General features: G+C 36.3%; 54 protein-coding genes and 2 pseudogenes (1 of these 56 running past the window's edge). 46 read left to right on the top strand and 10 right to left on the bottom strand.

Annotation, left to right across the window (positions count from 1 at the left end):
- Both KM885_RS01270 and KM885_RS01265 read right to left on the bottom strand, forming a co-directional pair.
- Positions 1–316, bottom strand: partial view of a hypothetical protein gene (locus tag KM885_RS01270; protein ID WP_047184160.1) — the 5' portion only. The gene continues 182 nt to the left of window position 1, outside the view; only the first 316 of its 498 coding nucleotides appear in the window; the start codon lies at positions 314–316; its stop codon lies off the left edge, out of view.
- Between the two features lie 310 nt (positions 317–626).
- Positions 627–1,247, bottom strand: a complete 621-nt coding sequence (locus KM885_RS01265; protein ID WP_084824018.1) for a DUF3298 and DUF4163 domain-containing protein — start codon at positions 1,245–1,247, stop codon at positions 627–629.
- Between the two features lie 168 nt (positions 1,248–1,415).
- Here KM885_RS01265 and KM885_RS01260 point away from each other — a divergent pair, with 168 nt between their 5' ends.
- From KM885_RS01260 to KM885_RS01225, 8 genes are all read left to right on the top strand, one after another.
- Complete coding sequence (locus KM885_RS01260) at positions 1,416–2,639, top strand: MFS transporter (RefSeq protein ID WP_047184159.1); 1,224 nt, start codon at positions 1,416–1,418, stop codon at positions 2,637–2,639.
- Positions 2,640–2,751: 112 nt separating this feature from the next.
- Positions 2,752–3,450 (top strand): HAD family hydrolase, encoded by a 699-nt coding sequence (locus KM885_RS01255; protein ID WP_216883461.1) that lies wholly within the window; start codon positions 2,752–2,754, stop codon positions 3,448–3,450.
- A gap of 194 nt (positions 3,451–3,644) precedes the next feature.
- Positions 3,645–4,370, top strand: a complete 726-nt coding sequence (locus KM885_RS01250) for a metallophosphoesterase family protein (protein WP_204797882.1) — start codon at positions 3,645–3,647, stop codon at positions 4,368–4,370.
- Between the two features lie 177 nt (positions 4,371–4,547).
- The gene (locus KM885_RS01245; RefSeq protein ID WP_167507318.1) at positions 4,548–4,715 is read left to right on the top strand and encodes a hypothetical protein; all 168 of its coding nucleotides are present in this window, start codon (positions 4,548–4,550) and stop codon (positions 4,713–4,715) included.
- A gap of 348 nt (positions 4,716–5,063) precedes the next feature.
- Positions 5,064–5,987 carry a ring-cleaving dioxygenase gene (locus KM885_RS01240; protein WP_257454343.1) on the top strand — a complete coding sequence of 308 codons (924 nt, stop codon included), beginning with the start codon at positions 5,064–5,066 and terminating at the stop codon, positions 5,985–5,987.
- Between the two features lie 101 nt (positions 5,988–6,088).
- Entirely contained in the window at positions 6,089–7,024 is a 936-nt protein-coding gene (locus KM885_RS01235; RefSeq protein ID WP_204797880.1) for a ring-cleaving dioxygenase, read from the top strand.
- Between the two features lie 53 nt (positions 7,025–7,077).
- Entirely contained in the window at positions 7,078–8,064 is a 987-nt protein-coding gene (locus tag KM885_RS01230) for a ring-cleaving dioxygenase (RefSeq protein ID WP_204797879.1), read from the top strand.
- Between the two features lie 29 nt (positions 8,065–8,093).
- Positions 8,094–8,711 (top strand): alpha/beta hydrolase, encoded by a 618-nt coding sequence (locus KM885_RS01225; RefSeq protein WP_204797878.1) that lies wholly within the window; start codon positions 8,094–8,096, stop codon positions 8,709–8,711.
- 189 nt (positions 8,712–8,900) lie between these two features.
- On the opposite strand, the gene KM885_RS01220 is transcribed toward KM885_RS01225, so the two are convergent.
- Positions 8,901–9,149 carry a GlsB/YeaQ/YmgE family stress response membrane protein gene (locus KM885_RS01220; protein WP_047184153.1) on the bottom strand — a complete coding sequence of 83 codons (249 nt, stop codon included), beginning with the start codon at positions 9,147–9,149 and terminating at the stop codon, positions 8,901–8,903.
- Between the two features lie 164 nt (positions 9,150–9,313).
- On the opposite strand from KM885_RS01220, the gene KM885_RS01215 reads away from it, so the two are divergent.
- The gene (locus KM885_RS01215) at positions 9,314–10,429 is read left to right on the top strand and encodes a YcjF family protein (protein ID WP_204797877.1); all 1,116 of its coding nucleotides are present in this window, start codon (positions 9,314–9,316) and stop codon (positions 10,427–10,429) included.
- Positions 10,430–10,475: 46 nt separating this feature from the next.
- Here KM885_RS01215 and KM885_RS18045 read toward each other — a convergent pair whose 3' ends face one another.
- Together KM885_RS18045 and KM885_RS01210 are read right to left on the bottom strand one after the other, a co-directional pair.
- Complete coding sequence (locus KM885_RS18045; RefSeq protein WP_255449086.1) at positions 10,476–10,607, bottom strand: hypothetical protein; 132 nt, start codon at positions 10,605–10,607, stop codon at positions 10,476–10,478.
- A 201-nt stretch (positions 10,608–10,808) separates the two neighbouring features.
- Positions 10,809–11,984: an MFS transporter gene (locus KM885_RS01210; RefSeq protein WP_216883443.1), complete on the bottom strand. Its 1,176-nt coding sequence runs from the start codon at positions 11,982–11,984 to the stop codon at positions 10,809–10,811.
- Between the two features lie 399 nt (positions 11,985–12,383).
- Here KM885_RS01210 and cyoE point away from each other — a divergent pair, with 399 nt between their 5' ends.
- Positions 12,384–13,286 (top strand): heme o synthase, encoded by a 903-nt coding sequence (gene cyoE / locus KM885_RS01205; protein ID WP_204797875.1) that lies wholly within the window; start codon positions 12,384–12,386, stop codon positions 13,284–13,286.
- Between the two features lie 376 nt (positions 13,287–13,662).
- Positions 13,663–14,532 carry a cation diffusion facilitator family transporter gene (locus tag KM885_RS01200; RefSeq protein WP_216883442.1) on the top strand — a complete coding sequence of 290 codons (870 nt, stop codon included), beginning with the start codon at positions 13,663–13,665 and terminating at the stop codon, positions 14,530–14,532.
- 101 nt (positions 14,533–14,633) lie between these two features.
- Here the strand turns inward: KM885_RS01200 and KM885_RS01195 are convergent, their stop codons facing one another.
- Complete coding sequence (locus KM885_RS01195; protein WP_225344057.1) at positions 14,634–15,011, bottom strand: DUF1259 domain-containing protein; 378 nt, start codon at positions 15,009–15,011, stop codon at positions 14,634–14,636.
- Between the two features lie 360 nt (positions 15,012–15,371).
- On the opposite strand from KM885_RS01195, the gene KM885_RS01190 reads away from it, so the two are divergent.
- Positions 15,372–15,824, top strand: a complete 453-nt coding sequence (locus KM885_RS01190) for a CBS domain-containing protein (RefSeq protein ID WP_047184148.1) — start codon at positions 15,372–15,374, stop codon at positions 15,822–15,824.
- Positions 15,825–15,975: 151 nt separating this feature from the next.
- Here the strand turns inward: KM885_RS01190 and KM885_RS01185 are convergent, their stop codons facing one another.
- Complete coding sequence (locus KM885_RS01185; RefSeq protein WP_047184147.1) at positions 15,976–17,670, bottom strand: methyl-accepting chemotaxis protein; 1,695 nt, start codon at positions 17,668–17,670, stop codon at positions 15,976–15,978.
- 481 nt (positions 17,671–18,151) lie between these two features.
- Between KM885_RS01185 and KM885_RS01180 the strand changes: the two genes are divergently transcribed.
- The 5 genes from KM885_RS01180 to nagE all read left to right on the top strand — a co-directional run bounded on the left by KM885_RS01180 (position 18,152) and on the right by nagE (position 22,904).
- A complete protein-coding gene (locus tag KM885_RS01180; protein ID WP_216883441.1) occupies positions 18,152–18,586 on the top strand; it encodes a PaaI family thioesterase in 435 nt (144 codons plus the stop codon).
- Positions 18,587–18,713: 127 nt separating this feature from the next.
- Positions 18,714–19,448: a glucosamine-6-phosphate deaminase gene (gene nagB / locus KM885_RS01175; protein ID WP_216883440.1), complete on the top strand. Its 735-nt coding sequence runs from the start codon at positions 18,714–18,716 to the stop codon at positions 19,446–19,448.
- A gap of 202 nt (positions 19,449–19,650) precedes the next feature.
- On the top strand, positions 19,651–20,136 hold the full coding sequence (locus KM885_RS01170) for a PTS sugar transporter subunit IIA (protein WP_047184145.1): 486 nt from the start codon (positions 19,651–19,653) through the stop codon (positions 20,134–20,136).
- A 143-nt stretch (positions 20,137–20,279) separates the two neighbouring features.
- On the top strand, positions 20,280–21,008 hold the full coding sequence (locus KM885_RS01165; protein WP_216883439.1) for an SIS domain-containing protein: 729 nt from the start codon (positions 20,280–20,282) through the stop codon (positions 21,006–21,008).
- A gap of 435 nt (positions 21,009–21,443) precedes the next feature.
- A complete protein-coding gene (gene nagE / locus KM885_RS01160) occupies positions 21,444–22,904 on the top strand; it encodes an N-acetylglucosamine-specific PTS transporter subunit IIBC (RefSeq protein ID WP_216883438.1) in 1,461 nt (486 codons plus the stop codon).
- A gap of 265 nt (positions 22,905–23,169) precedes the next feature.
- Here nagE and KM885_RS01155 read toward each other — a convergent pair whose 3' ends face one another.
- Complete coding sequence (locus KM885_RS01155; protein WP_047184142.1) at positions 23,170–23,898, bottom strand: GntR family transcriptional regulator; 729 nt, start codon at positions 23,896–23,898, stop codon at positions 23,170–23,172.
- 191 nt (positions 23,899–24,089) lie between these two features.
- On the opposite strand from KM885_RS01155, the gene nagA reads away from it, so the two are divergent.
- Entirely contained in the window at positions 24,090–25,262 is a 1,173-nt protein-coding gene (gene nagA / locus KM885_RS01150; RefSeq protein WP_216883437.1) for an N-acetylglucosamine-6-phosphate deacetylase, read from the top strand.
- 184 nt (positions 25,263–25,446) lie between these two features.
- Here nagA and KM885_RS17825 read toward each other — a convergent pair.
- A pseudogene (locus KM885_RS17825) lies at positions 25,447–25,554 on the bottom strand (pentapeptide repeat-containing protein); the annotation flags it as partial.
- Between the two features lie 231 nt (positions 25,555–25,785).
- On the opposite strand from KM885_RS17825, the gene KM885_RS01145 reads away from it, so the two are divergent.
- Both KM885_RS01145 and KM885_RS18220 read left to right on the top strand, forming a co-directional pair.
- Positions 25,786–25,890: a YjcZ family sporulation protein gene (locus tag KM885_RS01145; protein ID WP_084824017.1), complete on the top strand. Its 105-nt coding sequence runs from the start codon at positions 25,786–25,788 to the stop codon at positions 25,888–25,890.
- 81 nt (positions 25,891–25,971) lie between these two features.
- A pseudogene (locus KM885_RS18220) lies at positions 25,972–26,058 on the top strand (YjcZ family sporulation protein); the annotation flags it as partial.
- A gap of 204 nt (positions 26,059–26,262) precedes the next feature.
- Here the strand turns inward: KM885_RS18220 and tkt are convergent.
- Entirely contained in the window at positions 26,263–28,257 is a 1,995-nt protein-coding gene (gene tkt / locus KM885_RS01135; RefSeq protein WP_216883436.1) for a transketolase, read from the bottom strand.
- 177 nt (positions 28,258–28,434) lie between these two features.
- Here tkt and rpiA point away from each other — a divergent pair, with 177 nt between their 5' ends.
- From rpiA to KM885_RS01010, 26 genes are all read left to right on the top strand, one after another.
- Positions 28,435–29,112, top strand: a complete 678-nt coding sequence (gene rpiA, locus KM885_RS01130) for a ribose 5-phosphate isomerase A (RefSeq protein ID WP_216883435.1) — start codon at positions 28,435–28,437, stop codon at positions 29,110–29,112.
- Positions 29,113–29,425: 313 nt separating this feature from the next.
- Positions 29,426–30,415, top strand: a complete 990-nt coding sequence (locus KM885_RS01125; RefSeq protein WP_338113645.1) for a LacI family DNA-binding transcriptional regulator — start codon at positions 29,426–29,428, stop codon at positions 30,413–30,415.
- A gap of 5 nt (positions 30,416–30,420) precedes the next feature.
- Positions 30,421–31,260, top strand: coding sequence for a Cof-type HAD-IIB family hydrolase (locus KM885_RS01120; RefSeq protein WP_168380723.1), 840 nt, complete (start codon positions 30,421–30,423; stop codon positions 31,258–31,260).
- 56 nt (positions 31,261–31,316) lie between these two features.
- Positions 31,317–32,375 carry an ABC transporter substrate-binding protein gene (locus KM885_RS01115; RefSeq protein ID WP_216883433.1) on the top strand — a complete coding sequence of 353 codons (1,059 nt, stop codon included), beginning with the start codon at positions 31,317–31,319 and terminating at the stop codon, positions 32,373–32,375.
- A 63-nt stretch (positions 32,376–32,438) separates the two neighbouring features.
- Positions 32,439–34,136, top strand: coding sequence for an ABC transporter permease (locus tag KM885_RS01110; RefSeq protein ID WP_225344056.1), 1,698 nt, complete (start codon positions 32,439–32,441; stop codon positions 34,134–34,136).
- A complete protein-coding gene (locus tag KM885_RS01105; RefSeq protein WP_216883432.1) occupies positions 34,137–35,285 on the top strand; it encodes an ABC transporter ATP-binding protein in 1,149 nt (382 codons plus the stop codon).
- 2 nt (positions 35,286–35,287) lie between these two features.
- Entirely contained in the window at positions 35,288–36,082 is a 795-nt protein-coding gene (locus KM885_RS01100) for an inositol monophosphatase family protein (protein WP_168380724.1), read from the top strand.
- Between the two features lie 406 nt (positions 36,083–36,488).
- The gene (locus tag KM885_RS01095; protein WP_145523182.1) at positions 36,489–37,247 is read left to right on the top strand and encodes a DeoR/GlpR family DNA-binding transcription regulator; all 759 of its coding nucleotides are present in this window, start codon (positions 36,489–36,491) and stop codon (positions 37,245–37,247) included.
- A gap of 216 nt (positions 37,248–37,463) precedes the next feature.
- Positions 37,464–38,222 carry a DeoR/GlpR family DNA-binding transcription regulator gene (locus KM885_RS01090; protein WP_216883460.1) on the top strand — a complete coding sequence of 253 codons (759 nt, stop codon included), beginning with the start codon at positions 37,464–37,466 and terminating at the stop codon, positions 38,220–38,222.
- 22 nt (positions 38,223–38,244) lie between these two features.
- On the top strand, positions 38,245–38,634 hold the full coding sequence (locus tag KM885_RS01085; RefSeq protein ID WP_216883431.1) for a tautomerase family protein: 390 nt from the start codon (positions 38,245–38,247) through the stop codon (positions 38,632–38,634).
- Positions 38,635–38,699: 65 nt separating this feature from the next.
- On the top strand, positions 38,700–39,908 hold the full coding sequence (locus KM885_RS01080; RefSeq protein WP_216883430.1) for an MFS transporter: 1,209 nt from the start codon (positions 38,700–38,702) through the stop codon (positions 39,906–39,908).
- 175 nt (positions 39,909–40,083) lie between these two features.
- Entirely contained in the window at positions 40,084–41,088 is a 1,005-nt protein-coding gene (locus tag KM885_RS01075; RefSeq protein WP_060667784.1) for a LacI family DNA-binding transcriptional regulator, read from the top strand.
- Positions 41,089–41,386: 298 nt separating this feature from the next.
- The gene (locus KM885_RS01070; protein ID WP_216883429.1) at positions 41,387–42,418 is read left to right on the top strand and encodes a Gfo/Idh/MocA family oxidoreductase; all 1,032 of its coding nucleotides are present in this window, start codon (positions 41,387–41,389) and stop codon (positions 42,416–42,418) included.
- A 21-nt stretch (positions 42,419–42,439) separates the two neighbouring features.
- Entirely contained in the window at positions 42,440–43,453 is a 1,014-nt protein-coding gene (locus KM885_RS01065; RefSeq protein ID WP_060667782.1) for a Gfo/Idh/MocA family protein, read from the top strand.
- A gap of 510 nt (positions 43,454–43,963) precedes the next feature.
- Positions 43,964–45,367 (top strand): sugar porter family MFS transporter, encoded by a 1,404-nt coding sequence (locus KM885_RS01060; RefSeq protein WP_204797886.1) that lies wholly within the window; start codon positions 43,964–43,966, stop codon positions 45,365–45,367.
- A 327-nt stretch (positions 45,368–45,694) separates the two neighbouring features.
- Positions 45,695–46,048, top strand: coding sequence for a 6-phosphofructokinase (locus KM885_RS17820; protein WP_244986865.1), 354 nt, complete (start codon positions 45,695–45,697; stop codon positions 46,046–46,048).
- Positions 46,023–46,898 (top strand): diphosphate--fructose-6-phosphate 1-phosphotransferase, encoded by an 876-nt coding sequence (locus KM885_RS01055; protein ID WP_244986864.1) that lies wholly within the window; start codon positions 46,023–46,025, stop codon positions 46,896–46,898. Before KM885_RS17820 ends, KM885_RS01055 begins: the two co-directional genes overlap by 26 nt.
- An 82-nt stretch (positions 46,899–46,980) precedes the next feature.
- Positions 46,981–47,973 (top strand): inositol 2-dehydrogenase, encoded by a 993-nt coding sequence (gene iolG / locus KM885_RS01050; protein WP_216883459.1) that lies wholly within the window; start codon positions 46,981–46,983, stop codon positions 47,971–47,973.
- 27 nt (positions 47,974–48,000) lie between these two features.
- Positions 48,001–49,905 (top strand): 3D-(3,5/4)-trihydroxycyclohexane-1,2-dione acylhydrolase (decyclizing), encoded by a 1,905-nt coding sequence (iolD, locus tag KM885_RS01045; protein WP_060667780.1) that lies wholly within the window; start codon positions 48,001–48,003, stop codon positions 49,903–49,905.
- Positions 49,906–49,962: 57 nt separating this feature from the next.
- Positions 49,963–50,775, top strand: a complete 813-nt coding sequence (iolB, locus tag KM885_RS01040) for a 5-deoxy-glucuronate isomerase (protein WP_060667779.1) — start codon at positions 49,963–49,965, stop codon at positions 50,773–50,775.
- A 54-nt stretch (positions 50,776–50,829) separates the two neighbouring features.
- On the top strand, positions 50,830–51,765 hold the full coding sequence (gene iolE / locus KM885_RS01035) for a myo-inosose-2 dehydratase (RefSeq protein WP_060667778.1): 936 nt from the start codon (positions 50,830–50,832) through the stop codon (positions 51,763–51,765).
- 29 nt (positions 51,766–51,794) lie between these two features.
- Positions 51,795–52,829 carry a Gfo/Idh/MocA family oxidoreductase gene (locus KM885_RS01030; RefSeq protein ID WP_060667777.1) on the top strand — a complete coding sequence of 345 codons (1,035 nt, stop codon included), beginning with the start codon at positions 51,795–51,797 and terminating at the stop codon, positions 52,827–52,829.
- Positions 52,830–52,997: 168 nt separating this feature from the next.
- Positions 52,998–54,014, top strand: coding sequence for a Gfo/Idh/MocA family protein (locus KM885_RS01025; RefSeq protein WP_204797852.1), 1,017 nt, complete (start codon positions 52,998–53,000; stop codon positions 54,012–54,014).
- Positions 54,015–54,187: 173 nt separating this feature from the next.
- The gene (locus KM885_RS01020) at positions 54,188–55,039 is read left to right on the top strand and encodes a transketolase (RefSeq protein ID WP_060667775.1); all 852 of its coding nucleotides are present in this window, start codon (positions 54,188–54,190) and stop codon (positions 55,037–55,039) included.
- A 2-nt stretch (positions 55,040–55,041) separates the two neighbouring features.
- A complete protein-coding gene (locus KM885_RS01015; protein WP_216883428.1) occupies positions 55,042–55,995 on the top strand; it encodes a transketolase family protein in 954 nt (317 codons plus the stop codon).
- Between the two features lie 217 nt (positions 55,996–56,212).
- A complete protein-coding gene (locus KM885_RS01010) occupies positions 56,213–57,640 on the top strand; it encodes an aldehyde dehydrogenase family protein (RefSeq protein ID WP_225344055.1) in 1,428 nt (475 codons plus the stop codon).
- Positions 57,641–57,671: the final 31 nt, after the last annotated feature.

The raw sequence follows: 57,671 nt of genomic DNA, 5'->3' as shown, positions 1-57,671 counted from the left end.
TACTTACTAATTGACTATCAAAATAATCCACTTTTACATTCTGGTTTGGATTATCTTTTACCATGACAAGTGCTGGATATTGAGGTGGGTAAATAAGAATGGTAGGTGCATTCCCGTCATAATATCCAGTTACTCGGTCTCCTACTGTCACCATGACATGATCTACAAAGTAAGTAGTAGGTGTTACGACGAAATTTACAATGGCACCTGAGTTGTCTTCTACAGTTATAAATTTATTACAGCCTTCTCCATCTTGCCCTGTATACATATCACTTATCCTCGTTACAGTCCCGTGAAATGATTTAAAATTTGTCACTATCTTACCTCCGTTTCTTTTAAATAGATAAAGAATACTTCCATCAGTGGGGGGGTTCTTCATCCCCCACTGATGGTTAGTCACTGACCTTCTTTGTTTCCCCAAAAGCTTGGGGTGGGAGTCTTACTGCTCGTTTAGGTGAGATAAATAATCATTAACCATATTATCCCTACATTAAAAATATCCGTTACTCGTGAATGAAAATCAGTTGTTAGTAATATTGAATTCGATACTCAAGCCAGGTAATCCGTTACTAGCAAGTAGGATAAAATAAATAGGATAAGTGGAGATGTGTACCCATCATTAATAGCTATGGACTTGCAGCCATTCTTCCAAGTGGCCCTTCTTCATCAATAATATCTTGAATGTCATATACGGAAATAGGGAACATTGGAAAACCAAATGCATATGGAGCTAACTCGTAAAGCTGGAAGTAGATGACGAGTGTTTTGTCTGCTATATAGAAATATTGATTAGGCTCAATTTTGGTAAACTCAGTAATGACTGGAATATCACGTGCTGCAATTTGCTTATGAACGATTTCAGAAAGCCGGTTGATATAATCACTTCCATATTTGAATAGGTCTTTTAAATTGCAACGCTTCTTTTTTTCTAAATCAAATGTTACGGATCTTAATAGGGTAAGACCATGTGCAGCATGATAATAGTAAGCGTAGTTGGATAGGGATACGCTTAAGACGTTACGTTGATTATTTTTTACTTCAAATGAACCATCCATTTCCACAATCGCTGTTGGCATTTCCCTAGCTTGCTCGTTGATGAGCTTTTGTGTTTCTTGAACAAAAGTTTGATTCATAACGTGTTCGAATTGTTTATCTTGTGGGTAGCTAACTTGAGGGTAGACAACTTGTTTACTTGGTCCAGCTTGAATCTTATAGGCTTTTATATTAACCGGTAAAGGGATAGGCATATTTATCACCCTTTTTGACCTATTGTATTCTTTGGAATAGAAGGGTGTGCTGATTTTAAAAAAGTACTTCTTTTATCTTGGAACATTCATTTAATTAGCATGGAAAATTAAGTCCCCACCTAAGAGAAAAACCATATACATAGTATAAAAGCACAGGAGTAGATTCTGTTGGATAATCAAAACAGTAAATTTAGATGGATTGTATTTGCTTCTGTATTATGTTCCTATTTATTGATGTCAAGTTTACGAACAGCTCCAGGATTAATAACAGATCAGTTAATGGCTGATTTTAGTGTAACAGCAACAACGGTTGGGTTAGTAACAAGCATACAGTTTTTCGTATACACGGCCCTACAAATACCGATGGGCATTCTAACAGATCGATATGGACCGAATTTTTTTCTTATTGTAGGTGCGATTCTTACAGGGATTGGAACTATTATATATAGTGTAGGTAGTCATGAATTTATCTTGTTTTTTGCAAGAATATTAACAGGGATAGGCGATGCGACAATTTGGGTGAATCTGGTGTTAATTTTAAGTCAATGGTTTAATGCTAAAGAATTCACCCGATTAATCGGTGTAGCAGGAATGACCGGAAGTCTAGGATTCTTAATGGCGACCGTTCCTTTCTCTGCATTTATTATTCTCGTTGGCTGGAGAAGGACGTTTCTTTTAGCGGGAATTTTATTATGCTTATGTGGAATACTTCTTTATTTTGTCCTCGTGAAAAAGCCAAATAAACCATTATTTGAAAAAAGAGAGATGCGACGAGAAAATACATGGGTTATCTTAAGAAGAGTTTTATCGAATCGACAAGCTTGGGCAATTTTCTTTTCCCACTTTGGTGTTGTTGGGGCATATCTAGGTTTGATTGGATCATGGGCAGTACCGTATGGGATGGAGATGTATGGTTTAACGCGTATAGATGCAAGTCAGCTCATTATGATTAGTCTAGTTGGAGCGCTTATTGGTGCCCCGTTTCTAAGTTGGCTTGCCAGTCGGTTAAGAACGATTAAACGTCCTTTTGTTATATTTCATATCGTCATGTTATTGTGCTGGTCTACTATTCTAATATTTCATGGAAAACCGCCATTTTTGTTTTTAGTGATGATTATGTTCATTATCGGCTTTGCATTTGGGTCCAATTCGTTAACCTTTGCCCTTGTACGCATATCATTTCCTGTAAACGAATCTGGAATTGTTTCTGGTTTTGCAAACACAGGCGGATTTATGAGTGCTGTTTTGTTACCTGGTATTTTTGGGAAAATATTGGATCATTTTCAGAATGTAGGTGAGTTAGGGGCTGGGTATTTCTATGGTTTTATTACTCCAGTTATATTTTCAGTAATTGGTTTAGTTGGGGTGATTTTTATAAAAGAATCCCCATAATACGAAGTTGTTTTAGATAGTAAAGTTTTTCCTATAATAAGATTCCACCTTCTATCTATACGTTTCTACCTTTCACTAGTATGATAGAAAAGGGAGGTAGATTGAATTGAATATGGATACGATTATTTTCGATGTCGATGATACGTTGTATGATCAAGCGATGTCTTTTAAAAATACGTGTAGAAGAATGTTTGATAGAGATTTTACGGAAGAGGAATTAAATCAATTTTATATGATAAGTAGGAAATATAGTGATGCGTTATTTGACCGATGTGAAGCAGGAGAAATGACCGTTCAGGAGATGCATATTCGTCGGATTAAAGATGCCTGTGCGGAAATTGGAATAGAAATATCGAATCAAGAATCTTTGGATTTTCAAGACGCTTATGTCGAGGAACAACATAAAATCACTTTATTTCCTGAATCTGAAAAACTACTAGAATATTTACATGAGCAAGGAAAACAACTGGCTATTTTAACAAACGGTTCAGAAGACCATCAATCAATGAAAGTTAAACAATTGAATGTATCAAGATGGATTCCCGAAGAAAACACTTTTATTTCTGGTGCGATTGGTCATGCCAAACCGACAGGAAAAGCATTTCAAATACTAGAGGAAAAACTTGGCTTAGACAAAGAAAAGACGGTTTATGTCGGAGATTCATTCGACAATGATATGGTTGGTGCCAAACAAGCAGGATGGAACGCTGTTTGGATGAATCATCGCAGAAGAAAAGCTCGTGAGAATTCCGTGAAACCAGATAAAATTGTATACAGTGCAACAGAGCTTTTGGAATTGTTTGTTGAATAATAGACTATAATGAGTAGCCTCCCGGGGATGTTCGGGGGACTTTTTCATTTCCTGGGAAATATCGACACTTTATTATGTAATTCAGGTTAATAACTTGAGGAATCTACGGGAAATGTAATAAATTTAGCATGTATAGTGAGTTTGGGTTACGATAAGGTTAAATAAAAATATCGTGTATCAAGGAGGATTCTTTTATGAAAATAGCATTTATTTCCGATATTCATGGAAATGCTACCGCATTGGAAGCGGTACTTGAAGATATTGAAAAGAAGAATGTAGATAAAATTGCGGTACTTGGTGATCTTTGCTTTCGTGGATCAGAACCAAAGCGTGCTTTAGATCTGATACGTTCATTAAATACAGATGTGGTTAAAGGGAATGCGGATGAATGGGTTTCTCGGGGAATTAAGGAAGGAGAAGTTCCTAACGAGGCACTAGAGATTATGAGAAAAGAACGTGAATGGACACTAAAGCAATTGACTACTGAGGATATTGACTTTTTAACTAATTTACCGACACAATTAACTATTAAACTGTCGGATGATATAGAAATCCATGCATTTCATGCTACACCGAATAATCTTTTTAATATGGTGCTGCCAAATCAATCGGATACAGAGCTTGCGGAACAATTAATGCAACAAACATCAGCGGATATTTTTTTGTATGGGCATATTCATCTACCGTATGTTCGCTTTATTAACGGCAAGTGCGTAGCTAATTTAGGGAGTGTTGGTTTGCCATTTGATGGTTCGAAAAATGCTTCCTATTTAATAGTAGAGGGAGAAGATAAACATTTTCAAGTTAGTGTTCATCGTGTTTCTTATGACGTCGACTATGTAATTAAGCAATTAAAAGAAAAAGAATATCCTAATTATGAATTTTTAAGAAATGTGTTAGTAAAAGCGTCATTATCGTGAATGAACTCATACCTCCTTTGTATTGTGAAAACAAACCCTAATTAATTATTATTTTGTATAGGGAATAATAGATGTTGGGGAGATAGGGTTTACAAGTGTTTTATATTAGCTAGGTTTTTTATTTATGCAATTCGAAACCATATAGCTAGTTTATTAATGAGGAAAGAGTGATTTTTATTGAGATGTGGAGCGAAGTGCTTTCTGGTTAAGATTGATGTGGATGAAGCAAAACTAATACAGCCGGTTGTTGCTAGGACTTCCGCCGAAGCAAGGAAACGTATTCGTCAGGAATTTGAGGGAAAAGTTCAAATCATATCGGTACGGGAAGAAAAGAAGAAAAGGTGATTTCACTCTATCTTGTAATGAGCAAATTAATGAAAAAAAGCTTTTATCAAATGTTGCACTCTTCATTTAATGATGAGTGCATTTTTAATTTTTTGGATTAAATTCGAGTTTGAATTGAAGGGACTCCCAAAAAGTTGACAAAGACTAAAGGTTTATGGTAATTTATATTTAATTAATAATAACTTAATTAAATATAAATTAATTAAAAGTAATTTGATTAAGTCAGAAAAAAATCGCTAGGTAAAAATCAGACAGCCAAGAAAGTATCGTTATAAATGAAGAATTGGCAACTTATGTTTAACAAAGACTTCAACATACTAAATAAAGAATAAAAAGGAGAGCATGTATGTGAAACAAACAGCAGGTATCCATCATATTACCGCCATTGTTGGCCACCCACAGGAAAATGTAGATTTCTATGCAGGTGTCCTTGGGTTAAGGCTAGTAAAAAAGACAATAAATTTCGATGACCCGGGTACGTATCATCTTTACTTTGGTAATGACGAAGGAAAACCGGGTTCCATTATCACCTTCTTCCCGTGGGCCGGCGCTTATCAGGGGAAAATTGGGGGCGGTCAAGTAGGTGTTACTACTTATGTCATTCCAGTTGGTTCTATGAAATTTTGGGAGAAGAGATTTTCAAAATTTAATATGGAATTCAAAAAGACAGAACGATTTGGAGAAACGTATTTAGAGTTTAGAGATGTTCATGGATTACAATTAGAGCTTGTAGAAAGAGAAGAAGGCGAACCAAATAATTGGACAACGGGTGATGTGACACCAGAAGTTGCTATTAAAGGTTTTGGTGGAGCAGTATTATTATCTATTCATCCAGAAAAAACGAACGATACGCTTGAAAAGGTTATGGGTCTAAAAGAAGTAGGAAAAGAAGATGATTTAGTTCGATTCCAATCTTATGGGGAAATTGGAAATATCATAGATGTTAAACAAACACCAATTGGACGTGGCCGAATGGGTGTTGGAACGGTTCACCATATTGCGTGGCGCGCGAAAGATGATGTTGATCATTTAGATTGGCAGGAATATTTAGCAAACAAGGGATATGGGGTTACTGACGTAAAAGATAGAAATTACTTCAATGCCATCTATTTTAGGGAGCCTGGAGAAATACTTTTTGAAATTGCAACCGACCCACCAGGATTCGCTCATGATGAGTCTTATGAAACTATGGGACAGGAACTGAAATTGCCATCACAATATGAACAATATCGTGATCAGCTTAATAGAAGATTAATACCGTTAGAAACATGATGAAAAGCTTCAACGCAGTAAGTCGATTAGCCGGCTTTTATTACGCGAAAATTGGTGATGTATTTTTTATCGTGAGAGCAGAATAGGTTGGGGGAAAGTTTATGAAAACAGCCGGAATTCATCACATCACAGCAATTGTTAATGATCCACAAGTGAATGTTGATTTTTATTCCAGAGTGTTAGGGTTACGACTTGTGAAAAAAACGGTGAACTTTGATCGACCTGAAGTATATCATTTATATTTCGGGAATGAATCAGGAGATCCCGGAACCATTATCACTTTCTTCCCTTGCCCAAAACTTCCTAAAGGACGTGTTGGTATTGGACAGGTAGGAACGACAAGTTATGTGGTTCCGATAGGTTCGATGGATTTTTGGAAAAATCGTTTGCGCGAATATAAAATTTCTTTCACTTTAGAGACCCGTTTTAATGAAAACTATATGAAGTTTAAAGATCCAGATGGATTAAAACTAGAAATAGTGGAACGTGATGAAGGATTAGAAAATAGTTGGAGAACGAATGGCATATCATCAAAAAATGCCATTAAAGGATTTGGCGGTGTAATTCTAAATTCAGCACAGCCAAATCAAACCAAAGATGTGCTAGAAACCATATTGAACATGAATTTTGTTAAACAAGAAGATGATTATTTACGTTTTAAATCGGATGGAGTGTTAGGTAATTTGATTGACATTAAACTATCCCCATCTGTTAGAGGACTTGCAGGTGCAGGTACGGTACATCATATTGCCTGGAGAGCAAAAGATGATGAAGAACTTGAAAATTGGAGAGAGTTACTAGAGGAAAAAGGCTATAAACCGACTGAGATAAAAGAACGCAATTATTTTAAAGCTGTTTATTTTTATGAACCAGGCGGAATCCTTTTTGAGATGGCAACTGATTCTCCGGGGTTTTCGATTGATGAATCTCCAGGGAAACTCGGTGAGAAGTTAATGCTACCAAGCTGGTTTGAACATAAAAGGAAAAAATTTGAAGAAATATTACCTCCAATTGAAGTGGAGAAAGAAGATTTATGAAATGATAGAACAATGAACCAATCAAAATGAAACGAAAGGCTGGAGGAATAAACATGCAACCATTAAAAGGAGTACACCATATAACCGCAATAACGAGCAGTGCAGAGAGGATTTATGAATTTTTCACGTATACATTGGGATTACGATTAGTTAAGAAAACTGTTAACCAAGACGATATTCAAACCTATCATTTGTTTTTTTCGGATGATGTAGGTAGCGCTGGGACAGACATGACTTTCTTTGATTTCCCTGGTATTCCAAAGGGGATGCATGGAACAGATGAAATTTCAAAAACTTCTTTCCGTGTTCCGAATGATGCAGCATTGGACTATTGGGTGAAACGGTTTAATCGTTTAAATGTGAAACACACAGGAATTAAAGAGCAATTTGGGAAGAAAGTACTTAACTTTGTTGACTTTGATGATCAGCAATACCAATTAATTTCTGATGAGAATAATAAAGGTGTAGCTTCAGGAACCCCTTGGCAAAAAGGACCGATTCCTTTGGAGTATGCCATTACTGGGTTAGGGCCAGTCTTCGTACGAGTATCTAACATGGATTACTTTAAAACCATTATGGAAAGGGTATTGTTCTTTGAAGAGGTAGATAAGGAAGGCTCGTTCCATTTATTTGAAGTAGGGGAAGGCGGAAATGGTGCACAAGTCGTTGTGGAGTTTAACAACATTCTTCCACGTGCCCGCCAAGGTTACGGTACCGTTCACCATGCTGCATTCCGAGTGGAAGATCGCTCCGTATTAGATGACTGGAAGAAATGGTTTGATGAAATTAGATTGCCAAATTCAGGTTTTGTCGAACGATATTATTTTGGTTCGCTCTATGCTAATGTTGCTCCGCAAATCTTATTTGAAATTGCAACAGATGGACCTGGATTTACGGGTGATGAGCCATATGAAACACTTGGAGAAAAACTATCCTTACCCCCATTCTTTGAAGCAAAACGTGAGGAAATTGAAAAATTAGTAAGACCTATCGATACAGTTAGAAGCACGAAGGAATTTGAGAAAGAGTATGAGAACTAAGCACTTTATTGTTAAAGGGAGGAATACAGTTGAAACATATTTTTCAAAAAGGAAATGACGCATCTAAACCGACACTACTATTATTACATGGAACTGGTGGAACGGAACATGACCTTCTGCCTCTTACAGATAAAATGGATCCAAATGCCAATGTTTTAAGTGTAAGAGGAAATGTTCTTGAGAATGGAATGCCACGCTTTTTTAGAAGATTAGCTGAAGGTGTATTTGATGAAGAAGATTTGGTTTTCCGTACAAAAGAATTGAACGAATTTTTGGATGAAGCAGCTGAAAAATATGAGTTTGATCGTAATAATGTTTTTGCGATAGGATATTCAAATGGAGCAAATATTGCAGCAAGCCTCATGTTCCATTATAAAGACGCTTTAAAAGGCGCAATTCTCCATCATCCCATGATTCCAAGAAGGGGAATTGATTTGCCGGATTTATCAGGTAAGAATGTATTTATTGCAGCAGGTACCAATGATCCGATATGTTCAGCCCAAGAGTCAGAAGAATTAACATCCTTGTTAAAGGGAGCAGGTGCAAAAGTGGAACTTCACTGGGAAAATAGAGGGCATCAATTAACCTATAGTGAAGTAGAAGCAGCTAGTAAATGGTATAAGAGTAAGCAGAAAAACAAGCAGTAAAAAGTAGTATGAGAAGCTGTTGTGAAACCTAAGGCTAAACGAACCGTAACGGTTGCGGAATACAATAATAATTAAAATAGATATTTTTCTATAAAAAGCCTAATTTCTCAATTATATTGGAAATTAGGCTTTTTATTTGATATCTTGGTTGGAATACCGATATCTGAGCTGTAATCTGAGTTTTAGTTCTCATTTCCTAGCAGCCTTCATAATAAGGCTCACAATGAAAATAAGGATAATTGCACCAATTAGTGCAGGTATTATACGAAAGTTTCCTATTTCAGGTCCCCAATCTCCAAGTATGAGAGAACCTAGCCATGCACCAACAAAACCAGCAATTATATTACCAATAATTCCACCGGGTATGTCCTTGCCCATAATTAGACCTGCAATCCAACCAAGAATTCCTCCTACTATTAAACTCCAAATAAATCCCATTATGTCAACATCCTTTTCAGTAAAATTTAATTTTGTGTTAGTTAATATACCCAGCTTTTTTATCTTTAAACATAATAATAGAAGAGTAGCGGTCATGGATGTTGGGGTATAATAAAACAAAAAGTCTTGTCAGTAATGAAAAGGTATTTTAAGGGGAGAAGAAAATGAAGAAAACATCAGGTATGGATCTTAACATGAAAGATATTATAAAAGAGCTGGAATCGGACTATGACAGTATGGTAAAGCCAAACATTATGATTGCAGGAAAAACGGGTGTTGGCAAAAGTACACTTATTAATGCTATTTTTCGCGAGAAGATGGTGCAAACAGGTACTGGCAAGCCCATTACCCAGCATTTACAAAGAATTTCTAAAGACTCGGTTCCTGTCACTTTATTTGATACGAAAGGGCTAGAGCTAACGGAAATTGCAAGAGAAGAAGTACAAAATGAAATTTTAGACGAAATTATGAAGCGGGAAAAGAATAAAGATATTAATGAGCATATTCATCTCATGTGGTATTGTATCTCTTATGAATCGTATCGGATTGAGCAAGAAGAAATCGAATGGATCCGGTTGTTCTCTAAAAAAATGCCTGTAATTCTTGTATTAACGCAATGCTTTAGTGATGATACATCTTTTTATGAACAATTAGAGAAATTAGAATTACCGGTAAAAAATATGGTTCGCTTACTAGCCGCTCCTAAAAGGATTATCAATAATATAGAAATACCTGCCTATGGATTAAATAATCTTGTCGATGCCACTTTTGATGCTTTACCAGAAGCAACGAAAAGAGCCTTTGTTAATGCGCAAAAAACAAATATTGATTTAAAGGTAAAAGAAGCAAAAAAGTGGTCGACCGGTTTCATCGCTAGTTCGTTTGGAGCCGGGTTTGCCCCAATTCCGTTTTCCGATGCTGTAGTTTTATCTGGGATACAGATAACCTTAATTACAAAAATCACCAATATTTTCGGCTTTTCTCGGTCACGTGCTTTGATCCAGACGATTGTTTCAGCTTTGGCTGGGACAAGTGCCGCGACTCTAACAGGAAGAGCAATGGTTGGACAACTGCTTAAGTTCATTCCGGGAGTTGGTACAGTTGCAGGCGGGATCATTAACGGAGCGGTTGCCTCGACGATAACAACAAGTTTAGCATTTGCTTATATCAAGGTTTGTGAGAAATTAAGTTATCAAAACGATATGGAATCAATGTCCGCTGACGAAATTGCAGAAATGGTCCGGGAGCAATATAAAAAAGAGTTGAAGAAAAATAAGTAAGAGGAGTAAGGGGGAATCCTATGTAAGCGGGCTCCTCCTTTTACCCTCAAACCAAACTAGATAAGCGTTGTTTCCATTTTTCTGGCAAACGTTTATAAACCTGACCTTGGAAATGAAGATCTAGATAAAGCAATATAGTTAAAATGCCAATCGTAAAAGTTATAAACCATTTATTCATGATATTTCCTCCGAATATTGTTGTTTTTATTAAAATTTTCTTCGAGTTCTGTGTATGAATGCTGATATCCGAGAGCAATTACTGATAAACTGCTCGCAAATGCTGATATCCGAGAGTAAGTACTGATAAACTGCTCGCGAATGCTGATATCCGACACCCAAATCCCGATATTCATCATCATACCACAACAAGATTTAACCCCTAATACCCGCGACTAATCCCTTTTGACTGTGAGGCTGAAAATATTCGAAATAGCACAAACGCAATAATCGATAGCATAATACCTGAAACATACGGTAATCCAATAGAAATAGAATATAGCCAACCTCCTAATGGTGGGCCGATAATTCTTCCAAGTGAATCGAAGGAGGAGATCATCCCTGTTACACCACCGTGTCCAGTCCTAGAACGCTTCGTAAGTATAGAGGAGACAGCTGGCCGGATAACTCCATTACCTAAACCAAAGATGGTTAAAAAGATAGCTGCTGTCGTAAAGCTTTCCGTGAATAGAATTAGTAGAAAGCCAACTGCAGAAACAAAAATTCCAATTTGGATGACAAAGCCTTCACCAAATCGTTTAATTAATTTACCAACCATACCACCTTGTACGATGGCGCTACCAAGTCCCATGATCATGAAGATGTAACCTAATTCGGTTGTTTCTAAATCCGCCTTTTCCGCAGCGAAGTAGGCAAAAGTTGCTTCTAACCCAGCTAAAGAAAGGGTAACGAAGAATGATAAGAAATACATGATAGACGTTGGGCCATTTAACGTTATCCATAATCCTCCAGATTTTCCTGGGGATTTTTTTCTTCTGTTTTCTACAGATAAGGATTCTTTTAAAATGAACATTACCATGAAAAAGGTAAAAAGAGAAAAGATTCCCGCCAAGAAAAAAGGTGTACTTAAGCTTGATTTTGAGAAAATGCCGCCGATTGCAGGACCAAATATAAATCCTAGTCCGATTGCAGCACCTACAATTCCCATGCCTTTTCCTCGATCTTCTTCTGATGTGATATCTGCTGCATATGCCATAACTGTCGGCATATTGGCAGAAGATAAAACCCCACCAATAATTCTTGCTGCGAATAGCATCCATAATTGTGTGGAAATGGCCGTTAAGAAAAAGGAAAGTGCTAGTCCTAATGTTCCAATCATAATAACAGGTTTACGCCCAATTCGGTCAGAAACTCTTCCCCACATCGGTGCGAAAATCAATTGCATTAATGAATAAACTGCCATCAATAGCCCTAATTCGGTTGGCGAAGCACCCAGTTCCTCCGCATAGAAGGGGATGACAGGGATAATAATTCCGAAACCAACCATCACGAGAAACATGACGGCAAATAAGATAGATAACGCTTTATTTGTACTCAACATAGGTCACTCCATTATAGTAAGCTGTTTCACTAGAGACAGAAGGACAAGTCTCTTGTCCCGCTTCATCATTAATTATTAGGAAACGGGGCCTGTTCCCATGGCTCTCCCCTTAAAATAATATAGGAAAAGTTACATATTTGCGAGAGCTAACCAAAAAGAAATAGTGAAAAAAGTGTGAAGATAGGATACGACATAACTGTAATCAAAGTGGAAAAACAATGACTTTAACAAATACTATATGGTATATTTAAGTCTGTTTAGTATTATCAACATATCTTTATGGAAGAGGTTGTTCAAAAAGTCCGGTGAAAATGTCACTTCGACTTCATCCTCCTTTTTGAACAAGCACTCGAAGTAAAAAATCATAACTTATCAAGAAAAAGGAAGTGAACATAAATGGGGGAGGTAGAAAACCTACCTTTGTCAAAAATCTTGGCTCAAACCATTAAAACCGGGATCATTAAATCAAATCTAATCCCTATGTTTGCAGGGTTAACATTGTCGTTATACACGTATCAAATTAGTATTTTTGAGAAATGGCCTGAAATTATATTTGCTTTTATTGGTACTATTTTGGTCATTGGAGCGGCAGGAGCTTTTAATAATTTATATGATCGAGACATCGATTCAATCATGCAAAGAACCCAAAGCAGACCAACAGTAACAGAAGAAATAAAACCTAGTACAGTACTATGGCTTGGTATCTTCATGTCTATTTTTGGAATCATATCTCTAGCATTAACCACTCCATTAGCAGCATTTCTAGGTTTCCTAGGATTATTCTTTTATATTGTCCCATATACGATGTGGAGTAAGAGAAGAACAGTTTACAACACGGAGATAGGAAGTATTTCTGGAGCAATGCCACCTCTCATTGGATGGGCTGCTATTTATCCAGACATCACACATCCTGCCATCCTTGGACTGTTTGTCATCACAATTATTTGGCAAATGCCGCATTTTTACGCTATAGCTATTAGGAGACACGATGAATATAAGGCAGCAAAAGTACCGATGTTGCCCGTAGTAAAAGGGATTAAGCGGACGTATGTACAAACGAATATTTACTTAATTGTATTAATTGCAATCAGTTTTCTCTTTGGTTCGTTAAGTATCGGATTAATGTTAGTGGCACTTCTTTTAGGTATTATTTGGCTTGTTTTAAGTATGGTTGGTTCTAAGAGGATGGATTCGGAAAAATGGGCAAAATCCATGTTTATTTATTCCTTAATCTATATGACCATTCTTTTTTCAACTGTTATTATCTATTCACTTATGGGTATTATCTTTGATCTTTGATTTACCCCATTTAAAATGAGTAGAAAACAAGGGAAATTCCTAATAATAGCAAATAACATTACGCACACGCTATTTTATATTATAAATAGCGTGTGTATTTTTGTGAACGTCTAAAGATTTTACCATGATTGTTGAACTTTGTAACCTCACTACCCTTCAATGTGCAATTAGCAATTTTGTCTTCGGGTAATAATGTTCGTGAATGGTCAAGTTTTCAAGACGATGGGAGTTTACACGCCTAATTACGATTGATTGTTTACCTCATGCAATATATATTCTCATCTCTTACTTTTGTAGAAGTATACAAAAAGGTTGCTATAGACACACCAACTTTTAAGTTGATATTCTATTTACATACTTTGTTAGGAGAAGAAGAATGGAAGAACAAAAATATAAAGACCTAAAATTAGGTGAACGTGGTGCAACCATTAGTATATTAGCCTATATTTGTCTATCTATTATAAAGCTAATGGTAGGATATATGAGTGACTCCGCAGCCTTAAAAGCAGACGGATTGAACAATACAACTGATATTATTGCATCAATTGCCGTACTGGTTGGATTAAGGTTAGCACAAAGGCCTCCTGATAAAGATCATGGCTATGGTCATTGGAAAAGCGAAACAATTGCCTCCATGATAGCCTCTTTTATTATGGTTGTTGTTGGTATACAGGTGTTGATAGATGCTATAACATCCATGGTTGAAGGTGGGAAAGAGTCACCTGACATAATGGCGGCATATGTGGCTGTGTTTTCTGCAATAGCTATGTATTTTGTTTACCGTTATAATAAAAAGCTTGCAACCAAGATTAATAGCAAGGCGGTTATGGCAGCTTCTAAAGATAACATTTCAGATGCTTGGGTTAGTATTGGAACAGCGATAGGAATATTTGGCTCCCAATTAAACATGCCTTGGCTAGATACTTTTGCAGCTATAATTGTTGGATTACTAATATGTAAAACAGCTTGGGATATATTTAGACAAGCTTCCCATGAGCTAACAGATGGATTTGATGAAAATAAAATTCAACTATATCACGATGTAATTACCAATGTGGATGGAGTTAAAGGTGTAAAAGAAATTAAAGGAAGAAACTATGGAAATAATGAAGTGATAGATGTTGTCATCCTTGTTAATTCTAGGTTAGATATAAATGAAGCTCATGAGATTTCAACCTATGTAGAGGAAATTATGATTAAAGATTACGGAGTATACAGCGTTCATGTTCACGTAGAGCCAAATTAAATGAAAAAGTTGATGGGGTTGATGTATATGAAGCATCGCCCCATATAAAAAGAATATGAAAAAAGACCCTAATAAAGGGTCAAAAAAACATATGGCTCGCCTTAGAAAAGACCTGCTTCTTTTGCTGCCCCAAAACTTCTTCTAGCAAACTCAAACGGATCCATTCCAACATTCTCCCAATGCATATACATTAAACGAGGTTCATCAAACAGCCAGTGGTTATGGAAGGCTGTTACGATAATTCCTCTTTTTCGTAATGCATCAAGCATTGGATTAACTTCTCTTTGAAGAAGTACACTTTCACCTAGGTTAAGACCATTATTTTCAAAGGATAACATAAACGGAAGTGCCAATGGAGAACGAGTGCGGCGGCCTAAAATAGTTGCTCGAATATTTCGAAGTCGCATGATGACACAAACAGGAGTCGATTGAATAACTTCACCACCGATTATATCCGCAAGTCTTTGACAAGTTGACAAGTTTATTCCTCCTCCTTTCATTATATTTACTACAGCGTATGAAGAATTTGAAAGCTTGTATAGGTAGATCAAATAAAGAAAAACAATAAAATACAGAATAGATAAAACACCAAAACTTCAATGTTAATACGATAATGGTATGAATGTAGGTAACTGGTAGAAGAACTATTAGAACATTATTAAGAAACTGTTTGAAGAGAATGATTTAAATTCAAAAGCATCAGCGGAAGTAATGAAAAACCTCGGCTTACGGTACAAAAGATATGTATTAGTCAAATTTAAAAATACTTGGAAATTAAAGTTATGATAAAATAAACCTACAAAAGCTGCGTGCGGCTATACAACAGAGAGGTGTCGACAATGAATGTAAGAGATTTTATGATTACGAAAGTTTATACAATAAAACCATCCAATACGGTAAAGGACTTACTAAATATACTTAAAACCAATCGAATTGGTGGTGTGCCTGTAGTAGATGATAGAGATCAATTATTAGGAATGGTATCTGACGGAGATGTATTACGTTATTTATCTCCCACACCTATGGGAATTGCCGGGCTTGTTTATATTATAGAAGTTGGGGAAATGGAAGATGTATTAAGGGAAAAATTAAATACACCTGTGAAGGAAATTATGACGAAACGAAATCTTATATATGTATCTCCCACCGAAGAATTTGAAACGACGATTCGCTTATTATCTAAACATCGTCTCAAAAAGCTTCCTGTTGTTAATGGTGCTGGCCGTGTTGTAGGTGTACTTAGCAGGGGAGATATAATCAATAATATCTATGAACAAATTATCGATAATTAAAAAAGAAATAATCCATGATGAATTATTTCCAAACTAATCTAAATTCGAACCGGTTCTGTTGTTTTTACCATAGCTTGGAATTTTTCTATTACATCGCTTGTTTTTAGAATAGATAAAAAGGATAGTTCCCCTCAAAGAACTATCCCCCACCTTACAATTTAAAATTACTTACCAATCCGTTTAATTCCTCAGCAAGTTTTGATAATTCATTTGCACTCCCCGCAACTTCTTCCATAGCACTACTTGTTTGTTGGGAAGAAGCAGAGGTTTGCTCAATACCAGCTGCGGATTGTTCTGAAATAGCTGCGATTTCATAAATGGAACTGTTCATTTCTTGACTACTTGCCGCGATGTCTGCCATGTTCGTATTAATAAAATTAATGCTATTAACTGCTTCTGAAATAGAGTGCTGGATCGTGCTGAATTTCTCATTTGTTAAGCGGATTTGATTTGTACCTAGTTCCACTTCTTTGTATCCATCGTTTAAGGAATTTGTAACTTGATTAATTTCGTTCTGAATGGAACCAACAATAGTTGAAATATCGGTTACGGAATTTCCGACCTGTTCTGCAAGTTTTCTTACTTCATCTGCCACAACTGCAAAACCTCTACCTTGTTCACCAGCACGAGCCGCTTCGATTGCTGCATTTAACGCTAGTAAGTTTGTTTGGTCTGCTATATCCTGAATAACGACAACCAATTTGGATATTTCACGTGATTGTTCATCAAGATCTTGAACTTTCTCAACTGAATCTTGAACAATTGAATCAATGTTTTCCATTTGTTTCATAGAAGCATTCATTAACTCAGTTCCTTCATCTGCTAATACAAGTACTTGATTGGATTCATTCGTTGCTCGTTCCGTATTTTCTGTTGTTTGTTCGATTTTTTCTGTGTAATCTTTCATCATGGTCGATAGATCCGTTGTCATATTTGCCTGTGATTCAGATCCGGTAGCTAATTCTTCCATTGTTGTAGAAATTTGCTCCGTTCCAGAACGTACCTCATTAGCTGATTGTGTTAATTCTTCACTATGGGCAGAGACAGTGGCGGTAACTTCACTAATGGTTAACATAATGTTGCGCATACTATTATTCATTCCATTTGTTGCGTGAATAAGTTGTCCAAGTTCATCTTTGGAATCGGTATGTAGTTCATCATTATTTAAGTTACCACTTGTGATTTTTTGCATTTGTTCCATTACTGTTTTAATAGGATTCACAATTGATCTAGACGTAATAAATGCCGTAATAACCCCTAAAATAAGTACCACAATAAAAGTTATGATGCTAGTTATGATAATTTGTTTACCATTTTCCTGAATATTGTCACCTAACTTTTCAATTTTTGCTTCCCTATTTTTTGCTAGGTCATCGAATTCGGTAATTAATGTTCTACCAAGTGGACCCACTGTTGTTTTCATAATTTCTAAAGCTTCTTCTTTATTCCCTTTACTATACTCTGAAAAAACTTTATCCGTTAACTGTTCCCATTCTACTTTTTGATTAATTAATTCATCTAATTTTGTGGAGTCACTAATTTCACGAGCTTGTTTTACTAGATCCTGACTTTGAACGGTCCCAGCTTGGAATTCGTCCATAAAACTTTTTTCGTCAAATAATAAATATGCCCGAATCAATCCTGTTCGGCTGGCCATATTACTAGCTAATTGTTCATCTAAAATTAATAGTTCTAATTCGTTATTGATTAAATTTTCTACTTGTTTATTGGACTGATTCATAGAGTTAATAGTTAGAACACTTAATAGTAGTGTAAGAACGATAACAATAGAGAACCCGAAAATAATCTTTGTTCGGACACTTTTAAAGTTAAATAGCTTTTTCATGATGAATACACCTCGCTAATATGTAATTTCAATTTTCAAGTACTTTTTTATTGATGCTGCACTATCTGTAATTAATGATAAGGCTCCTTTCTTATCTTATATTTGTGTCTAAGGCATTCGCCCAAAAGCTTGAAAAAACCAAGTTTTCATAAAGGAGACTTCCATCCGTGGGGGTTTTCCTTCACCCCACACGGATGGTTAGTCACACTTATATAAGACCTTTACGAGTAGTTGATCCCCCACCTACCTTCTTTGTATCCTCAGAAGCTTTAGGTGGAAGTTTTACTGCCCGTAAAGGTGGGATAAAAAATAACGAAGTACAATGTTGAGCATTATATTATTTATATCGGACAAATTTCCTGTATGTAAAGTACTAGAATAGGAATCTAAAAAGAAGGCAAATATCTAGGTTTCCCACTCTCTAAAAGACTTTTCATTATGATATGATAAAAGAGAAAGATGACAAGGGGGTAGGGGATTTATGATGGAAAAAAAGGAGTTTATGGGGTTAGTTGAAAAGGCCTTCGATGAAAGAAATTTTAATCCAGAGAGTATTTTTTTATTTAAACTTTTTCAATTTGATTTTCAATATGATGATGAAAATAGAACGTGTACGATTACGTGCCCCATATCAGAAGTGATGCTCAACCCAAGCGGAATAGTTCATGGGGGAGTTTACACGTTTTTGACAGATACAGCAATGGGGCATTTGAATTTTCGCCTAAAGGACGCCCCGTATGTATCACTAGAATTGAAGACTTCTTATTTTAAAGCAGCATCTACTGGGAATATTACCGCCACAGCAAGATATACGAAAGAAGGGTATAAAGTATGTTTCATGGAATGTGAAGTACATAATGAAGAAGGAGATTTATTGTGTAAAACCTCTGGAACGTTTTACAGATATAAAAAATAAATTAGTGAATTTGAAGTAAAGATAGAATGAAAATTTGGTAAGATACGGACATTTTCCTTCTTGATGGTCAGCTTCCTATTAAGTATACTATTTCTTGCAAAGTCGTTTCATAAAAAGGAGAATAAAGATGAAAATAATTCAAGTGAAAGATTATCAAGCAATGAGTGAAAAAGCATGTGAATTAATCGTAGAAAGAATGCAAAAACTGGAAAATCCCGTATTAGGACTTGCAACTGGTTCTACTCCGGAAGGCTTATACAAATGTTTAATTAAAAAGAATAAAGAAGGCAAAGTTTCCTTTAAAAATACGACGACATTCAATTTAGACGAATATGTTGGAATAGGTAAGGAAGATCCAAATAGCTACGTTTACTTTATGAATGAAAAATTATTTGATCATGTTGATATTGCAAAAGAAAATGTTCATATACCAAGTGGATTAGAAAAAGACATGGATCAAGAATGTGAAAATTATGAGCAAATGATCCGTAACGCAGGTGGAATCGATGTTCAAGTATTGGGAATTGGAGTGAATGGTCATATTGGATTTAATGAACCCGGAACACCATTTACAAAACCAACGCATGTTGTGGAATTAACGGATTCTACTCGTGAGGCGAATGCAAGATTTTTTGCTTCTAAGGATGAAGTGCCAACCCATGCTATTTCAATGGGGCCTAAAACGATTATGCAAAGTAAAGAGATATTATTACTTATTTCCGGTGAAAACAAAGCCGACGCAGTTGCACAATTAATCGAAGGCGATGTAGATGAGCAAATGCCAGCATCTATCTTACAAAAACACGATCATGTCACGGTTATTGCAGACGAAGCAGCATTATCTAAGACGAAGAATAAATAAAGTAATTTTGAAAAGAGCAGCCTATGTAAATGGGTGCTCTTTTAGTGTTGGACTGGATAATTATTCTGTGTTGGTGCAAAAAGTTAATATTATGTTCAATAAACTGGTATAGACATATATACAATAGGCTGTTATTATAAAAGTAAGCAATTACATTGTCTTCATATCTAGATAAACGATGAGTAAAGAAAGGAAGATAATTTTGTTTAAAAAACTATTCAAACAATCAAAGGTTGAAAAAATATATGCTCCAGTCAACGGCGAAGTAGTCAAATTGGAGGAAGTCCCAGATCCGGTATTTAGTCAAAAAATGATGGGTGAGGGAATTGCCATAAATCCTAGTAAAGGAGAAATTGTATCACCAGTAAATGGGAAGGTAGTACAAATTCCAGATTCCAGACATGCGATTGGCTTAAAAACGGATAATGGAACAGAAGTATTGATTCATGTGGGACTAGAAACAGTAGCATTAGGTGGTAAAGGTTTTACACTGAATGTGAGTGAAGGGGACAAGGTAAGGGTAGGACAACCATTATTAAATGTAGATTTGAGTTATATTAGTGAAAATGCAAGTAGTGTGATTACACCAGTAGTTATTACAAACAGTAATGATATTGATAAAAAAATCACGTTATCTGAAGAGAAGGAAGCAAAGGCAGGAGAGACTGTGCTGGTAACTATCAACTAAAATAAAACACATTTATCCCACCTAAACGGGTAGTAAGACTCATAGCTCAGGCTTCTGGGGAAACAAAGAAGGTAGGTGGTCAACTGCCCGTGAAGGTCCGATAACTTTATTCGACACATACTAATTAGAGGAGTGATGGAGTCATGATCCATCCATATTTTAACCAGGTTAAAGAAATTTTAGATAAAGTAGAAATTGAAGAAGCAAAGAAGTTGGAACAAGCAGCTGAGAAGATCTGTGAAGCTTTCCAACATGATGGTGTGGTCCATTTATTTGGATCCGGTCATTCACATATATTAACAGAAGAGGTCTATTATCGGGCTGGAGGGCTTGTCCCCATTCATCCAATTTTTCATGAGCCATTAATGCTACATGAAGGCGCGATCTGTTCATCGGAATTGGAGCGGAAGAGCGGCTATGCTAAGACATTTATGGAAGAACAAGATATTCGTGAAAATGACGTGATGATTGTGATATCCACTTCTGGAAGAAACCCTGTTCCTATTGAAACTGCTCTTTTATCCAAGGAAAAAGGAGCGTTCGTAATTGGCCTATCATCCCATGTCTATGCAGAAGGGCAAACATCAAGACATGTTAGTGGGAAGTTTTTACATGAAGTTGTTGATGTAGGAATTGATAACCATATTCCAGTGGGGGATGCCTTGTTAACGAATGAAAATGTATCCGTTGGTTTTGCTCCAGGATCAACCACTGTTGGTGCGTCTATTCTTAATGCGATGATGGCAGAAGCGATATCCCTTATGGTAGAAAAGGGAATAACTCCGCCAGTATTTTTAAGTGGGAATGTGGACGGGGCTGATAAGCATAATTACGTATTAATGGAAAAATATAGCCACCGAATTAGATTTTAAACAAATAGCACGTAAAGTGGTATAGACAACTATATATAAGGCGTGCTATAATTTTGATGAAAAAAAGAAGGGCTTTAGTTCTTGTCGACAGAATTAGGAGGAGTTTCTTTCTTGCATAAGTGGAATGAAGATATTTGTCCTTGTCTAGGAAATTATAAAATTTGTGGCTGTGGATAACTTAGATACAGAAATAGCCACGTCCGGCTCCAGCGCCCAGTGACTAGTAGACTTCCTTCACCTCCGTACGATAAGTCAACATCGGCTCGCTTACGCTCTCCGTGTTTCCTTTATCTCCTATGGCTCAGTCCAGTCTATACGTCACTAAACGGGCGCTTGCGCCTTTGTTTTAAAGTTTGGCGAATGCCAAGTTTTCTAAAAAGGGAATTGAAACCGATTTATTAAATGTCTCTCAAGTGAAAATAGGAGGTTTTTACTATGATGAAATACTTGCAAAATCTAGGTAAGTCATTAATGCTTCCTGTTGCCGTATTACCTGCAGCTGCGGTATTAATGGGGATTGGTTATGCAATTGACCCAGAAGGCATGGGTTCTGGAAGTATCATTGCGGCATTCTTAATTAGTGCGGGTAGTGCAATTTTAGGCTTTATTCCGATTTTATTTGCCGTCGGTGTCGCAATAGGGATGACAAAGGCAAAAGATGGTCCAGCAGCACTTAGTGGCCTGGTTGGTTATTTGGTTGTTACAACTGTTTTAGCAACAGATAATGTAGCCAACTTGTTACAAATTAAAGTTGAAAGTGTCAATATGGCATTTGAAAATATTGATAATGTTTTTATTGGTATTATTTCTGGACTTATTGCGGCTGCACTATATAACCGCTTTAGTCATGTGAAATTACCTGAAGCACTTGCATTCTTTAGTGGAAAACGATTGGTACCAATTTTAACAGCAGCAACCATGCTTGTAGTTTCCATGATCTTATTATTTGTATGGCCAGCTGTATATTCCGCATTGGTTTCATTTGGGGAAGCAATTAGTAGTCTAGGGGCAGTTGGTGCAGGACTGTACGGATTCTTTAACCGTATTTTAATCCCGACTGGTTTACACCACGCATTAAATAACGTGTTCTGGTTTGATGTCGCGGGTATTAATGATATCGGTAACTTCTGGAATGGAGAAGGAACGCTAGGTATTACTGGTAGATATCAAGCAGGTTACTTCCCAATCATGATGTTTGGGCTTCCGGCGGCAGCACTTGCCATGTATCATACAGCGAAATCGAAAAGGAAAAAACAAGCTGCGTCCTTACTAATGGCAGTAGCGTTTGCATCTTTCCTTACCGGTGTTACGGAGCCGCTTGAATTTTCATTCATGTTCTTAGCACCAGTGCTTTACGTGGTACACGCAGTGCTAACAGGTATATCGTTGTTCATCGCAGCAACATTCCATTGGACAGCAGGATTTAGCTTTAGTGCTGGTCTTATCGACTTTTTATTAAGTTCACGACTTCCACTAGCGAATAATCCATATATGCTCATTCTTTTAGGTCTTGTGTTTGCGGTTATTTACTACTTCCTATTCCGCTTTTTAATTATCAAATTTGATTTCAAAACGCCTGGTCGTGAAGATGATGATGATGAGGAAGTGCTAGTTGGAGAAACTGCACCGAATACTACTGGAAAAGATAAGTATGCAATGATGGCAGAAGCAATTTATGAGGGGCTTGGCGGAGATGAGAATGTAATATCCGTTGATAACTGTGCGACCCGATTACGTCTTGAGGTAAAAGACATGGACGCAGTGGATCAGAAGAAAATCAAAGCAACCGGTGTACCTGGAATAAATGTCGTTGGGAAACATAGCATACAAGTTATTGTAGGGACACAGGTTCAAGCCGTAGCTGATGAAGTACACAAATTAAGGAAAGAAGATTAATAAAAATGGGGGAGGCTGGTATTCTTAAGAAGGATATTGGCCTTTTTTAGCAGGTAGGAAAGTATAAAAATCTTTCCCGTCTGGGGCTCCGATTACTCGCCCCATCATAAAGATTTGCATAAGTGCAACTAAGGCATTCGCCAACTTAAAAAATAAAAGCTACGAGAAATATGGAGAGATAAGGTTTTTTCTATTGGTCTATAATCTAAACCGAAGCAATGTTAAAATAAATTTTGGGAAATAACAGGATCAACAAACAGCGCTGTTAATCCCGTTTCATTTGCATTTTGAATTTATATTTATCGGAGCGGTAAATGGATTTGACATATTCAATTGGTGTTTCTTGGTCGTTTTTCAAGAAGCTTGTCCGGTGCATGACGAGAACAGGATCTCCCTTTTTGATATTTAAATACTGGGTTTCTTCTTCGTGAGCTAGGGATGCTTCAATCGTTTGATTCCCATAAGCAATTTCTAAATTTAATTTTTTTTCAATGTAATCGTAGAATGACATAAAAAGGTCCTTGTCACTGATTTCACCAACTAAATGTTTCGGTGTATAAATAGTTTCTAAAGCAAGTGGTTCGTCGTTAGCCATTCGGATTCGTTTGACTTCATAGATCTCATCGGTTGGTTCAGTTTTTAGTATAGAACTTATCCAAGTATGACCTGAAATGACATGAAAACTAAGTAGTTTATTAGAAGGAATCAATCCACGGTTCTTCATGTCCTCACTAAAGCTAGACAGTCCGGATAGGTCCTGTTCAAATTTTCTTTCTGCAACAAAGGTACCTCGGCCTTTTTGACGATAAATCAACCCTTCTTTTACAAGGTTTGTAATTGCTTGGCGTACGGTCATTCTGCTTATGTCATATTTTTCTGCATATTCACGTTCGGAAGGCAATAAATCACCAGGTTTCAACTGATCTTGAATCATGCGTTTTATCTCTTCTTCTAGTTGATAATAAATAGGGATAGGAGAATTTTTGTCAATCATGTGTATTCCCTTTCATTGTCCGTTTTCAGCGCCACAGCTGTCAGCGAGTAAATATTCAACATCTATTTTTTCCAGCGTGGGTACTACGGTTTTCTATTATTTTATCAAAATAATGATTGTGTGTACACAAATATATTAATGACTAGACAACTATATGAATAACATCTTAAATGTGAAAGGAATAGTGAATTATGAATACATCCATATATATTAAAAACACCCATATTATCTTGGAGAACAAAGAAGTGTCTAATGGGGGAATTTTAATAGAAAACGATCAGATTAAAAGAATTTTTGGGGAAAATGAGCAACCGAATCGTCTACCTGAAAATGTAGAAATATTAAACGGTGCCAATTTAACCGCCATTCCAGGGTTCATCGATGGTCACATACATGGTGCGAACGGTGCCGATACAATGGATGCTACAGAAGAAGCGTTGGATGCGATGGCATACTTGCTACCGAAAGAAGGGACAACAAGTTTTCTAGCAACAACCATCACCCAGTCTCCGGAAAATATTGATAAAGCTTTAAAGAACGTTGCAAACTATAAAAATAAAGCCAAACACGCAGAAATGATTGGTGTCCACTTGGAAGGACCATTTGTTGAAAAGTCGAAAGCTGGTGCACAACCTATTGAATATATTATGGAGCCCAATTTGAATCAATTTTTAAAATGGCAGGAGCTTTCAGGGAACAACATTCGAACGATTACCATGGCACCAGAGCATGATGTGGACGGTACATTTATTGGGTATTTAAATAAAAATGGTATTAACGTATCTGCTGGACACACAGATGTTGGATTTGATGGTATTAAAAAGGCAGTTGGAGAGGGGGTTAGCCAATTAACTCATTTATGTAATGCGATGAACGGGATTCATCATCGAGACATCGGAGCGGTTGGTGCGGCATTCCAATTGGATAATCTACGTGCGGAATTAATTTCTGATGGCGTACATGTCGTAAAAGAAATGCTACAACTGATTTATAATAATATCGGTAGTGAGCGGCTCATTTTAATTACGGATGCGATGCGTGCAAAAGGTTTACCAGCGGGTGATTATGAGCTTGGTGGACAACCTGTAAAAGTTACTGAAGATCGTGCGGTATTAGAGGATGGTACACTTGCTGGTAGTATTTTAAAAATGGATAAAGGAGCGCAAATGATGCTCGGATTGGACGGTGTAACGCTAGGTGATGTTGTACAAATGGCTTCCGTCAATCCTGCAAAACAAATCGGTATATATGATCGAAAGGGAAGTATCAAAGAAGGAAAAGATGCCGATATTTTACTTGTTGATGATGCGTTGAATATACAATACACCATTTGCCGTGGTGATATTTCATTTATGCGAGCGTAATGGGCATATCGTTTTTAATGAACTAGGAAGCATTTATCGGACCTTTAAGGAAGTTGATCTCCCACCTACCTTCTTTGTTTCCCAAGAAGGTTTAGGTGGGATAGATTCCTCACTATCAGTTTTGCTGATGTGTTCCACGTAGTTAAGATTACTTTTGAATCCTCTGTTTTTCACACTTTAGCGCTTATAACAGTTGTATCGCTTGAGACGTTGATACTTTGTATCCTCTTAACTTCACTATTGAAACAGTTAAAGAATCAAAATCAGATGTGCTTATATCAGTCCCTTTTAATCATGTTTCTTCAAATCTTACGCCAAGTTGAATAAAGAAAGCTATTGAATTGAACTTTTAATCTAATTTATACAAGCGAATTTTAATTCTAGTCGATCATCCGAATACACATTAAAATAAGGGATGTTCTGTCAAGCTCGAAAAAAAACCCAAAAACTAGGATTTTATCCATGTCGACATGAATTCTGCTAGCATATAGTGACTATATAAGGCTTAAGGAGGTGTAATGTAATGAGTGATGGAAGAGGATACGGTGATGGTTTTGCTTTGATCGTCGTATTGTTCATTTTGTTAATTATTGTGGGTTCTGCATACGTTGGATATGGTTATTATTAAGAAAATTATGTAAGGAGTGTTATTATGGGATTCGGATTTGGTAGATGTGGATATAGTTGTTACGATGGTTATGGATACGGTGGCGGATATGGTGGAGGAAGCAGCTTTGCATTAATCGTTGTACTGTTTATCCTTCTAATCATCGTTGGCGCAGCTTGGTATTACTAAGTATTTTCTAATAGAAGAAACCTTTTTAAAAAACTTTCCTCACGTCTTTTGACTAAAGACTATTACCTCCTCTAAAGCGGTTATAGGGTAGCTAGAAATTTTGCTACCCTTTTCTTGTTTTGTTAAAATATATAGTCTATACGCGATTTAAACTATAAAAAAATGCGGAGCCTCTAATAAGGTTCCGCATTTCTTTGATATATTTTAAGCTAATACTTCTTCCACAGTTTTCACTACATTTTCAACTGTAAATCCATATTCTTCAATAACTTTGTCTCCTGGTGCGGATGCTCCGAAGCGATTGATTCCTAGTACTTTACCATCTAGGCCTACATAACGTTCCCATCCAAGTGTTGCACCCATTTCAATAGCTACACGGGCTCTAACTTCTGATGGTAGCACAGCCTTTTTGTATGCTTCGTCTTGTGCTTCAAAACGATCCCATGATGGCATACTTACGACACGTGCATCGATTCCTTTAACTTTCAATTCAGCTTGAGCTTTTACAGCTAATTGTACTTCAGAACCTGTTGCTAAAAGAATCGCATCTGGAGTTTCTTTTTCAGAATCAACTAGTACGTAACCGCCTTTTTGTACTCCTTCATAACCAGTACCTTCTAATGTTGGAAGGTTTTGGCGAGTTAGAACAAGTGCAGTTGGTGTGTCTGTAGATTCTACTGCTAATCTCCATGCTGCAGAAGTTTCATTTGCATCTGCTGGACGGATGATAGAAAGACCAGGCATAGCACGTAATGCTGCTAAATGTTCAACTGGTTCATGAGTTGGGCCATCTTCTCCAACAGCGATAGAATCATGAGTTAATACATAAGTAACTGGTTGATTCATAATGGATGCTAGACGAATGGATGGACGTAGGTAGTCATTAAATACGAAGAATGTACCACCATAAACTTTTAATCCACCATGAAGTGCCATACCATTTAGTGCAGCACCCATCGCATGTTCACGAACACCAAACCAAATGTTACGTCCAGCGTAATTTTCTCTTGAATAGTCTTCTTCTTTATTCATCATGGTTTTGTTTGAACCAGCTAAATCCGCACTTCCTCCGAAGAAGTTAGGTACAGCATCTGCAATAGCGTTTAACACTTTACCAGAAGATGCTCTAGTTGCTAATGTATCTTCACCAGGAGTGAATTGAGGTAATGCTTTTTCCCAACCCTCAGGAAGTTTGTTGTTAATTGCTGTTTCTAATTCTTTAGCAAGTTCAGGGTATTTTTCTTTATATTGATTAAATAGCTCATTCCATTGTGCTTCTTTTTCCGCACCGTCTTTAACAACTTTTTCGTAAAAATCAGCATAAACTTCTTCCGGTACATGGAAAGCTTCATGTTCCCAGTTATAGAATTCCTTTGTCAATTTCACTTCATCTGTACCAAGCGGAGCACCGTGAGCATCAGATTTAGCGGATTTATTAGGTGATCCGTAACCAATTACTGTTTTAATTTCAATAAACGTTGGTTGTTCTGTATTGTTTTGAGCTGCTTTGATTGCGTTTCTGATTTCATCTAGGTTATTTCCATCTTCTACATAAAGAACTTGCCAACCATATGCTTTGAAACGTTCTTGTGCATTGTCAGAATAAGATTTATTTAAATCTCCATCTAAGGAAATATCATTCGAATCGTAAAGAACGATTAATTTTCCTAAGCCTAAGTGACCAGCTAGAGAAGCTGCTTCATGAGAGATACCTTCCATTAGGTCTCCGTCACCAACAAGAGAGTACGTGTAGTGGTCTACTACATTTAAATTCTCTTTATTATATTTAGCAGCTAAATGACTCTCTGCCATCGCCATCCCAACTGCCATTGCAATACCTTGGCCAAGTGGACCAGTTGTAGCTTCTACACCATCTGTATGGTTTACTTCTGGATGTCCAGGAGTTTTAGAATCCCACTGACGGAATGATTTTAAATCATCCATGGATACATCATAACCTGATAAATGAAGTAAACTATATAAAAGCATGGAACCATGGCCTGCTGAAAGTACAAAACGGTCACGGTTGAACCATTTAGAATGTTTTGGATTGTGATTCATGAAATCAGTCCAAAGTGTATATGCCATTGGTGCTGCCCCCATTGGTAAACCAGGGTGACCAGAATTAGCTTTTTCAATCGCATCAATTGCAAGAGTACGAATAGTATTTACTGCTAGCTGTTCTACATTATTTGACATTGTCAAACTCCCTCCGAATAAAGTAATTAATAGTATTACTATATACTAGTATAATAGAAAACGAGTGGGAAACAAACGAAAAACAATTAAATAATTGTAATTTAATAAGTAAGTTTGTCGTTTTTCGTTTATAATGAGTTTAGGAAAGGTTTACACAGGAAAGGAAGGATTTTGGAAATGAGCCAAGTCGATGAAATAAAACAATTAGTTGGCGAAGAAGCGGCTAAATATATAAAAGATGGAATGAAAGTTGGATTAGGATATGGTTCAACGATGTATTATGCTGTGAAAAAATTAGGTGAACGTATAAAAGAAGAAGGTATCAATATAGTAGGAGTCCCTTCAGCAAATAAAACAGCGGAATGGGCAAAGGAATTTGGAGTTCCACTTACCGACTTTTCAAAAGTTCAAGAGCTTGATATTGCCATTGATGGAGCAGATGAAGTAGACCCTAATTTACAATTGATTAAAGGTGGCGGTGGTGCGTTATTCCGTGAAAAAGTAGTAGCGGCAGCGGCTAAAGAATTCTATGTCATTGTTGATGGTTCTAAAATTGTGAATCATCTAGGTGCATTCAAACTACCAATTGAAGTGGTACCTTTTGGTTGGGAAGTAACAGCTAGTAAAATCGCTAAATTTGGTTGTGAACCGGTATTAAGAGAAAAAGATGGTGAAGTATTTATTTCTGATAATGGAAACTACATATTAGATTGTAATTTTCAAAAGATTACTGAACCAGAAAAATTACATAACGAACTTATTGGAATTGTCGGTGTTGTGGAGACAGGATTGTTTGTAAACATGGCTGATAAAGTTTTGGTAGGGAAGGATGGGAAGGTGGAAGTTATTGAATAATTAAGTTGCTAAAAGGTACTAAAATAAAAGTTCCGATCTAGTGTAGATTGGAGACTATTTCTTTACTAAATATTTATAATTAAGTAATTGTATTAGGCGGTCATTTTTGCAAAGACTTAAAACTATATTGTTAGCTGAAAAACACATTATTTACAAAAATAGACAATAGTTGAGGGAATAATCCTTCATTTATTGTCTATTTTGTTTAAATTATTATTCAGAATTACCAAAAAATTTATTGACTTCTGAATTATTTAGGAATAAAATAAATGTAAACGTTACCGGTAACGTTCCCGAAAAGGAGGTATCATAAATAGTAACAATTAAGGACATTGCTAAACATTTAAATATTTCTGTTTCAACTGTATCTAGAGCACTTAATAATCACAGTGATATAAATGAGATGACGAAGGAAAAGGTCCTTAAAGCTGTTGGGGAAATGAAATATAGACCCAATACTATTGCACGTAGTCTGATTCAAAATAAGACCTATACTGTTGGGTTAATGGTTCCAGACATTGCTGATCCTTTTTTTTCAAATGTCGCTTTGGGTATAGAGGAAGTTTTATCTGCTCAAGGATATCAAGTTGTATATGGAAATACTTCAAGAAATAAGGCTAAAGAGAAAAAGTTTATTGAGAGTGTTTTTGATAGAAAGATGGATGGTATTCTCCTTACACCTGATAATTTAGACGAAGATATTATATCAATGTTAAGAAATCTAAAGGTACCAGCATTATTTTTAAGAAGAAGAACCCCAAATGGTCTAAATATTCCGTATATTGATGTAGATCATTATGAAGGAGCATGCAAAGCAGTTGAGCACCTCTTGTCTAAGGGTCATCGTAATATTTGCTTTATGGGTATGACAGAAGATTCGTTTATTAGTAATGAAAGACTCAGGGGTTTTATGGAAACGATGCATAAGCACGGGATCTACCCTAATGATAATCAGATAGTAATTGCAGGTAGAACGATAGAGTCAGGCAAACTAGCAATGGAAAAGTTATATAAAAAAAATAAAAATATGACAGCATTATTTGCTAGTAACGATTTACTCGGCATTGGAGCATTGGAGTGGCTATCTAAAAATAATATAGATGTACCTAATGAAGTATCTGTTATTGGATTCGATAATCTGGAACTATCAGAATTATATTGGATTCAAATGACGACAATGGCCCAACCAAGAGAAATGATGGGAAAAATGGCTGCCGAAAAGTTATTAAAGATGATGGATAATTCGGAAAAGGGAAAATCAATACTATTACATGCAGAATTAATTAGAAGACAAACATGTTAGGAGGGATGAAGATAAAAAGGTTTGAGAATATATTGCTTGTGTCAGATTTAGATGGAACCTTGTTAGACTCCAAGCAAAAAATTAGTAAAGAAAATTTAGAGGCAATCACCAAGTTTAAAAAACTTGGTGGAAAGTTTACAATTGCTACTGGTAGAATGGAGAAATCCGTTCAACCATTTATAGATTTATTAAATATAGATATACCAGTAATACTGTATAACGGTGCTGTAATATATGACCCAAAGTCTACTAGAGTTCTAGAAGGAAAATTCCTTGAGGGGTATGTAAAGTTGATAGAAGCTTTTCAAACATTAGCAACTAAAGTAGATTTGGGTTTATTAGTCTACCAAATGGGCAACGTTTACACGATAGAGAGGAATACAATCATCCAAGAATACGAGGAGAAAGATCAAGTTTTATGTGAAATCATTACCGATGAAATTTTTAATGAGCCAATTACAAAAGTTCTTTTAATATCTCCTAATACCGAAACTCTAAGCCGGTGTGAAGAAGTGATCCACTTATATGATTTCACGTGTAATCTGGTATATTCTGAAAATAATTATCTTGAAATTTTGCCCAAGACGGCTTCTAAGGGATCTGCCTTATTGCAATTACAAGAATATCTAAATTACAAAGGTAAGCTTAAAACTATTTGTATTGGGGACAACTTAAATGACATTTCCATGTTGGAAACAGCACATAAGGGATTCATTGTAGAAAATTGCCATAGTAGTATGAAACAATCAAATTTCATTATGGGAGCACATCATGAAAACAATGCAATTGCAGATGTAATATATAACCATATCTTTTCAGAAAAGGAGGAAGAATTTTTAACTTAAAACCAATATAAAATCTAGCTATTATAAATTAAAAAATGAGAATAGGAGGGTTTTAATTGAAAGGTAAAAAATTAATTCTTTTATCTTTTGTATTTTTGGTAGGTATGTTACTAACTGCTTGCGGATCTGAAAAATTAACAAGTTCTGAAGGGGAAAGCAGTAAGTCAAATAAATTGTCTATATATACTGCCTTCCCTGAGCAGGAGGCAGTAACTTATATTCAAGAATTTGAAAAAGAAACAGGAATTGATGTTCAGTTTGTTAGATTGTCTGCGGGTGAAACACTTGCAAGACTTCAAGCGGAGAAGTCGAATCCACAAGCCTCCGTGTGGTATGGTGGTCCATCCGACACTTTTGTAGCTGCAGTAAATGAAGGATTAATTGAAGCTTATCAACCAGAAGGTATTGATCAATTACCGGAGCAATTTTTGGATAAGGAAGAACATTGGACCCCGATTTATGTTGGAGCACTGGGATTTGCAACTAACCAGGATTGGTTAAAGAAAGAAGGATTAGAAGCTCCAAAAAGTTGGTCTGATTTATTAAAACCTGAGTTTGCAGGTGAAGTAACAATGGCTCATCCTTCATCTTCAGGGACAGCCTATTCTATATATGCAACACTTGTTCAGCTTATTGGTGAAGATGAAGCCATCGATTATTTGAAAAAGCTGGACAAAAATATAAGACAATATACTAAGTCTGGGTCAGCTCCAGCACAACAGACTGGGCTAGGTGAAACAGGAGTCGGAATCTCCTTTGCTCACGATATTTTAGCTCCAAAGCATGAAGGCTATCCTATTGAATTAACATTCCCAGAAGATGGGACTGGTTATGAGGTAGGTGCAGTTGCCTTAATTAAAAATGCGCCAGCTGATCAACTGGAAAACGCAAAGAAATTTATCGACTGGTCTATTACAAAAGCTGCACAAGATATATACAGTGAATCTGAATCATTCCGTTTGCCAATCAATCCAGAAGCTATTACCCCAGAAGGTGCAACGAAGTTAACAGAGCTGGAGATTATTGATTATGATGCTGTTTGGGCTGGAGAAAATCGTGATCGTTTATTAGAAAAATTTAATAAAGAAGTTCGTGGACAGGATGCGGCTGAGTAAAAATTGTAATGTAGTGGGACGAGTTCAATCGTCCTACTACAAAAACACAAGGGGGATAACACGTTGGAACAATCAAAAACGACAAGGATGGGAGATAAACTTAGTGTAAAGAAAAAGGAATTACAAGCACTAGTGAGAGAGCCTTTTTTACTAATATTAATCATATTAATTTTTCTTTCGTTGTTGCTTTTTTCAGCATATCCAGTTTGGCAAGTTTTAAAAGCGACAATGGTAGGTGAGGATGGTCTAGATTTAACTATTATATCTGAACAGCTAACCAGTAGTGTATTTCTACATACATTATGGAATAGTCTGAAACTCGGAATGGTTGCAGCCTTATTTGCAACTATTATGGGTTTTATTTTTGCCTTTGCTGTAACAAGAACAACGATGAAAGGGAAGAAGTTTTTTCACCTTATCGCACTGCTACCGATTATTTCACCTCCATTTGTAATAGCCCTTTCAGTAATCTTACTTTTTGGTCGAAATGGGATTATTTCAAATGGTTTGTTAGGGCTTGAAAATACAAATGTTTATGGTTTTACAAGTTTAGTACTTATACAAATATTGGCATTCTTCCCACTTGCTTATTTAAATTTACGTGGTGTGTTGGAATCGATTGACCCATCCGTAGAAGACGCTGCATTAAATTTAGGTGCATCAAGGTGGTCGGTCTTTAAATCGATTACTTTTCCACTAGCTGTCCCAGGGGTGCTTAGTTCATTACTCCTTGTGTTTATAAAATCTATTGAGGATTTTGGAAACCCAATGGTAATTGCAGGGGATTATAAGACACTAGCTGTTGAGGCATATTTACAAATTACTGGAATGTATGACTTAAGGTCAGGAGCCTTCATTGCAATTGCTCTTTTACTTCCGGCATTAACTGCCTATTTTATCCAAAAATATTGGGTTAGCAAAAAATCGTATGTTACAGTAACTGGTAAACCGAGTCAGGGTAATATTAAGATTAACGAAAAATATATTGTGTACCCACTTTTTGCCTTTTGTTTATTAATAACAGGAATTGTTCTATTATTCTATGGTTCAGTAGTATGGGGGGCTTTTGTAAAACTTTGGGGTGTTGATAATTCTTTAACTTTAGATCATTTCAAATATATCTTTACGGTTGGTTTTGATTCCATTAAAGATACTCTAATTCTAGCATTGGCTTCTACACCAGTCATTGGAATTCTAGGTATGGTTATCGCTTATCTTCTAATACGAAAACAATTTATTGGAAAGAAGTTAATGGAGTTTTTTACAATTATTCCCTTTGCTGTGCCCGGGACGGTTGTTGGTATTGGATATATATTGGCTTTTAACGAAAAGCCGCTGCTTTTGACTGGAACTGCTATCATTTTAATATTAGCCTTTGTATCTAGAAATGTGACTGTAGGTATAGAAGCAGGAACAAATAGCCTTAGACAAGTAGATCGCTCTATTGAAGAAGCATCTACCATATTAGGTGCTGATTCTTTCAAAACATTTTGGAAGATTTCACTACCTTTAATGAAACCAGCACTCTTTTCTGGATTAGTTTATGGTTTTGTTAAATCAATGACTTCAATAAGTGCTATCATCTTCTTAGTCTCGGTTAGTTGGAATTTAATCACTGTTTCCATACTATCACAGGTAGAATCTAGTAGGATGGGGGCTGCTGCAGCTTACTGTATCATCTTAATTTTGATCATATTGTTTGTTATTTCTATTATGGAGTTTTTTGTAAACGGCGGATTTAAGAAACGGAGGGAATCATAAGTGGAGAAAACTACGATTACATCAAAGCCAACTATAAGAACACCATTAGCTACAAAGTCTGTTTCGGTGGAATTAAAGCAGTTAGTTAAGAAATTTCCATCTATGGATGGTGGAGAAGATTTTGTAGCAGTAGACCAATTAAACTTGAAGATAGATTCAGGGGAATTAGTTACACTATTAGGTCCTTCAGGTTGTGGAAAAACGACAACTTTACGTATGTTGGCAGGGTTTGAATTTCCTACATCAGGAAGTATATTAGTCGGCGATAAGGATATCTCAAATGTAGCACCTAACAAGCGTAATATTGGGATGGTATTTCAGAGCTATGCCTTATTTCCACATTTAACGGTTTTTGAGAATGTTGCTTATGGATTAAACATTAAAAAGGTTAACAAAAAAGAAATGATTCAACGGACAAACACTGTTCTTGAAATTATGCATTTGGAAAAGCTCAAGGATAGACCTCCATCTCAATTGTCAGGAGGACAGCAACAGCGTGTTGCGCTTGCCCGTGCAATAGTAACAGAACCAAATGTTTTGCTATTTGACGAACCTCTTTCAAACCTCGATGCAAAATTAAGAGAATACATGCGAGATGAATTAAGAAAAATACAACAACGACTAGGGATTACGAGTCTGTATGTTACTCATGATCAAACGGAAGCAATGGCTATTTCTGATAAGGTTGTTATTATGAATCAAGGACAACTACAACAAGCAGATTCGCCGCAGAATATTTATATTAAACCTAAAAATCATTTTGTTGCCGATTTTATGGGTAAAGCCAATTTTATTCCAGCTACTATCAAGGATTGTGATGCAAACACAATTAGAATAATCATTTTGAATGAGGAAATTACTGTTATCAATAATGTTAATTTTTCGATTCAAAAAGGTCAGATAGTTGACTGTGTTGTAAGACCTGAATTTTGGAAAATTGATAATGAGGGTAAATTTAATGGTATAGTTCGAAATGCTACCTATTTTGGAAATTCTGTTGAATATGAAATTGAAATAAACGGCTTCCTTATTACGGTTTCTGATTATGAACATGTAAAAAATGGGATGAAATTTGAGGGAGATACTATTCGTTTATATTTGGAAGAGGAATGTGTAAGTCTTTTAGAAGAGGGCAGAAAAGGGGTGTAACTTTGGATTCACTTAATATAGCTATTAAAATTGCTAGAAAAGCTGGTAAACAATTAGCAGAACAGATTAACGAACCATTTAACATTGAACAAAAACAATCGGAATTTGATTTGGTTACAGAGTGGGATAAAAAAACAGAAATTTTAATTACTAAGAAGATAAAAGAAAAATTCCCAGAACATAAAGTTATAGGGGAAGAAAGTATTTATGCTAATTCGAATGAAAAATTCCTAGAGATAGTAAATAATGAAGAATTTGTATGGGTATTAGATCCCATTGATGGTACAAATAACTTTATTCATGGCCTTCCTGGGTATTCAATTTCCATTGCATTGCTTAGCTTTGGTGAGATTATTTTAGGGGTAGTTTATAACCCAGATAATGATGAAATGTTTTACGCTGAGCGAGGCAAAGGAGCTTATATGAATGGTGAAAGAATGAATGTAAGCAATAGAAAAGTTCTGGCGGAAAGTATATTAGCTACTGGATTCCCTTCCGATGTTGAAAAAAACAGAAAGACTGTATTAAATCAAATATTTAAATTAGGATCAGAATGTAGAAATATAAGGGTATATGGTTCTGCTGCACTACATTGTGCGTATGTTGCAGCTGGAAGACTCGAGGCATTCTGGGAACCTGGTTTAAATATTTGGGATATAGCCGCTGGTTCTTTAATTGTTAAGGAAGCAAATGGTACGGTTAGTGAAATGGACGGTACCAATTTTAGCTTGAATTTTAAAACATTTTTGTGTAGTAATGGGAAACTAGATAATGAATTGATTGGGTATTTAAATTAGAGAGATCTTGCCCAAACAAAAAAACAGACGATAGTTGAGGTAATAAGCCTCTAACCATTGTCTGTTTTTTAATAAGTGTAAAAATCTAGCACTATTCTTAAATTAATTCTGTGTTTCTGCCCTCAAAATCTCCTTACTACTCTCGATTCAAATATTTGATGGAGCACATTTTATAACTATTTTTAACAAAAAGGAAAAAATATAAAAAGTTATCAATACACAAATCACTATATAAAGGTATTGTTTGTAAGCGGTATCAATGTTAAAATAGAATCACGAGTTAACCAACTTCTTCTCTTAATGAAATTATATATATACAATCACGGTTATAAAACTTCTTATTTTTTTGTTACTTGTTTAAAATTAGTGTATGATAATGACGATTATAAAAAAGGAATGAGTGTATGTGTTAAAAACAAAACGTTTAGATTTGATCCAGGAATATATCGTTGAACGCGGGAGTGTTTCCTTGGACGAATTGGTTGAAAAATTTAATGTATCTAAAAACACAATCAGAAGAGATGTGAATGATCTGATTGAGGGGGGAGACTTCAAGAAAGTATATGGCGGTGTTTCCGTAGATAAATCTACTTCAATAGTTCCATATGTGGATAGGCAAATTCGGAATCATAAGCAAAAGCAGTTAATCGCAAAAGCAGCCGCTGAATTCGTTCAAGACGGTGACATCATTTTTATAGATTCGGGTACCACTACAGTAGAAATGGTGGAATTTATAAAAGAAAAGGAATTAACAATTATTACAAATAATGTTGATTTTATTATTAAGGCGCTTCCGTATAATAATTTAAGCGTATTCTCTACTGGTGGGATGCTCGAACGTAAAACAAATTCGTTTACTAGTGCTGAGAATGATGAATTAATCACTTCTTATAATATTACGAAGGCCTTTATAGCTTCTACTGGAATTACCATTAAAAATGGAGTTACGAATTCGCTTCCGTTAGAAAGTGGATTAAAGAGCACGGTTGTTCAGGAAAGTGCGGAAAACTTTTTGTTAGTGGATTCCAGCAAGTTTGATAAAGCAGCATTAACGACGTACTGTCAATTAAACGAAATCAACTACTTAATCTCTGATAGTATACCTGAGAAATATGTTCATTATGCCAAAGAAAATAATATTGAAGTTGTTATAGCGGAAAAGTAAGCAGAAATGCTTACTTTTTTTGTATCTAATATTTACGCCTGCCAACCGGAAATGGGTTAGATGTTGTACTACCTTTCTGCCTTTTGGAAGTGTTTTACGAGGGAAATATAATTTTTTATACCATTTATTCAAATTATGGTTAACTTTTGGTTATTTTGTGATATAATGTGACTAAAGTATAAAAGAGTGTACCTTTGTGGAAGGGAGGGAATGGAAGTGTTGAAAGTGGAAAGATTGGATGAGATTAAGGAATACATTAAAAAGAATGTGACCGTTTCTTTAGATGAATTGGTTAGCGTGTTTGGGGTATCGAAGAACACGATTCGGAGAGATGTGGACATATTAGTGAAAAGTGGGGAATTTAGTAAGATATATGGCGGTGTATCCGTAAATCGCTCCACAATTATTCCATTTCAAGATAGAAGTATTCAAAATCAGTCTGCAAAGCAACAAATAGCTAAACAGGCAGCTTCTTACGTGGAAGATGGTGATATTATTTTTATTGATTCGGGTACAACCACGGTGGAAATGTTTCATTTTATGAAGCATAAAGAGGTCACTGTTATAACAAATAATATGGATTTTGTGATTGCTGCACTACCATTTGAGAATTTAAATGTTTTTTCTACTGGTGGAATGCTTGAACGCAAAACCAAATCTTTAACAAGTATTCATAACAAAGAAATCATCAAAGGATATAACATTAATAAAGCATTTCTAGCATCCTCTGGTATATCTTTGAAAAATGGCGTTACGAATTCCCTCCCAGTCGAAAGTTATTTAAAGGCTTGTGTTGTGGAAAAAAGTGACGAGGTATTCTTACTAGTAGATCATCATAAGTTCGACAAGTATTCATTGACAACTTACTGTAGTTTAGAACAGATTGATTATCTTCTAACAGATAAACAGCCAGCTATTCCATATTTAGAGTTCCTAAAGAAACATGATATTAGCTTGATGGTAACAGGAAAGTAAAAATTTTTTGGAGGTTTCATTTATGCCATTATTAAGATTCGATATAATTGAAGGAAGAACGGATGAAGAATTGAAAGAATTATTAGATGCTACCCATGATGTGGTCGTGAAAGCTTTTGGTGTTCCGTTAGGGGATCGTTATCAAATTGTTAGTCAGCATCGTCCAAACGAAATGATTATTCAAGATACTGGTTTAGGTTTTGAAAGAAGTGATAAGGTTGTTGTTATTTCAATGAGAAGTACACAAAGAAGTGACAAACAGAAGAAAGATTTTTATAATATGCTTGTGAAGGAACTAGGAGAAAGATGTGGTATGAAACCAAACGATATCATGATTAATATTATGACGAATGGCGCTGCAGACTGGAGCTTCGGGTTTGGCGAGGCTCAGTTCCTTACAGGTGAATTGTAAAATAACAAATGAAGCTGAGGTAATTACTCGGCTTTATTAATACTAGAAGCTGGAAGGGGTTACATATGTCAAAAGCTATGTCACGAAATAAAGCGCTTTTTATTGTTGTTTCTTTTCTGTTGTGGTTCCCTCATTTCCTTTATGTTCCGATTCTTTCTCCCTACATGGAAGAGATAGGGACACCATATACGTTTATCGGAATTGTTTTAGGTAGTTATGGAATTACGCAACTATTATTTCGTTTGCCAATTGGTATAAGATCAGACATGATGAAATTGAGAAAACCATTCATTATTGCGGGGATGGTGATGAGTTTAATTAGTTGTTTGATTTTCATCACGATGGATGGTGCGGGATGGTTATTACTTGCCCGTTCATTTGCCGGTCTTGCAGCTGCTTCTTGGGTTGCATTTACTGTGTTGTACCCAATCTATTTTTCTAAAGATAAGGTACATGTTGCAATGGGAAGTATTTCATTCGTCGTTGTGCTAGCACAATTTCTTGGTATGAGCTTCAGTGGATATATGGTAGAGATGTGGGGATGGAAATCGCCTTTTTGGATTGGAACTATCTTCAGTATTATTGGACTCATTCTATCCTTTTTCATTTATGAGCCAAAAGATAAAGAGGTATCCCAACCGATTCAATTAAAGGAACTAGCAACTGTTATCCGGGAACCTAATCTTCTTAAAGTTTCTTTTCTTTCTATCATTGCTCATAGTGTTATGTTTTCCACGATGTTTGGTTTCACGTCCACTTTTGCATTGCAGATAGGATTTAACCCGAGTGAAATTACGTGGATTGTTTTTGCTTTTATGATTCCTCATGCTTTTGCAACATTGTTTATGGGGAATGTTTTGGTTCCGCGTATAGGAGAATGGCCAGCACTTAAGGCAGCATTTTTTCTAACGGCGATATTTACCTTTATGATGCCTTTTGCACATAACAAAATTCTATTTCTGCTGATTCAAGCATTTGCAGGATTTGCATTAGGGCTTGTATTCCCATTATTACTAAGTATGTCTATTCAATCAATCTCTCAGGAGAAAAGAGCTACCGCAATGGGAGCCTACCAATCTATTTATGCGATTGGAATATTTGTTGGACCATTCGTGACGGGAATCATTAATTCATCATTCGGACTAGAATCAGGTTTTTATTTTCTAGGGGTCGTTAGTCTTATTACAACAGCATTAATTGTGATTTGGGGGAGGCAGGAAATCAAGCGTAAAAATTCGATGAACAACTACAAAAAAAGAAAAGTACAATCATAGATATTAATTGTGTTGAAAATACCCTTTCGATAATGGGTTTTTCGCTACCTTCACTGCATAAATGATTGGACAAAATATTTCGCTATGTATAATAATATATGTGAATACTGTTTCATTTTTTGCGTAAAGAATGTTATTAGGATCATGAAAAGAGTGGGAAAAGGGATGATTAGGAGTGAAGGTTACGATTTATGATGTAGCAAAAGAAGCAAACGTTTCGATTGCTACCGTTTCTAATGTAATTAATAAAAAGGGGAGGATTGGGGAAAAAACGAGAAGACGGGTACATGAAGCGATGGAAAAGCTGAATTATGAACCGAATATACTTGCATCCGCTTTAACTGGAAAACAGACGAAAACAATAGGACTGATTATTCCAGATTTGGCAAACCCATTCTTCTCTGAACTAGCAAGAAGTATCGAGGATCGAGCCCACGAATTAAGTTACAATATCGTCATTTGTAGTACGGATTATCAGGAGGAGAAAGAAAATAAATACATAAGTTTACTTAAACAAAAAAGAGTAGACGGTTTCATTTTAGCCTCTGGTTTTGAAAACTTGGAAAAAGTTCAAGAATTGTTGAATGAAGATATTCCAGTAGTTATTGTTGCAAGAGATTACCCTAATTTCTCTATTAATGCGGTTGCATTAGATGACTATATGGGAGGCTATCAAGCTGCAAATCATTTACTTCAATTAGGTCATAAAAATATCGGGTTCATTGCATTAGATGTTTATAGTAACAGAGAGCGTATACGTGGTTTTAAAGATGCTTTAAAGGAATATCAAATTGAACCACGGAAGGACCTTCACTTCATTGAAGATAAAAAACAAAGTCTTGTAAGAGCGGGAAACATAAGTGCCAAAAAATACCTCGAAAGTGGAGATATCCCAACAGCAATATTTGCGTGCAATGATTTACTTGCAATAGGGGCTATTCAAGTTATCAGAGATGCGGGGCTTAATGTTCCAGATGATATTTCTATCGTTGGCTTCGATAATACAAACATTGCAACGATTGTGGATCCGCCATTAACAACGATGTCACAACCAATTCAGAGAATGGGAAGGGAAGTAATGGATTTAATCATCTCTATTTTTAAAGGGGAGAGAGATGATGAAGTACGTATTACATTGGTTCCGGATCTTGTTAAAAGAAAATCAACGAAAGAATTGTAAAAATAGGTAAGACGGATGAATTTGACATCTGTTTTACCTATTTTAATGAAGCGCTTTATCCGAAAGTGACAAAATTGTTTGACTATAAACTTATCTTAAATTATACTGGTAATATAGTTAAGCGGTTACCCTTATATTAACATTATATGTAAGCGTTTAATCAATAATTCTAATTTAGAAAGAGAATATGTAAAAATTATCTTCTATTATTTTACGTTGGGAAAGAAAGTTTTAGCGGGAAGCGAATCCAACGTAGCTAAAATTTAAACTTTTTTAGTATTTAAAGGAGGCCGTTCATTTGACTAAAGAAATACGTATTGCGTCTATAGGGGTAGGGACTTTAGGTTTTTTGCATGCGTCTAATATTCAGCATCGAGTACCGAATGCTAGGATTGAAAAGGTTGCTGCAACGCGTGAGGAAAGTGCGAAACGTGCAGCGGATAAATTAGGAATTCAAAATTGGACTACAAGTCTATCAGAAGTTTTTGAGGATGATCATGTAGATGCAGTTGTGATTACAACACCGAATTATACACATGCAGATTTAATTAAACGAGCTGCTGAAAGTGGCAAACATATTTTTGTTGAAAAACCTATTACCAAAACGATTGAAGAAGCTCATGAAGTAATTGAGATAATTAATAGAAATAACGTCATTTGTCAAGTAGGTTTTATGAGAAGATTCGATCCTACATATCAAGAAGCAAAAAGAAGAATTGAACAAGGGGATATCGGACAGCCAATTTATTTCAAAGCGGTTGGAAGGGACCCGGGTTCTCCTCCAGAATCTTATGTGAAAACAAGTGGAAGTATATTCCATGACTTTACCATCCATGATTTTGATGCAGCTAGATATTTAATGGATTCAGAGATTCATTCGATCAGGTCTGTTGGTAAAGTATTAATGGATGAATATTTGAAAAAATACAATGACTATGATCAAGCGCACTCCTTAATTACGTTTGAATCAGGTGCTTTTGGAGATATCGAATCTAGCCGAAACGCAGGTTATGGTTATGATATTCGTTCGGAAGTAATTGGAACAGAGGGAACGATTCAATTAGGAAGCTTGCGTAATCAAGATGTACAGTTTTTATCACTAAACGGTAACAATAGTAGTGAAATAGTGCCTGAGTATCAAACGAGATTCCGTGAATCCTTTATGAAAGAAATGGAATACTTTGTTGGTGTACTAAATAATGAGAATGAACCAGTGAATACAGCAGTTTCTGCTTTAAGATCTCTAGAAGTAGCTGCTTCTGCTGTTGAATCATGTGAAAAAGATCAAGAAATTGAAGTAAGAAGAAAAGTTTTTGAAGCGATGAAATAAGTATCTATGGGGGGAAGTTTTATGTCAAAAGTAAAAGTTGGGATTTTAGGAGCCGGTGGTATCGCTCAAACACATGTCAATAATTTAAATAATGATCCGCGTGTAGATATTATTGGAATTGCCGATATTAAACAAGAGAATGCAGAAAATCTAGCAAAACAAACAAAACATGCAAAACCTGTTGGAAGCTTGGATGAATTATTTGAATTAGGTGTTGATACGGTTTACGTAACGATACCAAATACATTACATGTCGATGCTGTATTAACATGTCTGGAAAACAATGTAAGTGTATTTTCGGAAAAACCAATGGCAACCAATTTAGCTGATGCAAAGAAAATTAAAGATGCGGCAACAAAATCAGATGCTATTTATAATTTAGGGATGAACCAAAGATATGCCCATGTATTTAAAAAGGTTAAGGGTCTGATAGAAAAAGGGGAGCTTCATCCATATGTTGCCCATATGAAATTGAACCGTGGTGAATTGTTAAATCCTGCTTGGACAAGTAACCCAGAAATTACTGGGGGCTTCTTTTTTGAAACTCCGATCCATTTATTAGATTTAAGTAGATATCTTTTTGGAGAAGCCGTGACGGTTACTTGTGAGGCAAGACAAAGTATTTCAGAAAGTGAACTTGATAGTTTCACGATTTTATTAACATATGAATCTGGAACAATAGCTACTTTTGTAACGTATGCTCACTCTGGTTGGAGTTTTCCATTTGAAAGTTTAGAAGTTTACGGAAAACATTCTACTATTACAACGAAAGATTTAGATCATGTCATGTATTCTCCGGGCCTAAATCAAAAGATTGAAGTTGAAGAATACTTTGATGTGTCTTTTGCTGATAAATGGGGATATGTAGAAGAAGATAGATTGTTTATTGATTCCTTAGTGAATGGATCGAAGCAACCAGTCTCAGCAGAGGATGGTTATCAAACTGCTAAACTTATTGATGCTATTTATGAGAGTGCTAAGACAGGTGAAAAGATAACTTTATCAGAATATAAAAAGGAATTGGAAACGGTGTAAGAGAGTAAAAGGAGTCAACTATAAAAGTTGGATTCCTTTTCTTTTATCTAAATATTTGTTGACTTGCTAATTGCTATAAAATATAATACAAATTAGATAAAGCGCTTAATCGAAATGTGAGGAGGGAAGTACTTGTAGACTGAATGTTCATTTGGCACAATTTGCCAAATATACTAGAAAATATATAAAAGTAATAAATTCAAGAAAAGATTTAACCGCTTAATCGAGAAGGCCATAAAAGTGTGGGTTTTTTAATAAGGAAGTCATTAGGTGTAGTGAAAATTTTTAGACCTCTAAGTATAAAATAAAAGATCCGTTAAAAGATTGTGAATGCAATTACTTTCTAATATGTTGCTAGAAAATAAGGGTTCTAATAAATGAATCCGATTACATAGGAGGGGGACAGGGTTCGTACCTCACTAGTTAATCTTACATCTGGAACAAGGATCCTTGCCCTATTTATGGGAGGAAATATACATGAGTAAAAATGGTTTATCCACGGATAAAACGATGACGATTAAAGAACGTGATAAAAGGCTAAAAATCATAGCGATTATTGCCACATTTGGTGGATTGTTATTTGGCTTTGACACCGGGGTTATCAACGGTGCTTTACCATTTATGTCTATGGAAAGCCAATTAAACTTAAATGCTTTTACAGAAGGTATTGTTTCTAGTTCATTGATTTTAGGTGCTGCATTTGGTGCTTTTTTTGGCGGGCAACTTTCTGATAAATATGGTCGTCGTAAATTAATTTTATGGCTTGCCATTGTATTCTTTTTCTCAACATTGGGATGTGCCTTAGCACCAAACGTTCCAGTAATGGTTATATCACGTATCATTCTTGGGCTTGCTGTTGGTGGTGCTTCTGTAACTGTACCAACATTCTTATCTGAAATGTCACCAAAAGAACGTCGTGGACGTATGGTTACACAAAATGAACTGATGATTGTTACAGGTCAACTTCTATCATACGTGTCTAATGCAATTCTTGGTAACACTGTGGCAGACCCCGGTGTATGGAGAATCATGCTCGTTCTTGCAACCCTTCCAGCAATCGTATTATGGTTGGGGATGTTAATCGTTCCAGAAAGTCCACGTTGGTATGCGTCAAAAGGAAAAATGGGAGATGCGCTTAAGGTTTTAAAACAAATCCGTGACATTAATCAAGCAAAGACAGAGCTAGAAGAAATTCAAGGGAACATTCAAGCGGAACAAAATTATGATAAGGCCTCCATGAAGGATTTAAAAAAACCATGGATAAAAAGAGTTGTGATCATTGGTATCGGGATTGGGGTTGTTCAACAGGCTACAGGTGTTAACTCGATTATGTATTATGGTACGGAAATTCTAAGAGATGCTGGTCTAGGGACTCAGGCAGCACTTATAGGTAATATTGCAAACGGTATCATTTCTGTGCTAGCAACTTTTGTTGGTATTTGGTTACTTGGTAAAGTTGGAAGACGTCCAATGTTGGCAGTCGGGCTAATCGGTACAACCAGTGCTCTAGCATTAATCGGATTATTTTCAAATTTATTTGCAGGTGCAACAGCACTTCCATATATTGTACTAACATTAACCGTTACCTTCCTAGCTTTCCAACAAGGAGCAATTTCTCCAGTGACTTGGTTAATGTTAGCAGAAATATTCCCATTACGTATTCGTGGGCTGGGCTTTGGTGTAGCAGTATTTTTTAGCTGGATGACGAACTTCTTAATTAGTTTCTCTTTCCCAGTACTATTAAGTAGCTTTGGATTAAGTATTACATTCTTTATGTTTGCGATAATCGGTATATTTGCTATAACTTTTGTTGTGAAATTCTTACCAGAAACAAAAGGACTTTCTCTAGAAGAATTAGAACAACGATTTCGTAATTATGACAAGGAAGAGGTGGGGGATATTAAAGAAGCATAATGGTTTCTGTTTTTGGAAATGAAAGAAATTTAATTATGATACGTGCTAACGTATTTCAATTGAAAATACCATCGACAATAGACAACTTGTTGGATAAATAATGGAAAGTATTTTACTATCTATGTATAAATAACGGAGAGGTGCGACCAAAGCCTCTCCGTTATTTATTTTATACTCGAAATAATCTCTCGCAGAAAAAATAAAATTTAAAAAGTCAAAGTATTATTGACTAACTAGAACAATAAGAATATAATATAAACTGTAGATAGAAATTATTTTTACCCTAAAGGTGAAGCGCTTAACCTTTTAAGTGAAGGGAGTAGGAAAATGCAGGAGAATTGTATGATTGTCCAGTCAGGAGGGCCTACAGCAGTCATAAATAATTCTCTCATTGGGATTATTGACGGAATATCAAGAACCCCATTTGATGGAGAAATTTATGGGGCTGTTGGTGGGATTTATGGTTTACTGCATGAAGAATTTGTTAGTTTAAAGAATCTTTCTATCAGTGAACGAAACAGATTAAGGTGGACTCCTGGAGCAGCTCTCGGTACACAGCGTTATAAATTATCAAAAGAGGATATAGAAAAAATAGTACATATCCTTGTGAAGAATGATATTCGGTATTTTTTCTACATAGGTGGAAAATGGTTCTATGAACGTAGCGAAGATGATTCATGAGTATGTAATGGATGTAGAATATAATCTTATTGTTATTGGTATTCCTAAATCAATAGACAATGATGTAGTTGGTACGGACCATTCTCCGGGATATGGGAGTTCAGCTAAGTTTTTAGCAACTTCCATCATCGATGTAGATATGGATATGGGGAGTTACCCGGAAAGCAATGGTGTAACTATAATTGAAACGATGGGGAGAAATTCAGGTTGGCTTGCTGGTGCATGTTCATTGGCTGAGGATTATCTTACTGAAAATAGTCAACTACTTATTTATATTCCTGAAGTTGCATTTGATTTTGTTAAGTGCGTAGATAAGTTGGAAAAGGCAAATCGTGAAAAAAGAAATACGATTCTAGTCGTTGCAGAAGGAATTCGCAAGAAAAATGGTGAATTAGTTAACACGTATACAGAATATGATTTCTTAGGAAGACCAAAATTGGGTGGTGTTTCATCTTATTTGAAAGATATGATCGAAAATGAAACAGGTATTAAAACCAGGTATATGACTTCAAGTGTTTGGCAAAGAAGCAGTATGACTCTCGCTTCGAAAACAGATGTAGAAGAGGCTTATCATTTAGGAATACATGCTGTTCGCCTAGCGAATTTAAACCAAACTGGGATTATGGTCGGCCTAAAGAGAGATCCACATGAAGTGGATTATCATATTTCTTATGAAACAATACAGCTAAAAGAAGTGGCAGAGAAGGAAAAAATTATCCCAACGGAATGGTATAACGTCGAAGAAAATATAATGACATTGGATTTTAAGGATTACGCGTTCCCAATGATTAAAGGTGAAATTGTTCTTCCAATGAAAAATGGGTTACCAATCTATCAACGGGTGATTTAGTATATTTTTCAATTCCAGGAAAGCGCTTAACTGGAAACTATAGGATGTAAATATTTTTTTGAAGGTAGTGATACATTTGAGAATGATTCGCTGTGCGGTAATTGGTGTTGGAAGATTAGGTATCTTTCATGCGAAAAATACTGCTACAAGGGTCAAAGGTGCAGAAATCGTTGCTGTCGTTGCTACAAGGGAAGAAAGTGCAAAGCGAGCAGCAGCAGAATTGGGAATAGATAGATGGTCGATTGATCCACAAGAAATATTTGATGATAAATCCATAGACGCTGTCATCATTGTGACCCCAACGAAAACTCATGCTGAGCTTATTATACAAGCAGCAAGAAGTAAGAAACATATTTTTGTAGATAAACCAGTGACAGAAACATTGGAAGAAGCAGAAGAGGTTATAAAAGAGGTTGCTAGTAATGGAGTAATCTGCCAAGTGGGCTTTATGCGCAGGTTTGATCCTTCATATGCTAAAGCTAAAAAAAGGATTCAACAGGGTGATATAGGGAAACCTCTTTATTTCAAGGGAGTTAGTCGTGACCCAGGTTCTCCCCCAGAGTCCTATATCAAAACGAGTGGTGGTATTTTCTTAGATTTAAATATCCATGAGTATGATATTGCGAGATTCCTTATGGGGAACGAAGTGGAATCTGTTCAATCGTTTGGAGATGTACTCGTTCATCCATTTATGAACAAGTACGGAGATGTCGATCAATCCATTACCGTACTGAAATTCAAAAATGGAGCTACAGCAAGTATCGAAGGTAGCAGAAATTCCGCTTTTGGCTACGATATTCGTGGTGAGGTTGTAGGTACAGAAGGCTCTATTCAAATAGGTTCTTTACAATACCATAACAATATTATTCTAAAAAACAACAAGAGTTACCATGATAATGTTCCGGATTTTCTTACAAAGTTTGGAGATGCTTTCGTTGCAGAGTTAGAACATTTCATCGACTGTGTTCAGAATAATAAGAAACCAATTGTCGATGAAGTAGACGGTATGAAAACATTAGAAGTAGCTGTCGCAGCAACGGAATCATTTAAAATAAAAGAAAAAGTATTTCTTTAATTAAAAGGTTAAGAGGAGGAAATAAGGATGGAAGCTATTTGTGTTGCAAATGAAAAAAGTGGAGTTAAAAATGAAACCATTCGTTTAACAATGTCTCAGGCATTATTGAAATTCCTTGATAATCAATACATTGAAGTTGATGGTGAAGTAAAGAAATTTGTGAAAGGGATCTTCGGTATCTTCGGTCATGGAAACGCTACTGGTTTAGCGGAAGCACTTGAAAGAGAAGAAAGCGATATCACACTTATTCAAGGGAAAAACGAACAAGGGATGGTACATACAGCCACAGCTTACGCAAAACAAAAAAACCGTCAAGAAATTTATGCATGTACGACATCCATTGGACCAGGTGCACTAAATATGGTAACAGCGGCTGGTACAGCTACAGTTAACCGTATACCTGTGTTATTACTACCAAGTGATAACTTTGCAACTCGTCAGCCGGACCCTGTTCTTCAACAAATTGAAGATCCAAGTGATTATACGATGTCTGCAACTGACGCATTCAAACCAGTTAGTAAGTATTGGGACCGTATTGTTCGTCCTGAGCAATTAATGACTGCTTGTTTAAATGCAATAAGGGTTCTAACAGACCCAGTTGATACTGGTGCCGTAACATTAGCTCTTCCACAAGACGTACAAGCTGAAGCATTCGATTATCCTGTTGAATTCTTTAAGAAACGTATTCATACAGTGGAAAGAAGAACTCCAAGTGAAGTTGCCCTTGATCGTGCAGTTGAACTTATTAAATCTAAGAAGAAACCATTCATTATTGCTGGTGGTGGAGTACATTATTCCTTAGCTACAAATGAGTTAAAACAATTTATAGAAGATTTCCAAATTCCAGTAGGAGAAACACAAGCTGGTAAGAGCGCCCTTGCTTGGGATCATCCAATGTATATGGGTGGAACAGGTGCGAATGGTTCAAAAGCATCCAACGTTCTTGCTAAAGATGCGGACTTAATTATCGGTATTGGTACTCGTCTAACGGACTTTTCTACAGCTTCTAAAGTAGCTTTCCAAAACCCTGAAGTTGAATTTTTAAGTATTAATGTTTGCTCGATGGACGCGATGAAGATGGAATCACAAATGCTGATTGCAGATGCAAAAGTAGCGTTGGCTGAATTGTCAGACCGTCTAAAAGATGAAAATTATACATCAGGCTATGAGGCTAGTGAATTATCTTCTTTAAAAGAAGAATGGGATAAAGAAGTGGACCGTCTATTTAATTTGCAAAGTGAAGAAGGATTAGAACAATCCCAAGTAATTGGTGAATTAAATAAGTTTATCGATGAAAAAGATATTATTACTTGTGCGGCAGGAAGCTTGCCAGGGGATCTATTGAAACTGTGGAGAAGCTCTCATCCGAAAACATATCATATGGAATACGGTTTCTCGACTATGGGTTATGAAGTACAAGCTGCACTAGGAATTAAGATGGCGGAACCAGATCGTGAAGCATATGCGATTGTTGGAGATGGAAGTTACTTGATGTTACATTCTGAGCTTGTAACTAGTTTACAAGAAAACAAGAAAATCAATATTGTTTTACTTGATAACCACGGTTTCCAATGTATCCATGGATTACAAGTTGGTCAAGGTAGTGAAGGTTTTGGAAACGAATTTCGCTATCGTAATGCAAGCACGAATCAATTGAGTGGAGAATATATGGAATTTGATTTCGCTGCACATGCAAGAAGCATGGGGGCGAAAGGATATACAGCTAACACGGTAGAAGAACTTCGTGATGCATTGGAGAAAGCGAAACAAGAAACAGTATCTACGTTGATTCATGTTAAGACACTTCCAAGTAAAGTGCCTGGTTACGAATCATGGTGGCGTCTAGGTGTCGCTGAAGTATCGAACAGTGAAAAGGTAAAAAATGCCTATGAAAATATGGAAGAAAAATTAAATCAAGCAAGAAAATATTAAATTATATTCCCTTATCTTTGGAAAAATGAAATGTAAAACAATTATAGGAGGCTAATTATGTCAGAATTACTAATTAACCCGAAAGCAACACCGGATCAAGATGGAAGTGTAATTAAAGTAACACCAGGGGACGCTGGTTGGAAATATGTTGGTTTTGAGGTATACCAATTAAAACCTGGTCAAACTTTTGAAAAGGAAACAGGGGATTTGGAAGTAGCAGTTGTTCTTCTTTCTGGAAAAGCGGATGCGAAAACAAACAAGCAGTCTTGGGATAATATTGGGGAAAGAATGAGTGTATTCGATGACACACCAGCATATACCGTTTACGTATCTTCCGATGATAGAGTAGAGCTTACAGCAATAACTGACTTAGAAATTGCCGTTTGTACTGCTCCTGGTAAAGGAACGTATGAAGCCCGCCTTATTACTCCAAAAGATGTATTAGTGGCACAGCGTGGATATGGAAGCCTTGAACGCGAGATTCATAATATACTTCCTGCTGATAAGCCGGCAGATAGCCTATTTATCTTTGAGGTCTTCACACCGGAGGGGAATTGGTCAAGTTATCCACCACATAAACATGATGAAGATAATTTACCGCAAGAAAGTTATTTAGAGGAAACATATTATCATCGAGTGAGTTCCCCAGAAAATGGATTCGCTATTCAGCGTGTGTATACACATGACAAATCTTTAGATGAAACAATTGTGGTTAGAGATGGGGATTTGGTACTTGTTCCAAAAGGTTTCCATCCAGTATCAAACCCACCAGGATATAAATTATATTACTTAAACGTGATGGCAGGTCCTGTTCGTGAATGGAAATTTACGAATGATAAAGACCATGAGTGGTTACTTGCTAAAAATTAATCATTTAGATGCCCCATACCTATGGGGCATCTAATCCTTAAAGGAGGGGAAACAATGACTTTACAATCTGTACCATTCAGGCTTGGTATCCACCCAATCAACTGGGTAGGGGAAGATGTGTTAGAGCATGGTGATTTTTATACATATGAAGATGTGATGGGAGATATCCAAGCACTCGGTTTTAAGGGAACGGAAATTAGCCGTAAATTTCCTAAAGATAAGGAAGAACTAAAAAAAGCGTTAGATCGATATGGGTTACAATTAACAACGCAATGGAAATCTGTATTCTTCTCAGATCCAAAGAGACATGAAGAAGAATTAAAAGCGTATCGCGCCCATGTAGAGCTTTTAAAGGAATTTGGCTGTAAAGTAATTAGTACAGCTGAAATTGGGGGATCCATACTTAATCAAGATCCAACTCGAGGCGTAGATGAAACCTATGTTCAAAGATTAGATGATGAAGGTTGGAAGTACCTAGTAGAAGGGCTAAATAAAGCCGGGGAAATTGCTAAAGAAAATGGTATGGATTTAGTGTACCATCATCATGCAGGTACCGTTGTGGAACAGCCTGAAGAAATAGATCGATTAATGGAAATGACCGATAAAAATGTAGTGTCTTTACTGTATGATACAGGACACGGATATTATGGGGGAAACGATCCAGTACAACTTTTACAAAAATATATCGATCGTGTGAAATATGTTCATCTAAAAGACGTTAGACAAAACGTGTTAGAACAGGCACGTAAAGAACACTATAGCATTAGAAAATGTATTCGTAGTGGCATGTTTACTGTACCAGGAGATGGTGTACTTGATTTTGAACCTGTCTTTAAGATTTTAATAGAAAACAATTATTCGGGATGGGCATTAATCGAAGGGGAGCAAGATCCTATCGAACATAATCCATATGAATATGCGAAGAAATCAAAAGAATTCATTATAGAAACAATTGAAAAGGTAAAAGCAGATTCTATTACAAAAAACTAATGGAACATAACTAGAGAGGGGATTATGATATGAAAGAAGTAGTACGTACAGCGGTTTTAGGACTTGGAAGATTAGGATATTGGCATGCAGAAAATCTAGCACAAAAAGTAAAAGGTGCTGAACTTGTTACAGTAATCGACCCAATGGAAGGTCGTGCGGAACAAGTAGCAAGAGAATTAGGAGTAAAAAATTGGTCTCAAGATATCAATACAGCTTTTCATGATGATACCATCGATGCTGTTGTTATTGTTACTCCAACTTCTACACATGCAGAATTAATAAAAGAAGCAGCTAAAAATGGAAAACAAATCTTTGTTGAGAAACCGTTAACAAAGGAACTTGCTGATGCGGATGAAGTTATTCAAGTTCTCCGGGAACAAAATGTTAACTGTCAAGTTGGTTTTATGAGAAGATTTGATCCAGCTTATAGTGAAGCGAAGAAAAGAATTGCAGCAGGTGACATTGGAAAACCGTTGTATTTTAAAGGAGTTAGCCGTGACGGAAATGTCCCTCATGAGGAATTTATTAAATACAGTGGCGGAATTTTTCTAGATGTAGCTATCCATGATTACGATATTGCACGCTTTTTAATGAATCAAGATGTAACTTCTGTACATTCTTCTGGAAGTATTTTATTAGAATCCAACCGGTTTATGGAGAAATATAATGATGTTGATCAAGGGTTAACATATTTAACATTTGATGGTGGTGCTACAGGTGATGTGGAAACCATGCGTGTTGCTCCATACGCATACGATATCCGTGGGGAAGTAGTAGGAACAGAAGGATCCATTCGAATTGGTTCCATGCGCAATACAGATGTAAATATTTTAACTGCAAAAGGAAGTACACATGATTTAATTCAAGACTTTCCATCACGTTTCCAAGATGCATATCTACTTGAAATGATAGCGTTTATCGAATCGGTACAAAAAGGAGAAACACCAATATGTACAGCGGTCGATGGGAAAGCTGCACTCGAAATTGCAACTGCAGCAACTCAGTCCTTCCTATCAGGAGAAAAGGTAGAAGTTAAATCATTGAGTCAGAAGAGTTTAATATAATGAAGTTGGCTGAGAGTGAAAATATTTTCACTCTCTAAGCGGCCCGAATATATGAAAGCGGGAACCTGTTACTGAAGAATGAAAATTCGATACTCGTGAGCAGGAATTCGTTACTAAGTATTCAGACCGCGGATTTAAACGTTAGATTATTTAAGGAGGAAGAAATCTATGTCGAAAGTAAAATGGGGTATCTTAAGTGCGGCTAATATTGCTTATGAAGAAATGGTACCTGCACTAAGACGTTCTGAAAATGCAATCGTTTCAGCAATTGCGTCAAGAACAAAAGAAAAAGCAGAAAAATTTGAGATTCCAACCATCTATCATTCTTATGAAGAACTTATCCAAGATCCAACTATTGATGCCATTTATATTCCACTCCCAAATGCTTTACATAAAGAATGGGCCATTAAAGCAATGGATGCTGGTAAACATGTATTATTAGAAAAACCTGCAGTATTACAAGAAAAGGAAATGTTAGAAATTAAAGAAACACAGGAAAGAAATAATGTTGTGTTTATGGAAGCCTTCATGTATCAATTTCATAAACAACATGCAAAGGTAAAAGAATTATTAGATTCTGGAATCATAGGGGAATACCAACATGTTAAGGCGCATTTCTCCTATAATCTCGACAACCCAAATGACGTTCGATTAAATAAGGAACTTGGTGGAGGAGCCATGTGGGATGTAGGATGTTATGGTATGCATGCCATTACTCAAATTGTCGGTATGAAACCAGTGAAGCTTTCTATGACTGGTCATATCCATCCGGTGCATGAGGTTGATATCTCTTCCACATGTGTGTTAGTCGACAAAGATAATCGCACGGCAGAAATTTTTTCTTCTATGGAGTTACCTTTCATCGATTATTATGAAATATTTGGTCCAGAAGGTACGATTCGCGTTGATGGTTCTTTCCGTCCAGATCAATCATCTTTGGACAAACGCGGAAAAGTAACAGTGAAAGATAAACAAAATAATGTTATTTATAAAGAAGCATTTCAATCAGATCAGTATTTAGAACAAGTGGAACATTTTCAGGAATGTATCAAAGAAAATAAATTGCCGATATACAGTGCTGATCAATCTCTTGAAATGATCCGTTATATACAGAAGAGTTATGAGTCATTATTTAACCATTCCATACTGACGGAAATACCAGAAGGAAATCTTCTTACTAAATAACTTTCATGGTGACTTAATAAAATAGAAATATACTTGATATATAGGTTGATTAACCGTCTGATCAAAACTTTTTTCACTTAACCCATTATCATAGTGGATAACATCAAGTATTTTTCTTTCAAAAAATGATAAAGCGGTTAATCTGCAGTTTATCAAAGAAGGAGGAGTTTGGTTTGAGTAATTTACTTAGCGAAGAGAAGTTACAGCTTTTAAATGAAAAATCAATAGAATCTAGAAAACTAGTTGTTCATACTGTCCATCACGCAGGGGCGGGTCATATTGGTGGCCCGATGTCAGCTGTCGATGTATTAGTTAATTTATATTTTAATGAATTGAATGTTAATCCAGAAGATGCCAGAGCTGAAAACCGTGATCGTTTTGTATTATCAAAGGGACACTCAGCAGTAGCACTTTATACCGTTTTAGCGATTAAAGGATATTTCCCTATTAAAGAGTTGGATACATTCGATTCCATGGATTCTAGGCTACAAGCACACCCAGATATGAATATTTTACCTGGGCTTGATATGTCAACAGGTTCCCTTGGCCAAGGGATTTCCGCTGCAGTAGGAATGGCCCTTGGTGCAAAGCTTAAAAACAAAGACTTTCGTACGTACTGCATGATTGGTGATGGAGAATCACAAGAAGGTCAAGTTTGGGAAGCAGCAGATGTTGCGGTTAAATATGGGTTAGATAATCTAGTAGTTATTTTAGATAATAACAAATTACAGCAGTTCGGTTGGGGAGAAAGTTTTGATGAACGTGAAGTACCTGTTACAAATCCTTGTGAACGCTGGCAAGCATTTGGTTGGAACGTAATCGAAATTGATGGTCACAATCATAACGAAATTACAAAAGCCTTTAATGCAGCACGTACTGTATCTGGCAAGCCGACAATTATTGTTGCGAATACAGTTAAAGGAAAAGGTGTTTCCTTTATGGAAAATACGCATAGATGGCATTCACGAGTTCCAACAGATGAAGAATTTGATCATGCTGTTCAAGAATTGGAAGCGGGGGTATAACAATGAAAACACTATTATCTGATAAAAAAGTTTCCATGAGAGATGCATTAAGTGAAACGATTTTAAAGTTTACGCAAGAGGATGAGAACGTATATGTGTTGGATGGGGATCTAGCTACTTCAACCAAAATCGACATTGTAGCGAATGAGAATCCTAAAAAGTTTTTACAAATGGGAATCGCAGAACAAAACATGATGAGTGTTGCAGCTGGACTTACAACAACTGGTATCCAACCATGGACTTTTACATTTGCTGCATTTCTAGCAAAACGTGCAATCGACCAAATTCAAGTTCAAATTGCGCAACCAAAATTAAACGTTAAAATGGTAGGTGGGTATAGTGGTCTTCTGACTGGTTTAACAGGTAAAACTCACCAAGCTTTGGAAGACATTGCTATTTTCCGTTCTTTAGCAAACATGGTTGTATTGGCTCCAGCAGATGCAACAGAGGTTAAAAAAGTTATGGAATTTGCACGATCATATGATGGCCCGGTATACATTCGACTTGCAAGAGATGCGTATCCAATTCTCTTCCCTAATGACTACAATTTCAAACTGGGTAAAGCTGTTACTTTAAATGAAGGAACAGATGTAACAATTATTTCTACCGGTACACAAACAAGTCGCTCACTAGAAGCTGCTGAAAAACTTGAAGCAGAAGGTGTTTCTGTAGCCGTCGTTCATATGCCTTCCATCAAACCAATTGATAAAGAAGCAATTATAAAAGCTGCAGAAACTACAGGAGCGATTGTTACAGCAGAAGAACATAGTATTATTGGTGGCTTAGGAAGTGCTGTTGCAGAAGTATTAGTAGAGGAGAAGCCGGTTCCAATGCTTCGTGTCGGAGTAAAAGATCGAAATTCAGAATCTGGTCCAAACGAGCAAATGCTTGAGAAATACGAAATTTCTCCTAATCATGTTGCACAAACAGTAAAAGATGTTCTTAAGAAAAAATAATAGTAAGTAATGCGCAAGCGCCCTTACAGGCTAAAAATGCGACGTCCTGTCGCAACACCTGCACTCGCACGTCCTGTGCTTCGTAGCGCGTACGAAGGTGAAGGAAGTCACGCTAGTCGCTGGGGCAGGACATCATAGGGAAGTAGGGACATGACTAGAAAATCTAATTAGTCTGTCCCTTAACCCATAATATTAATCAATGAAGGAGTGGATGGTTTTGCAAAAAAATATTGTGAAAGAAAAGTTATTGATTAACGGAAATTGGATCGAAACTGAAGATACGCATAAAGTGTATAACAAATATACTGGAGAATTATTTTCTGAAATTGCTTTAGCAGATGAGAAAACTGTTGATTTCGCAATCGAATCCGCAGTTCGTGCTCATAAAGAAGTTGATTTTCCAGTAGAACAACGTTACAAAGTGTTGATGCATACTGCTAAGTTATTAAAAGAACATGAAGATGAAATTGCAGAAATGATTGCAATAGAAGGTGGGAAACCGATTACAGATGCAAGGGTGGAAGTTGGTCGTTCTGTTTCTACTTTAGAACTTGCGGCAATCGAATCTAAGAAACTAGTAGGTGAAATGATTCCTAATCATAGCACGCCGGGTCGTTTCCTATACACGATTAAGAAACCGGTTGGTGTGGTAGCGGCAATTACACCTTTTAACTTCCCGTTAAATTTAGTTGTCCATAAAGTTGGCCCTGCTTTAGCAGCTGGAAACCCAATCATTATTAAGCCTGCATCCGACACTGCGACTACTACTGTGAAATTATGTGAGTTGTTAGAAGAGGCAGGTGTACCTAAAGGTTACGTACAATGTGTGGTTGGAAGTGGACGTACGGTTGGAGAACAACTTTTAAATGATGAGCGAATTGCCCATTACACGTTTACAGGATCCCCAGCAGTTGGAAAACATATTAACCACACCATTGGTTTAAGAAAAGCAACATTAGAATTAGGTTCTAACTCCGCAACTATTGTTCATGGTGATGCTGACGTTCAAAAAGCGGCACAAAAGGCTGCTAAAATGGCAACTGCAAATGCCGGCCAAGTTTGTATTTCAGTACAACGTATTTTTGTTCAAGATTCGGTTAAAGAAGCGTTTATCCAAACATTAGTAGAAGAAGTGAATAAACTTAAAGTTGGTAACCCAGTGGAATCAGATACCAATGTAGGACCAATGATCAGTGAAAAAGAAGCTATCCGTATTGAAGAGTGGGTAGAAGAAGCTGTAAAAGGCGGAGCAAGCATTTTAACTGGTGGAAAACGCGAAGGTAGTGTGTATTACCCGACTGTATTAACCAATGTGAAAAAAGGTATGAAAGTAGTAGATGAAGAAGCATTTGCTCCAATTGTTTCGATTACTTCCTACGATACAATTGAAGAAGCTATTGAACTAGTAAATGATTCTAAATATGGATTACAAGCTGGGATCTATACTTCTGACTTGAGTCTATCATACAAGATTCCTCATTTACTAGAAGTTGGTGGAGTTATCGTCAATGACACTTCTAGCTTCCGTGCTGACCAAATGCCGTATGGTGGCGTGAAAGAAAGTGGAAATGGTAAAGAAGGTCCCGCTTACGCCATCCAAGAGCTTGTTGATACAGTAACAGTGGTAGTGAATTTAGAAGAGTAGATTGATAAAAAGTAAGTTATATAGTTAGAAA

This window comes from Oceanobacillus caeni (assembly GCF_019037185.1).
GTDB lineage: Bacteria > Bacillota > Bacilli > Bacillales > Amphibacillaceae > Oceanobacillus > Oceanobacillus caeni.
The sequence above is the reverse complement of the archived record's forward strand: the minus strand, read 5'-3'. Positions and strand labels throughout refer to the sequence as shown.

Bases quoted from the DNA above. Each gene is read 5' to 3' on its own strand.
- KM885_RS01220 (WP_047184153.1), bottom strand. From the start codon at position 9,149: ATGGGATTTATTTGGAGTTTAATAGTAGGAGGAATTCTTGGTTGGATT.
- iolB (WP_060667779.1), top strand. From the start codon at position 49,963: ATGTCAGAATTACTAATTAACCCGAAAGCAACACCGGATCAAGATGGA.
- KM885_RS18045 (WP_255449086.1), bottom strand. From the start codon at position 10,607: ATGAATAAATGGTTTATAACTTTTACGATTGGCATTTTAACTATATTG.
- KM885_RS01080 (WP_216883430.1), top strand. From the start codon at position 38,700: ATGTCAAAAGCTATGTCACGAAATAAAGCGCTTTTTATTGTTGTTTCT.
- KM885_RS01060 (WP_204797886.1), top strand. From the start codon at position 43,964: ATGACGATTAAAGAACGTGATAAAAGGCTAAAAATCATAGCGATTATT.
- nagA (WP_216883437.1), top strand. From the start codon at position 24,090: ATGAATACATCCATATATATTAAAAACACCCATATTATCTTGGAGAAC.
- KM885_RS01215 (WP_204797877.1), top strand. From the start codon at position 9,314: ATGAAGAAAACATCAGGTATGGATCTTAACATGAAAGATATTATAAAA.
- KM885_RS01065 (WP_060667782.1), top strand. From the start codon at position 42,440: ATGTCAAAAGTAAAAGTTGGGATTTTAGGAGCCGGTGGTATCGCTCAA.
- KM885_RS01200 (WP_216883442.1), top strand. From the start codon at position 13,663: ATGGAAGAACAAAAATATAAAGACCTAAAATTAGGTGAACGTGGTGCA.
- KM885_RS01180 (WP_216883441.1), top strand. From the start codon at position 18,152: ATGATGGAAAAAAAGGAGTTTATGGGGTTAGTTGAAAAGGCCTTCGAT.
- iolD (WP_060667780.1), top strand. From the start codon at position 48,001: ATGGAAGCTATTTGTGTTGCAAATGAAAAAAGTGGAGTTAAAAATGAA.
- KM885_RS01120 (WP_168380723.1), top strand. From the start codon at position 30,421: ATGAAGATAAAAAGGTTTGAGAATATATTGCTTGTGTCAGATTTAGAT.
- KM885_RS01030 (WP_060667777.1), top strand. From the start codon at position 51,795: ATGAAAGAAGTAGTACGTACAGCGGTTTTAGGACTTGGAAGATTAGGA.
- KM885_RS01250 (WP_204797882.1), top strand. From the start codon at position 3,645: ATGAAAATAGCATTTATTTCCGATATTCATGGAAATGCTACCGCATTG.
- nagB (WP_216883440.1), top strand. From the start codon at position 18,714: ATGAAAATAATTCAAGTGAAAGATTATCAAGCAATGAGTGAAAAAGCA.
- KM885_RS01145 (WP_084824017.1), top strand. From the start codon at position 25,786: ATGAGTGATGGAAGAGGATACGGTGATGGTTTTGCTTTGATCGTCGTA.
- KM885_RS01235 (WP_204797880.1), top strand. From the start codon at position 6,089: ATGAAAACAGCCGGAATTCATCACATCACAGCAATTGTTAATGATCCA.
- iolE (WP_060667778.1), top strand. From the start codon at position 50,830: ATGACTTTACAATCTGTACCATTCAGGCTTGGTATCCACCCAATCAAC.
- KM885_RS01085 (WP_216883431.1), top strand. From the start codon at position 38,245: ATGCCATTATTAAGATTCGATATAATTGAAGGAAGAACGGATGAAGAA.
- tkt (WP_216883436.1), bottom strand. From the start codon at position 28,257: ATGTCAAATAATGTAGAACAGCTAGCAGTAAATACTATTCGTACTCTT.
- iolG (WP_216883459.1), top strand. From the start codon at position 46,981: ATGATTCGCTGTGCGGTAATTGGTGTTGGAAGATTAGGTATCTTTCAT.
- KM885_RS01155 (WP_047184142.1), bottom strand. From the start codon at position 23,898: ATGATTGACAAAAATTCTCCTATCCCTATTTATTATCAACTAGAAGAA.
- KM885_RS01255 (WP_216883461.1), top strand. From the start codon at position 2,752: ATGGATACGATTATTTTCGATGTCGATGATACGTTGTATGATCAAGCG.
- nagE (WP_216883438.1), top strand. From the start codon at position 21,444: ATGATGAAATACTTGCAAAATCTAGGTAAGTCATTAATGCTTCCTGTT.
- KM885_RS01265 (WP_084824018.1), bottom strand. From the start codon at position 1,247: ATGCCTATCCCTTTACCGGTTAATATAAAAGCCTATAAGATTCAAGCT.
- KM885_RS17820 (WP_244986865.1), top strand. From the start codon at position 45,695: ATGCAGGAGAATTGTATGATTGTCCAGTCAGGAGGGCCTACAGCAGTC.
- cyoE (WP_204797875.1), top strand. From the start codon at position 12,384: ATGGGGGAGGTAGAAAACCTACCTTTGTCAAAAATCTTGGCTCAAACC.
- KM885_RS01025 (WP_204797852.1), top strand. From the start codon at position 52,998: ATGTCGAAAGTAAAATGGGGTATCTTAAGTGCGGCTAATATTGCTTAT.
- KM885_RS01055 (WP_244986864.1), top strand. From the start codon at position 46,023: ATGAACGTAGCGAAGATGATTCATGAGTATGTAATGGATGTAGAATAT.
- KM885_RS01230 (WP_204797879.1), top strand. From the start codon at position 7,078: ATGCAACCATTAAAAGGAGTACACCATATAACCGCAATAACGAGCAGT.
- rpiA (WP_216883435.1), top strand. From the start codon at position 28,435: ATGAGCCAAGTCGATGAAATAAAACAATTAGTTGGCGAAGAAGCGGCT.
- KM885_RS01165 (WP_216883439.1), top strand. From the start codon at position 20,280: ATGATCCATCCATATTTTAACCAGGTTAAAGAAATTTTAGATAAAGTA.
- KM885_RS01015 (WP_216883428.1), top strand. From the start codon at position 55,042: ATGAAAACACTATTATCTGATAAAAAAGTTTCCATGAGAGATGCATTA.
- KM885_RS01185 (WP_047184147.1), bottom strand. From the start codon at position 17,670: ATGAAAAAGCTATTTAACTTTAAAAGTGTCCGAACAAAGATTATTTTC.
- KM885_RS01190 (WP_047184148.1), top strand. From the start codon at position 15,372: ATGAATGTAAGAGATTTTATGATTACGAAAGTTTATACAATAAAACCA.